Source organism: Streptomyces sp. NPDC088246 (assembly GCF_044741025.1).
Taxonomy (GTDB): Bacteria; Actinomycetota; Actinomycetes; order Streptomycetales; family Streptomycetaceae; genus Streptomyces.
The window spans coordinates 516,858-572,772 of sequence record NZ_JBIURV010000001.1; the positions used below are offsets into that span (position 1 = coordinate 516,858).

General features: G+C 69.0%; 42 protein-coding genes, 2 tRNA genes and 1 pseudogene. 36 read left to right on the forward strand and 9 right to left on the reverse strand.

The annotated features are described in order from the left end of the window. The 5 genes from ACIPEK_RS02330 to ACIPEK_RS02350 all read left to right on the forward strand — a co-directional run. Positions 1-3,571: Rne/Rng family ribonuclease (locus ACIPEK_RS02330; RefSeq protein ID WP_401989710.1), on the forward strand; the 3,571-nt coding region annotated here is incomplete at its 5' end. A gap of 385 nt (positions 3,572-3,956) precedes the next feature. Continuing rightward, positions 3,957-5,081 carry a DegT/DnrJ/EryC1/StrS family aminotransferase gene (locus ACIPEK_RS02335; RefSeq protein ID WP_401989712.1) on the forward strand — a complete coding sequence of 375 codons (1,125 nt, stop codon included), beginning with the start codon at positions 3,957-3,959 and terminating at the stop codon, positions 5,079-5,081. Beyond that, complete coding sequence (locus ACIPEK_RS02340; protein WP_401989714.1) at positions 5,078-6,097, forward strand: Gfo/Idh/MocA family protein; 1,020 nt, start codon at positions 5,078-5,080, stop codon at positions 6,095-6,097. Before ACIPEK_RS02335 ends, ACIPEK_RS02340 begins: the two co-directional genes overlap by 4 nt. Before the next feature lie 66 nt (positions 6,098-6,163). After that, a complete protein-coding gene (locus tag ACIPEK_RS02345) occupies positions 6,164-7,816 on the forward strand; it encodes a glycosyltransferase family 2 protein (RefSeq protein WP_401989716.1) in 1,653 nt (550 codons plus the stop codon). Between the two features lie 2 nt (positions 7,817-7,818). After that, a complete protein-coding gene (locus tag ACIPEK_RS02350; protein ID WP_401989718.1) occupies positions 7,819-9,102 on the forward strand; it encodes a nucleotide sugar dehydrogenase in 1,284 nt (427 codons plus the stop codon). A gap of 156 nt (positions 9,103-9,258) precedes the next feature. On the opposite strand, the gene ACIPEK_RS02355 is transcribed toward ACIPEK_RS02350, so the two are convergent. The 4 genes from ACIPEK_RS02355 to ACIPEK_RS02370 all read right to left on the reverse strand — a co-directional run bounded on the left by ACIPEK_RS02355 (position 9,259) and on the right by ACIPEK_RS02370 (position 14,814). Next, a complete protein-coding gene (locus tag ACIPEK_RS02355) occupies positions 9,259-11,391 on the reverse strand; it encodes a glycosyltransferase family 1 protein (RefSeq protein ID WP_401989720.1) in 2,133 nt (710 codons plus the stop codon). Continuing rightward, positions 11,388-12,764, reverse strand: a complete 1,377-nt coding sequence (locus tag ACIPEK_RS02360) for a glycosyltransferase (protein WP_401989807.1) — start codon at positions 12,762-12,764, stop codon at positions 11,388-11,390. Before ACIPEK_RS02360 ends, ACIPEK_RS02355 begins: the two co-directional genes overlap by 4 nt. 111 nt (positions 12,765-12,875) lie before the next feature. After that, positions 12,876-13,979 (reverse strand): non-hydrolyzing UDP-N-acetylglucosamine 2-epimerase, encoded by a 1,104-nt coding sequence (gene wecB / locus ACIPEK_RS02365; protein WP_401989722.1) that lies wholly within the window; start codon positions 13,977-13,979, stop codon positions 12,876-12,878. A gap of 238 nt (positions 13,980-14,217) precedes the next feature. Continuing rightward, the gene (locus ACIPEK_RS02370) at positions 14,218-14,814 is read right to left on the reverse strand and encodes an acyltransferase (RefSeq protein WP_401989724.1); all 597 of its coding nucleotides are present in this window, start codon (positions 14,812-14,814) and stop codon (positions 14,218-14,220) included. A gap of 981 nt (positions 14,815-15,795) precedes the next feature. Between ACIPEK_RS02370 and rplU the strand changes: the two genes are divergently transcribed. The 10 genes from rplU to ACIPEK_RS02420 all read left to right on the forward strand — a co-directional run bounded on the left by rplU (position 15,796) and on the right by ACIPEK_RS02420 (position 27,355). Beyond that, on the forward strand, positions 15,796-16,116 hold the full coding sequence (gene rplU / locus ACIPEK_RS02375) for a 50S ribosomal protein L21 (RefSeq protein WP_030921216.1): 321 nt from the start codon (positions 15,796-15,798) through the stop codon (positions 16,114-16,116). 14 nt (positions 16,117-16,130) lie between these two features. Beyond that, positions 16,131-16,388 (forward strand): 50S ribosomal protein L27, encoded by a 258-nt coding sequence (gene rpmA, locus ACIPEK_RS02380; protein ID WP_018103204.1) that lies wholly within the window; start codon positions 16,131-16,133, stop codon positions 16,386-16,388. A gap of 162 nt (positions 16,389-16,550) precedes the next feature. Next, positions 16,551-17,987, forward strand: a complete 1,437-nt coding sequence (obgE, locus tag ACIPEK_RS02385; RefSeq protein ID WP_401989726.1) for a GTPase ObgE — start codon at positions 16,551-16,553, stop codon at positions 17,985-17,987. 286 nt (positions 17,988-18,273) lie between these two features. Further along, positions 18,274-19,773, forward strand: coding sequence for a D-ribitol-5-phosphate cytidylyltransferase (locus ACIPEK_RS02390; RefSeq protein WP_401989728.1), 1,500 nt, complete (start codon positions 18,274-18,276; stop codon positions 19,771-19,773). Positions 19,774-19,926: 153 nt separating this feature from the next. Continuing rightward, a complete protein-coding gene (locus ACIPEK_RS02395; protein ID WP_401989730.1) occupies positions 19,927-21,951 on the forward strand; it encodes a hypothetical protein in 2,025 nt (674 codons plus the stop codon). 150 nt (positions 21,952-22,101) lie between these two features. After that, complete coding sequence (locus tag ACIPEK_RS02400) at positions 22,102-23,319, forward strand: glycosyltransferase family 2 protein (RefSeq protein ID WP_401989732.1); 1,218 nt, start codon at positions 22,102-22,104, stop codon at positions 23,317-23,319. A 150-nt stretch (positions 23,320-23,469) separates the two neighbouring features. After that, positions 23,470-24,540, forward strand: coding sequence for a glucose-1-phosphate thymidylyltransferase (locus ACIPEK_RS02405; protein ID WP_327275287.1), 1,071 nt, complete (start codon positions 23,470-23,472; stop codon positions 24,538-24,540). Further along, entirely contained in the window at positions 24,537-25,523 is a 987-nt protein-coding gene (rfbB, locus tag ACIPEK_RS02410) for a dTDP-glucose 4,6-dehydratase (RefSeq protein ID WP_401989734.1), read from the forward strand. Before ACIPEK_RS02405 ends, rfbB begins: the two co-directional genes overlap by 4 nt. After that, positions 25,520-26,404 (forward strand): dTDP-4-dehydrorhamnose reductase, encoded by an 885-nt coding sequence (gene rfbD / locus ACIPEK_RS02415; protein WP_401989736.1) that lies wholly within the window; start codon positions 25,520-25,522, stop codon positions 26,402-26,404. Before rfbB ends, rfbD begins: the two co-directional genes overlap by 4 nt. A 156-nt stretch (positions 26,405-26,560) precedes the next feature. After that, a complete protein-coding gene (locus tag ACIPEK_RS02420) occupies positions 26,561-27,355 on the forward strand; it encodes a class I SAM-dependent methyltransferase (RefSeq protein WP_401989738.1) in 795 nt (264 codons plus the stop codon). A 70-nt stretch (positions 27,356-27,425) separates the two neighbouring features. Here the strand turns inward: ACIPEK_RS02420 and rfbC are convergent, their stop codons facing one another. Then, positions 27,426-28,025, reverse strand: coding sequence for a dTDP-4-dehydrorhamnose 3,5-epimerase (rfbC, locus tag ACIPEK_RS02425; protein WP_401989740.1), 600 nt, complete (start codon positions 28,023-28,025; stop codon positions 27,426-27,428). An 82-nt stretch (positions 28,026-28,107) separates the two neighbouring features. Continuing rightward, positions 28,108-30,147 (reverse strand): glycosyltransferase, encoded by a 2,040-nt coding sequence (locus ACIPEK_RS02430; RefSeq protein ID WP_401989742.1) that lies wholly within the window; start codon positions 30,145-30,147, stop codon positions 28,108-28,110. A gap of 383 nt (positions 30,148-30,530) precedes the next feature. Between ACIPEK_RS02430 and proB the strand changes: the two genes are divergently transcribed. From proB to ACIPEK_RS02455, 5 genes are all read left to right on the forward strand, one after another. After that, on the forward strand, positions 30,531-31,676 hold the full coding sequence (gene proB, locus ACIPEK_RS02435; RefSeq protein WP_383070364.1) for a glutamate 5-kinase: 1,146 nt from the start codon (positions 30,531-30,533) through the stop codon (positions 31,674-31,676). 132 nt (positions 31,677-31,808) lie between these two features. Beyond that, positions 31,809-32,309: a hypothetical protein gene (locus ACIPEK_RS02440; RefSeq protein ID WP_401989744.1), complete on the forward strand. Its 501-nt coding sequence runs from the start codon at positions 31,809-31,811 to the stop codon at positions 32,307-32,309. Between the two features lie 79 nt (positions 32,310-32,388). Continuing rightward, positions 32,389-33,672, forward strand: coding sequence for a glutamate-5-semialdehyde dehydrogenase (locus ACIPEK_RS02445; protein WP_383070360.1), 1,284 nt, complete (start codon positions 32,389-32,391; stop codon positions 33,670-33,672). Between the two features lie 67 nt (positions 33,673-33,739). Further along, positions 33,740-34,345, forward strand: coding sequence for a hypothetical protein (locus tag ACIPEK_RS02450; protein WP_401989746.1), 606 nt, complete (start codon positions 33,740-33,742; stop codon positions 34,343-34,345). A gap of 252 nt (positions 34,346-34,597) precedes the next feature. Further along, entirely contained in the window at positions 34,598-35,728 is a 1,131-nt protein-coding gene (locus tag ACIPEK_RS02455) for a hypothetical protein (RefSeq protein WP_401989748.1), read from the forward strand. On the opposite strand, the gene ACIPEK_RS02460 is transcribed toward ACIPEK_RS02455, so the two are convergent. Next, positions 35,652-36,788: a M48 family metallopeptidase gene (locus ACIPEK_RS02460; RefSeq protein ID WP_401989750.1), complete on the reverse strand. Its 1,137-nt coding sequence runs from the start codon at positions 36,786-36,788 to the stop codon at positions 35,652-35,654. The two genes, ACIPEK_RS02455 and ACIPEK_RS02460, sit on opposite strands and share 77 nt — an antisense overlap. A gap of 109 nt (positions 36,789-36,897) precedes the next feature. Here ACIPEK_RS02460 and ACIPEK_RS02465 point away from each other — a divergent pair, with 109 nt between their 5' ends. The 7 genes from ACIPEK_RS02465 to ACIPEK_RS02495 all read left to right on the forward strand — a co-directional run bounded on the left by ACIPEK_RS02465 (position 36,898) and on the right by ACIPEK_RS02495 (position 41,158). Next, the gene (locus tag ACIPEK_RS02465; protein ID WP_176740246.1) at positions 36,898-37,050 is read left to right on the forward strand and encodes a hypothetical protein; all 153 of its coding nucleotides are present in this window, start codon (positions 36,898-36,900) and stop codon (positions 37,048-37,050) included. A gap of 84 nt (positions 37,051-37,134) precedes the next feature. Beyond that, on the forward strand, positions 37,135-37,299 hold the full coding sequence (locus ACIPEK_RS02470; RefSeq protein WP_093897070.1) for a hypothetical protein: 165 nt from the start codon (positions 37,135-37,137) through the stop codon (positions 37,297-37,299). Positions 37,300-37,337: 38 nt separating this feature from the next. Then, positions 37,338-37,955 (forward strand): nicotinate-nucleotide adenylyltransferase, encoded by a 618-nt coding sequence (nadD, locus tag ACIPEK_RS02475; RefSeq protein WP_093897071.1) that lies wholly within the window; start codon positions 37,338-37,340, stop codon positions 37,953-37,955. A 19-nt stretch (positions 37,956-37,974) separates the two neighbouring features. Next, positions 37,975-39,723, forward strand: coding sequence for an LCP family protein (locus ACIPEK_RS02480; protein ID WP_401989753.1), 1,749 nt, complete (start codon positions 37,975-37,977; stop codon positions 39,721-39,723). A 114-nt stretch (positions 39,724-39,837) separates the two neighbouring features. Next, complete coding sequence (gene rsfS, locus ACIPEK_RS02485) at positions 39,838-40,269, forward strand: ribosome silencing factor (RefSeq protein WP_266361561.1); 432 nt, start codon at positions 39,838-39,840, stop codon at positions 40,267-40,269. Beyond that, positions 40,266-40,919 (forward strand): histidine phosphatase family protein, encoded by a 654-nt coding sequence (locus tag ACIPEK_RS02490; RefSeq protein WP_383070375.1) that lies wholly within the window; start codon positions 40,266-40,268, stop codon positions 40,917-40,919. The genes rsfS and ACIPEK_RS02490 overlap by 4 nt, the downstream gene beginning before the upstream one ends. Before the next feature lie 166 nt (positions 40,920-41,085). Continuing rightward, positions 41,086-41,158: transfer RNA gene (locus ACIPEK_RS02495), tRNA-Ala, on the forward strand. 104 nt (positions 41,159-41,262) lie between these two features. Here the strand turns inward: ACIPEK_RS02495 and ACIPEK_RS02500 are convergent. Next, positions 41,263-42,126, reverse strand: coding sequence for a helix-turn-helix transcriptional regulator (locus ACIPEK_RS02500; protein ID WP_401989755.1), 864 nt, complete (start codon positions 42,124-42,126; stop codon positions 41,263-41,265). A gap of 102 nt (positions 42,127-42,228) precedes the next feature. Here ACIPEK_RS02500 and ACIPEK_RS02505 point away from each other — a divergent pair, with 102 nt between their 5' ends. The 3 genes from ACIPEK_RS02505 to ACIPEK_RS02515 all read left to right on the forward strand — a co-directional run bounded on the left by ACIPEK_RS02505 (position 42,229) and on the right by ACIPEK_RS02515 (position 44,381). Next, positions 42,229-43,680: an MFS transporter gene (locus ACIPEK_RS02505; RefSeq protein ID WP_401989757.1), complete on the forward strand. Its 1,452-nt coding sequence runs from the start codon at positions 42,229-42,231 to the stop codon at positions 43,678-43,680. A 259-nt stretch (positions 43,681-43,939) separates the two neighbouring features. Beyond that, the gene (locus ACIPEK_RS02510) at positions 43,940-44,173 is read left to right on the forward strand and encodes a hypothetical protein (protein ID WP_015608461.1); all 234 of its coding nucleotides are present in this window, start codon (positions 43,940-43,942) and stop codon (positions 44,171-44,173) included. 135 nt (positions 44,174-44,308) lie between these two features. After that, positions 44,309-44,381, forward strand: a tRNA-Ala gene (locus ACIPEK_RS02515). Between the two features lie 60 nt (positions 44,382-44,441). Here the strand turns inward: ACIPEK_RS02515 and ACIPEK_RS02520 are convergent. After that, positions 44,442-45,684 (reverse strand): annotated as a pseudogene (locus ACIPEK_RS02520) (NADH-ubiquinone oxidoreductase-F iron-sulfur binding region domain-containing protein). Between the two features lie 442 nt (positions 45,685-46,126). Here ACIPEK_RS02520 and leuS point away from each other — a divergent pair. The 6 genes from leuS to ACIPEK_RS02550 all read left to right on the forward strand — a co-directional run bounded on the left by leuS (position 46,127) and on the right by ACIPEK_RS02550 (position 55,797). Beyond that, positions 46,127-49,000 (forward strand): leucine--tRNA ligase, encoded by a 2,874-nt coding sequence (gene leuS / locus ACIPEK_RS02525; RefSeq protein ID WP_383070349.1) that lies wholly within the window; start codon positions 46,127-46,129, stop codon positions 48,998-49,000. Positions 49,001-49,198: 198 nt separating this feature from the next. Further along, the gene (locus ACIPEK_RS02530; protein WP_383070347.1) at positions 49,199-49,924 is read left to right on the forward strand and encodes a hypothetical protein; all 726 of its coding nucleotides are present in this window, start codon (positions 49,199-49,201) and stop codon (positions 49,922-49,924) included. A gap of 132 nt (positions 49,925-50,056) precedes the next feature. Then, positions 50,057-50,902, forward strand: a complete 846-nt coding sequence (locus ACIPEK_RS02535; RefSeq protein WP_383070345.1) for a DegV family protein — start codon at positions 50,057-50,059, stop codon at positions 50,900-50,902. Between the two features lie 542 nt (positions 50,903-51,444). Beyond that, complete coding sequence (locus tag ACIPEK_RS02540; protein ID WP_401989760.1) at positions 51,445-52,095, forward strand: helix-hairpin-helix domain-containing protein; 651 nt, start codon at positions 51,445-51,447, stop codon at positions 52,093-52,095. After that, the gene (locus tag ACIPEK_RS02545) at positions 52,092-54,665 is read left to right on the forward strand and encodes a ComEC/Rec2 family competence protein (protein ID WP_401989762.1); all 2,574 of its coding nucleotides are present in this window, start codon (positions 52,092-52,094) and stop codon (positions 54,663-54,665) included. The genes ACIPEK_RS02540 and ACIPEK_RS02545 overlap by 4 nt, the downstream gene beginning before the upstream one ends. A 247-nt stretch (positions 54,666-54,912) precedes the next feature. Beyond that, positions 54,913-55,797, forward strand: coding sequence for a YceI family protein (locus tag ACIPEK_RS02550; RefSeq protein WP_383070339.1), 885 nt, complete (start codon positions 54,913-54,915; stop codon positions 55,795-55,797). The last annotated feature ends 118 nt before the right edge of the window (positions 55,798-55,915 follow it).

Below are 55,915 nucleotides of genomic sequence, written 5' to 3' on the forward strand. Positions count from 1 at the left end.
CCCGGCGGGTGCACCGCAGGCCGCAGAGGCCACCGAGACCGCTGCCGAGCCCGTGGCCGAGCCTGAGGCCGAGGTCGTGGAGGCGCCGCCCGCGCGCACGCGCCGTCGTGCGGTGCGCAAGGCGACCGCCCCGGCGGGTGCGCCGCAGGCCGCCGAGGCCGTCGAGATCGTCGAGGAAGCAACGCCCGTGGCGAGTGCCGAGCCCGAGACCGCCGCAGCCGCCGAGCCCGAGGCCGCCGCGCCGCGCGGCCGCACCCGGCGCAGGGCATCGGCTCCGGCCGGTGCACCGCAGCCCACCGAGGCCCCGGCCGAGGCCGCCGCACCCGCAGAAGCAGTAGCGGAAGAAGCCGTCACCGAGGCCGCCGAGGCCCCGCGCGGACGCCGCCGTGCTGTGCGCAAGGCGACCGCTCCGGCGGGTGCGCCGAAGGTCACCGAGGCTCCGGCCGAGGCCGGCGAGAGCCTGCCCGAGGCCGCTGTCGAGGAGCCGGCCGCCGAGCCCGCCGAGGTCGAGGACGCCGCACCGCGCGGCCGTCAGCGCCGCCGGGCCACCGCCGCCGCGGGCCGGCCCGAGTTCACCGGCAAGGTCGAGGAGCCCGTACGCGAGAGCCGTCGCGCGACGCGCCCCGCCGTGGCCGTGTTCCAGGCTCCGGTCTTCGCCGAGCCGATGTTCCAGACCCCGGAGACCGCGGCCGCCGCCGCTGCCGCTTCGCGTCACGAAGAGGTCGAGGAAGAGACCGAGACGGTCGAGGAGCCGACCGCCACCACCGAGGCCCCGGCCGCCGAGGCCGCGCCGCAGGCGGGTCCGCGTCGCCGTCGCCGCCGTCGCGGTGAGGCCGCCGAGCCCGAGCCGGCCGCCGCTGTCGAGGTGGAGGAGCACGCCGAGGAGGAGCCCGAGCCGGAAGGTGAGGCCGAGGCCGAGCACGAGGGCGAGGAGACGGACGAGTACGGGGACCGGCCTTCGCGCCGTCGCCGTCGCGGAGGGCGTCGCCGCCGTCGTGGCGAGGCCATCGAAGGTGACGAGGCCGCGGAGCAGCTCGGCGAAGAGGCCGCCGCCGAGCACGCCGAGGAGGACCAGGAGCGCGCTCAGGAGTCCGAAGAGGCTGAGGAGGACGAGGACCACGAGGCGTCCTCCGCCGGATCCAGCAGCAGCAGCCGTCGTCGCCGCCGTCGTCGCCGTCGCAGCGGTGACATCCCGTCCGACGCCGACAACGGCACGGACGACCCGGAGCGTACGGTCGTCAAGGTCCGCGAGCCCCGCAAGAAGGAAGAGCGGGAGCCCGGCACCGGCTTCGACGAGGTCCAGTCCATCAAGGGCTCGACCCGTATGGAGGCGAAGAAGCAGCGCCGCCGCGAGGGCCGTGAGCAGGGTCGCCGTCGCGTCCCGATCATCACCGAGGCCGAGTTCCTGGCGCGCCGCGAGGCAGTCGAGCGCGTGATGGTCGTCCGCCAGAACGGCGAGCGCACCCAGATCGGCGTCCTCGAGGACAACGTGCTCGTCGAGCACTACGTCAACAAGGAGCAGGCCACCAGCTACGTCGGCAACGTCTACCTGGGCAAGGTGCAGAACGTACTGCCGTCCATGGAGGCCGCCTTTGTCGACATCGGCAAGGGCCGCAACGCCGTCCTGTACGCCGGTGAGGTGAACTTCGAGGCACTCGGCATGGCCCACGGGCCGCGCCGTATCGAGACCGCGCTCAAGTCCGGTCAGTCCGTCCTGGTTCAGGTGACCAAGGACCCGATCGGCCACAAGGGTGCCCGCCTGACCAGCCAGGTCTCGCTGCCCGGCCGCTACCTGGTCTACGTGCCCGAGGGCTCGATGACCGGTATCAGCCGCAAGCTGCCCGACACCGAGCGGGCCCGGCTGAAGACCATCCTCAAGAAGATCGTTCCCGAGGACGCGGGCGTCATCGTCCGCACCGCGGCGGAGGGCGCGAGCGAGGACGAGCTGCGTCGCGACGTCGAGCGGCTGCAGCAGCAGTGGGAGGACATCCAGAAGAAGTCCAAGAGCACCGGCAGTTCCAACGCGCCGACGCTGCTCTACGGCGAGCCGGACATGACTGTCCGGGTCGTCCGCGACATCTTCAACGAGGACTTCTCCAAGGTCATCGTCAGCGGCGACGACGCGTGGGAGACCATCCACGGCTACGTCTCGCACGTGGCGCCCGACCTGACGGACCGTCTGTCGCGATGGACCTCCGAGGTCGACATCTTCGCGACGTACCGGATCGACGAACAGCTGATGAAGGCGCTGGACCGGAAGGTCTATCTGCCGAGCGGCGGTTCGCTGGTGATCGACAAGACCGAGGCCATGGTCGTCGTCGACGTCAACACCGGCAAGTTCACCGGTCAGGGCGGCAACCTCGAAGAGACCGTCACCAAGAACAACCTGGAGGCGGCCGAGGAGATTGTGCGCCAGCTGCGGCTGCGCGACCTCGGTGGCATCGTCGTCGTCGACTTCATCGACATGGTGCTGGAGTCCAACCGGGATCTGGTGCTGCGGCGCCTGCTGGAGTGCCTGGGACGCGACCGTACGAAGCACCAGGTCGCCGAGGTCACCTCGCTGGGCCTGGTCCAGATGACCCGTAAGCGGGTGGGCCAGGGCCTGCTGGAGTCCTTCTCCGAGACCTGTGTCCACTGCAACGGGCGTGGCGTGATCGTGCACATGGAACAGCCGACCTCGGTCGGTGGCGGCGGCAACGGCAAGCGTCCCAAGAAGCGCGGCCGGGGCGGCGTGGATCACGAGCACGCGGCGGAGATCGAGATCGAGACCGAGGCCGAGGTGGCTGCCGAGGTGGCCGCCCCGGTCGCGCTGCCCGAGCCGGAGTTCGTCCCGGACGAGGAGCTGTACAGCAGCCCGGCCGAGGCCGAGGCAGCCGCCTCACGAGGCCGCGGCCGGCGCCGTGCGACCCGTAAGGCAACGGCCGCGGCCGGCGCCCCGAAGGCCGCAGCAGCGCCCGCTCCGGTGGTCGAGCCGGAGCCGGCCGTGGTCGTGGTCGCGGAGCCCGAGCCGGTCGTGGAGCCCGAGCCGGCCGCCGAGACCCCGGTGGTCGCCGAGGCCCCTCAGGGCCGTACGCGCCGTCGGGCGACCCGGAAGGCGACCGCCCCGGCGGGCTCGCCGGCCCCGGCCGAGCAGGTCGAGGAACTGGTATCGGTGGCGGCCCCGGTCGTCGAGGCCCCGGTTGTCACCGAGGCCCCGCAGCCCGAGGCCGCACCCGAGGAGGTGGCCCCCGAGGCCGCCCCGCCGCGTGCCCGTCGCCGGGTGACCCGCAAGGTCACCGCCCCCGCGGGCTCGCCCGCAGGTGCGGATGCGGCAGAGGTCGTCGTGGTGACCGGTTCCATCGAGCCGAAGCCCGACGGCGAGACCGCCGAAGCCGCGGAAGCGGAGGCCCCGGCGAAGAAGACGGCGCGCAAGACCGCGAAGAAGGCCACGGCCAAGAAGGCAGCCACCAAGAAGACGGCTGCCAAGAAGACCGCCGCGAAGAAGACGACGGCCAAGAAGGCGGCGGCGAAGAAGACGGTCGCCGCGGAGCAGTCGCCGAAGCCTTCCGTCTCGGTCGGCACCGAGAGCTGACCAGCGGTCGGACGGCAATGCGAAGGAGGTGCGGGTTCCCTTCAGGGAGCCCGCACCTCCTTCGCATGCGGTAGGCAGACGCGGAGCATGTGGGCCGCATCTCTTTGGTCGCAACCTCCACGAAACCCCCTGTGAAAACCCTGATAATGTGACGCGGCTGCCGTCGGATGTGCGATTCCCGAGAATGCTGACCGGCGCGTCGGCCCGCTTCAGGTAGGACAAAGCAGCCTTTATGTCCCGGGTGCATCGCCCCCGGGGCAAAAGGGCGATTTGCGCGCAATGTATTGGTACAGAATCGGCCATGCGCCGGGGCGGCGGAGCCTCATCCGACATTCGCATGCCTTGGAGCCATCGCCGCTCACAGCTCTTGCGGTGTTCAAGGAGGATGTCCATGTCGAGCGACTACAGGGAAGCGATCCCTGCTGCCCGGCCGGTGATCGGTGAGGAAGAGATCGAGGCCGTGGTGCGCGTACTGCGCAGCGGTCGTGTCGTTCAGGGCCCGGAGGTCGCGGCCTTCGAGGAGGGCTTCTCGGAGCTGGTCGACGGACGTCACTGCGTCGCGGTCAACTCGGGCACCTCGGCCCTCCATCTCCTGCTGCTCGCCCTGGGGATAGGCCCCGGCGACGAGGTCATAGTCCCCTCGTTCTCCTTCGCGGCCTCCGCCAACGCGGTCCGCCTGGCCGGTGCCGACGTGGTCTTCGCGGACATCGAGCCGGGCAGCTTCGGTCTGGACCCGGCTGCGGTCGAGGCCGCCATCACACCCCGCACTGCCGCGATCATGCCCGTCCATCTGTACGGCCACCCGGCCGCGATGGACGCGCTGATGCCGATCGCGCGGAAGCATGGCCTCGCGGTCGTCGAGGACGCCTGCCAGGCGCACACCGCCGCACTGGACGGCACGCCGGTCGGCGCCTTCGGTTCCGGCGGCACCTTCAGCTTCTACCCCACCAAGAACATGCACTCCCTCGAAGGGGGCATGGTCACCACCGCCGACGCCGAGGTTGCGCGCATCCTCAGGCTGCTGCGCAACCAGGGCATGGAGCAGCGGTACGCCAATGAGATCGTCGGCGCCAACATGCGCATGACGGACGTGTCCGCCGCCGTCGGGCGCGTACAGCTCGGGAAGGTGCTCGGCTGGACCGAGCAGCGGCGCGCCAACGCCGCGTATCTCGACCAGCACATCACCGCGCCCAACGTCACCGTCCCGCCCGTCGCCGACGGTGCACGCCACGTTTACCACCAGTACACCATTCGGGTGCAGGGTGACCGTGACGCCGCCATGGCCAGGCTGAGCGAGGCGGGCATCGGCAACGCCGTGTACTACCCGACTCCGATCCACCGGCTGAAGCCGTACTGGGAGCCCGACCAGAAGGCGGGCCGGATCTGGGATCTGCCGGAGACCGAGCGTGCCGCCGCCGAGGTCGTCTCGCTGCCCGTGCATCCTTCGCTGTCGCCGGAGGACCTGGACCGCATCGTCGGCGCCGTGAACTCGTTGGGAGACATGCAGTGACCGCAGGACTGAGAGCCGGACTGATAGGCCTCGGCTCGATGGGGCGCCACCACGCCCGTGTGCTGGCCGGCCTGGAAGGCGTACAACTGGTCGGCGTCGTCGACCCGATGGGGGACAAGAACGGCTGGGCGCAGGGCGCCCCCGTGCTGTCCACGGTCGACGAATTGATCGACCTCGGTGTCGACTACGCGGTCGTGGCATGCCCCACCGCGCTGCACGAGGAAGTCGGCCTTCAGCTTGCCGACGCCGGTGTCTGCGCGCTGGTCGAGAAGCCGGTCGCCGACACCGTGGAAGGCGCCCGACGGCTGGTCGACGCCTTCGAGTCGCGCGGCCTGGTGGCGGGCGTCGGCCACATCGAGCGCTGCAACCCGGCGCTGCGGTCGATGCGCTCCCGCCTGGAGGCGGGGGAGCTGGGCGAGGTCTTCCAGGTCGTCACCCGCCGACAGGGCCCGTTCCCGCACCGCATCGCCGATGTCGGCGTGGTCAAGGACCTCGCCACCCACGACATCGACCTGACCGGCTGGGTGACCGGTCAGACCTACACCTCGATCTCCGCCCACACCGTGTCGAAGTCCGGTCGCCCGCACGAGGACATGGTCTCCGCTGTCGGCCAGCTCTCCGACGGCACCATGGTCAACCACCTGGTCAACTGGCTGAGCCCGCTGAAGGAGCGTTTCACCTCCGTCACCGGCGAGCGCGGCACCTTCATCGCCGACACCCTCACCGCCGACCTCACCTTCCACTCGAACGCCGCCGTGGCCACCGAGTGGGAGGCGCTCCAGGCCTTCCGCGGTGTCTCCGAGGGCGACATGATCCGGTACGCGATCCCGAAGCGCGAGCCGCTGCTGGTCGAGCACGAGCTCTTCCGGGACGCCGTGTGCGGCACATCGAATGACATCTGCACACTGCGGGAAGGGCTCCGCACCGTGGAGGTGGCCGCAGCGGTACTGGAATCGGCGAAGACAGGGCGCACCGTCACGACCTTCGCGGGGGAGCCGGCCGCACATGGAACCTGAGAGCAGTGCGAGGCTGTTTCCCGGAAGTACGCGCACATCCGTCGAGAGAGCCACTGAGGTGACCGTGTGACCGGCAGACCCGATGCCCTCGCTGTTCCTGACGTCACGGTCGTCGTGGCCGTGTACAACACCATGCCCTACCTGACCGAGTGCCTGAACTCTCTGGTCGGGCAGTCCATCGGTCTCGACCGGCTGGAGATCGTGGCGGTCGACGACGGTTCGACGGATGACAGCGGCGCGGAAATCGACCGCTTCGCCGAGCGCTACCCAGGCACGGTCAAGGTCCTTCACCAACCCAACTCCGGTGGCCCGGCGATGCCGAGCAACCGGGCACTGGAGCTGGCCACCGGCAGGTACGTCTATTTCATAGGCTCCGACGACTACCTCGGTGAGGAGGCGCTGGAGCGGATGGTGAAGTGCGCCGACACCCACGGTTCCGATGTCGTCGTCGGCAAGATGGTCGGTACCAACGGCCGTTACGTGCGGCAGTCGCTCTACAAGGCCAATGACCCCGATGTCAGCCTCTACGGGCCCGAGCTGCCGTTCGCGCTGGCCAACACCAAGCTCTTCCGCCGCGACCTCGTGGAGAAGTACCAACTGCGCTTCCCCGAGGACGTGCCGGTCGGCAGCGACCAGCCCTTCACCATCGAGGCGTGCGTCCACGCCCGCAAGATATCCGTGGTGGCCGACTACACCTGCTACTACGCCGTGAAGCGCGGGGACGCCAGCAACATCACCTACCGTGCCAACCATCTGGCACGGCTGCGCTGTACCGCCGTGATCATGGACCATGCGGCCGGGCTGATCGAGGCCGGGCCGAACCGGGACGCCGTCTTCAAGCGCCATTTCACCTGGGAGCTCTCCAAGCTCATCCAGGACGACTTCGTGGACCTCGACAACGAGACGAAGCGTGAGATCTGCGCCGGTATCACTCGGCTCGCCGACTCCTATCTGACGGACCCGCTCAGCGATTCGCTCCCGGTCAAGCTGCGGGCGAGGCTCCGGCTCGCGCAGCGCGGCGCCGTCGACGAACTCTGCCGCGCGATCAGCGAAGAGGCCGAGCACGGTGCGCCGCCCTTCCACCTGGAGGACGGCCGGGCCTTCGCCCGCTACCCCGGGTTCCGCGACGCGGGGCTGGAACTCCCCGACCGCTGTTTCGAACTGGTCGGGGAGATCGTCCCCGGACGCCTGGCCAACAAGACCCGGTTGATCGAGTCGGAGTGGGTGCAGACCGGCGAGGAGCTGGCGCTCGCCCTGACGGTACGGATCGGTGTCGTCGGCGACACCGGCTCCGCGGTCGTCCGTCTCGTCGAGGGCGCCATGCCCAAGAGCGCCGACAAGGCACGCGCCCGCCGACTGCCGGACGGGCACGATCTGCCCCCGGCTCAGGGGGAGTTCACCCGAGAACTGTCGTCCGACGGGAACGCCACCGTCGTGCGGGCCCGGATCCCGCTCGCGCCCCGCAAGGTCAAGCACGGGGTGCGGGTCTTCGTGGACGTGGCCGGAGCGACGTACGAGATTCCGGTGCGTGGTGACGGACAGCCCATGCCACTGGCCCGCAGATGGCACGGCGAGGCGGACCCGTACCGTGCCGCGGCGCGTCTCAACAGCAAGGGGCGCATGGTGATCGGCACCGGTCCGCTCCATCCGCCCAAGAAACCGCTGGGCTCGCGACTGCGATCCCTGTTGACCGGCGCCACGCGCTCCAAGAGGAAGTAACCATGAACATCTGTGTAGTCGCCCTGGGCAAGATCGGTCTGCCGCTCGCCGTGCAGTTCGCCGCCAAGGGCCACCGGGTGATCGGCGCCGACGTCAACGAGAAGGTCGTCGAACTGGTCAACGCCGGCATCGAGCCGTTCCCCGGTGAGCACGACCTCGACATCAAGCTCAAGGAGACCGTCGAGGCGGGCCTGCTGACCGCGACCACCGACACCACGGCCGCCGTCGCGCAGTCCGAGGCCGTCGTGGTCGTCGTACCCCTCTTCGTGGACGCGGAAGGCACGCCGGACTTCGGCTGGATGGACTCCGCGACCAAGGCGATCGCCGCCGGTCTCAAGCCCGGCACCCTCGTCAGCTACGAGACCACGCTGCCGGTCGGCACCACCCGTACCCGCTGGGCGCCGATGCTCGAAGAGGGCTCCGGCCTCAAGGCCGGGGAAGACTTCCACCTGGCGTTCTCCCCGGAGCGGGTGCTCACCGGCCGGGTCTTCGCGGACCTGCGCCGCTACCCGAAGCTGGTCGGCGGGATCGACGAGGCATCGACCGCGCACGGTGTGTCGTTCTACGAGTCGGTCCTGGACTTCGACGACCGTACGGACCTGCCTCGCCCCAACGGCGTCTGGGACCTGGGCACTTCGGAAGCGTCCGAGCTGGCCAAGCTCGCCGAGACGACCTACCGCGATGTCAACATCGGTCTGGCGAACCAGTTCGCCCGCTTCGCCGACCAGCAGAACATCGACGTCCTCAAGGTCATCGAGGCCTGCAACTCCCAGCCGTACAGCCACATCCACCAGCCGGGCATCGCCGTCGGCGGCCACTGCATCCCGATCTACCCGCGGATGTACCTCTGGAACGACCCCTCGGCGACCGTGGTGCGTTCGGCGCGTGAGGCCAACGCGGCCATGCCCGAGTACGCGGTCGATCTGCTCGCCGCCGCCTACGGCGACCTGGACGGGGTCGGTGTGCTGGTGCTGGGCGCGGCCTACCGCGGCGGAGTGAAGGAGACGGCCTTCTCCGGCGTCTTCCCGACCGTCGAGGCGCTCAAGGCGCGCGGTGCGGTGCCGTTCGTCTCGGACCCGATGTACACGGCCGAGGAGCTGACCGCGCACGGCCTCGTCCCGCACGAGGGCCAGACCGTCACCGCCGCGATCCTCCAGGCCGACCACGCCGAATACCGCGAACTGGCCGCCACCGACCTCCCGGACGTCCGCGTCCTGGTCGACGGCCGCCGTACGACGGACCCGGCCCGCTGGGAGGGCGTGCGGCGGGTGGTCATCGGTGGCTGAACCGATGACCTGGTTGATCACAGGGGGCGCGCGGGCGGCCTGGGCCGGATGGTGTTTGCGCCACCCTGAGGCGCGCGTCTGACAGCTCCTGTTCACCGGACGAAAGGCCGTGCCCCCGCAACGGGGGCACGGCCTTTCGTCCGGTAAACCCTCGGCTCAGTCTCTGCTGAGGAACACGTCGTCGAAGTGGTTCCGTACGACGGGCCAGTCCCAGGTCGATACCGCGTGCTCAGAGGCCAGCTGCCCGGCACGCTGCCAGGCTTCCTCTGTCGCTGTGGTCTCCAGAATCCGCTCTGCGGCTTCCTTGGGGGAGGCGACGACCCACCCTTCGGGGTACAGGGAGCGTGCGCTGTTGGCTCGCCCGGCGTAGAAGGGCCAGTCGCGGGCCACCGGTACCGCGGCGCTGGCCGCGCCTTCCATCAGGCCCACATGGCACCCCTCGCGCACCGAAGAGCTGAGGATGACTCCGATCTCCGTCAGGGCGGCAGGTACGTCGTCGGTCGGACCGAGCTGCACCACCGCACCGGCCTCCACGAGCGGCTTCAACTCCCGCTTCAGTAGCGTCAGGTATTCCTTGGTGGCCTTGCTCGTCTTGGGGTCCATTTCGTGGCCGACCAACAGCAGTCGGTAACGCTCGTCGTGCTCGCGTACGCGCTTCAGCACGTCGACAGCCCACAGCGGATCCTTCGCCACCTGACTGATACCGATCAGGCCGAGGTTGAACCGGGCGTCGGCCGACTTCGGGCGGACGAAACCCGAGAGTTCCATGGCGTTGTCCAGGACGTGCATGCGCGGTGCGCTGTCGCTGCTCAGGTGCGGGACGAGAGAGGTCACCAGGTCCTTGACATGAGGGGCGACGAAGATGAGGTCGTCGACCCTGGAAAAGTCGGTCATATGGGGCCAGCGGGTGAACGCCTCGTAGCTGTGCAGCCGCACCACGATCCTGGTGTCACCGGGATCGATCGTGGTCAGCATCGAGGCCGGCCCGACGGACCAGTCGAGGAACACGGTATCCGCCCACTCCAGATGAGGGCGCATCAGCCGCTCGACGTCCGCCTGATAGGCGGATGTGCCGTCGGCCATCCTGTCCTCCAGAATCCGCCGTCCTGCCCAGGCGATGCTTTTGAGCGACTTCTGCGCGGCGAGGTCCAGGAACCGGAGCTCGACCTCAGGATGGTCCGCGTAGTGGGCAAGGATGTGGTGAAGGAAGTTGGCGTTGGCACTGGTGGTCACCAGCAGACGCAGCGGCCGGTCCTTCGCCACGGTGGCGGGGGGCTGTTTCCTGCCTCGGGGCCGAGAAACTGCGTGGAACGCGGTGGAGCGGTGGAGGCGTGCAATGTACTTCTGAGCGTCCTTGGCGAGCGGCGAGCTCAGCTGGTCGATGTGCAGGACCCGGTGGAAGTGCAGCACCAGAGCCCGGTGCAGTACCTCGGAGGCCACCTCGTGGTTGCCCTTTGCGTACTGTTCGTCGGCGTGCAGGAGGTGTGCGTCGACGGCCTTGCCGAGATCGCGGGGGCTGATGCCCTTGTCGATCTCGGTCATCACGCCTTCGTGGAACAGTTCCGCCTTGAGTGCGGGGTCGGGGATCTTGGAGGCCGCAGCGGTGAGGGCTATGGCCGCACCACTGGTACGTCCCGCCCACTGCATTCCTTCGGCCACATAGCGGGAGGTTGCGGCTCGGACACTGTCCGACATACCCGGTGCGGCCGTCGCTGTGCGCCACAGCCGGGCGCCGACGGAGGAGCGCATCACGGGGCGGGCAGTGGCGGCACGCATCACGGTTGCGGGCGCGGCGTCGAGAGAACGGCGTACGTCGCGGGCCACCGCGCCGAGAGGCGGGAGACGGTTATGGCGGGCGGCGTTGCTCGACTGCTGCAGTCTGTCCAGGGCTTTGAGCGCCGGAGTGATACCGAAGTGCGCCTCTGCCGTGGTGTTGTACTGAGCCAGACGCCAAACGGTGTAGACAGCACCGGCATCCAGTGCCACGAGTACGTGTGCCTTGCGGGCGTGGTGACGCAGCCAGCGGTCCCGGCGCGACTGTATCCACTTCCTCATGCCGACGGGAGACTGCTCAGCCTTGCGGCGCATGACGGAGCTGCGCGCAGAAAGGTTGTGCGGCAGCTGATGCAGGCCATTCAGGTCTACGAGAGAAAGCTGTTCCGAGACCGGCGACATCCGGAAGGTGCCGGCGAGGTACACGTTGGCGCCCCGGTCGCGGAACGTGCGCACGGAATCGGCGAGAACACCGAGCTGCGGTCTGCTGGTGGCAATGAACAGGACGTCAGTCACGACGCGGGCCCTCCGGGAACGAACGACGTTTGGGCATTGGCATTCGTGCCCGCGCGGTTGTTGTGTGTGGCCTGATCCGTGGCCAGCTGATCGACCAGTTCCTTTACGGCGGTGGTCATCAGTGATTCACGGGTGAACCGGTCTGCGTGGGTCATCGCTTCCGCGTGGACCGCCTCGCTTGTGTCGATCGCCATGTGTGCGGCCCGGACGAACGACTGGGTCAGAGCCTCTTCATCGAGGCCGACGGCGCCGGTCCACAAGGGGTGGCCGTCGAGAACGTTCGACGCGTCGTGCTCGACGACGTGCGCCGACACGATGGGCAGACCGGTGGCCATGTACTCGTACACCTTGCCGGACGTAACGTAGCGGCCGCCGATCAGGATAAGGACCATCGCATCCCAGCGGGCGTAGATCGAAGCGACTTCCGCCTTGGCGGCGGGGCCGCCGAAGTGGACACCGTCGACTTCCGCCTGCTTGAGGATCTCTACGTGGCGGTTGCTCTCACGGCCGGAGCCGGCACCGATGTGCCCCCGCACCTCGAAACGGGCGTTGGCCATCAGCGGCTCCTGCTCACGCGCCGCCCGCCAGGCGTTGAGCACGATCTCCAGGTGCTGGGCCGTGAAGTTCACGGTGCCCAGGTAGCCGAAGACGAGACCGGCGTCCGCGTCGGCCTTGTGTGACCGACCGGGGGAGCTGTCGGCGTCATAACCGTTGCGTACGACGCGAACGCGGTCGGCGAAGTCCGGATAACGTGTCCGGTAGTGCTCGGCGATCGGGTCGTTCACCACCCAGAGCGAGACCGCGTTGTCGAGGATCTTCTGTTCCCAGCGGCCCAGTTCCGAGTCGCGGGAGAAGGCTTCGACGCCCTCGATGACATCGATGGACCAGCCGTCACGGAAGTCGACCGCATACGGCACGCGGGCCTCTTCCCACAATTTCCAGGCTGCGGCGAGATTCACGTACGGGACGCAGCTGGCCAGCAGCAGATCGGCGTGGTGGTCCCGGTGGATGTCCAGGACGGCCTGTTCCAGCGCGCCACGCCACGCACCGAAGTTCGGCTCGGGAAAGTCGGCCGTCTGACGCTTGCGCAGATCGTTCATCCACGCCCCGGGCCGGAGGGCTCGGGCCTCGTCGAAGAGACGGATGTCCGTCTCCAGGTCCTCGCGGGCGAGCGGCAGCTCAACGACCTTCACTTGCGGGTCGACCTGTTCCAGAAGGGTGAGATCGATACCCGAATCCCGTTCCCACGACTCCTGGGCGATGGTGACGACTGTGACGTCCCAGCCCGCGTTGACGAACTGATTGGCGGTCTCACGCATGCGGTAGGCGCAACTCTTTGCCGCAGGTGGAAAGCCGATGGCGAGATAGACCACGTGAGGCCGCTTGCCTGCCGACGGCAGCGCGGACCGGGGGGGCACTGACATGTTCGGTGACGCTAGCACGGTGACATATACACATAAACGCCACGTATGGCGCTGTATATGTCAAGCGTGCCGGCTGCCCCCTTTCCATTCTTCAAGGATTCGGACAACGTTCTGTGCGGCATGTCCGTCGCCGTAGGGGGCGCCGGGGTCATCCGTCGGTGCGGTACGTGTGACGGTGGCCGCCCAGCTCGCCGGGTCCATGATGTGCGGATCCGGAACCAGGACGTTCCAGCCGGTGTGCACGGTCTCCACCCATTCGGTCTCGGGGCGGATCGTGGTGGTGATCCGCTTGAGGAGAAACGCTTCTTTCTGCAGGCCTCCGGAGTCTGTGACCACACCGGAAGAGGCCAGCACGGCGGCAATCAGGCCCGCGTACGGAAGTGGCCTGCCGACATGGACGGCACCCCGGCGCAATTCGACGCCATGGGCCTCGGCGCGGGCGATCAGACGGGGATGAGCAAGCAGTGCGACCGGGAGGGGCAGGGCGGCCAGCGAGTCGATGATTGCGGAAAGCCGGACAGGGTCGTCCGTATTGTCCGGCCGGTGCAGCGTCGCGAGCAGGAAGGGCTTCGCGGGGTCGATGCCTTCGGGCAGCACGGGGGCCGGGTGGTCACCCGCGCCGACCGCGTCCCGGATACGGAGACAGATGTCGACCATGACATCGCCCGCCAGTTCGGCGCGGGCGGAAAGCCCTTCTGCCGCCAGGTGACGCATGGCCTCCTCGGTCGGCGCCAGGAGCAGATCGGCGCAGTGGTCGGTCAGTACCCGGTTGTGTTCTTCCGGCATCCGACGGTTGAAGGAGCGCAGGCCCGCTTCCAGGTGAGCAACCGGAAGGTGCATTTTCACGGCCGACAGGGCGCCGGCGATGGTGGAGTTGGTGTCTCCGTAGACCAGGACCCAGTCGGGCTTCTCGCGCTCGAGTACCGGGTCCAGCGCGGAGAGCACCGAGCCGGTCTGTGTGCCGTGGCTGCCGGAGCCGACCCCCAGGTGAACATCGGGATCGGGGATGCCGAGGCCGTCGAAGAAGACATCGGACAAATCCGCGTCGTAGTGCTGTCCGGTGTGCACGATGACGTGCTCGTGTTCTGTACCTGCGAAGGCGGCCGAGATCGGTGCGAGTTTCACCAATTGGGGACGGGCGCCGACGATGCTGATGACTTTCACGGAGCACTCTTCTTCTGGGTCAGGCCCCAGGCAGGGCGTGTATTCGGTAATGGTAAACAAGTGCCTGGGTGGCACAGTTGAGTCAGGCGGCGGTGCGGCAGCCTGAGAGCGAAGTCGTCCGAAGCGGGGGATCCATGAGGCGCTGACAGCCAAGTGGCCGACGCCCGAGAGGTCACTGCGCCGACGATTTTCCCGGGAGTGATCGGCTGGTTCGCCGATGCCGTGGCGCGCGTACAGCTCAGCGCTCGGACAGGACGCCGGCCCGTTCGACGTACACCTTGCCGGTCTGCGGGCACTCCCACATGCCCGCCTCGTCGGCATGCTCGACAAGCTTCACGCCGGAGTGGCCCACCCATCCGACCTGACGGGCGGGAACACCCATCACCAGAGCGAAATCGGGGACGTCCCTCGTGACGACGGCACCGGCGGCGACCATCGCCCACTGGCCGATGCGAACGGGTGCCACACAAACGGAACGTGCACCTACCGAGGCGCCCGCAGCGATCGACACGCCCACGGCCTCCCAGTCGCCACCACGCTTCTGCCTGCCGGCCGGGTCTACGGAACGCGGGTTGTGGTCGTTGGTCAGCACCACGGCCGGACCGATGAAGACGCCATCGCCGAGTTCGGCGGGCTCGTACACCAGGGCGTAGTTCTGGATCTTGACGTTGTTACCGATCTGTACGCCAGTACCCACATACGCCCCCCGGCCGACTACACAGGCTTCGCCGAGTCGGGCGCCTTCGCGGATCTGAGCGAGCTCCCAGACGCTGGTGCCGTCGCCGATCTCGGCGCTCTCGTCGACCTGGGCGGTGGGCTGGACCCTGTAGTTCACGCGTTGCGCCTTCCGGAAGCGGATTTATCCGCAGAGCATACGATCTCTCGGTGCGGCTGCGACCTGGGCAGGTGACGGAACCGGTTCAGGCCACTTCTTCCGGCCGGGTCCGCAGTCCGGCCGATCCTCGGCGACGCGGCGACCCGTTCGGCTTGCCCGCGTGACTGGCGCAGAGAGGCTGACATGTGCACGCAAGGAGCTTGAGTTTATCAATACGGGTAATAACGGTGCCCGGCGCTGGTGAGAGGGCCCGCCTTCTTCACAAGGGGCACGCTCTGGTAATTGGACGCCCCGTTGCGGCCGTCGGTCGCGAGAGCAGTCGCCTCCTCGCCTCTCTCGGCCTCGTCGCAGCCCTCCCTGCTGCAAGAAGCTCGCCGGACTCACCACGCGAGACAGCCTCTTCAATGCTGGTACAGGCCACTGCCGGCGGGGATTCTCAACGTCAGCGGACAGTTCCTTCGAACCCGCAGGGCCCGGCCGAGGGTCCTGGCGCGCCGTACGCAACGAGCACTACGGGGTTCCGGGCCCGAGAGCGCATCGGTCGACGTCGACACGGAAGACTTCGCCCTCTTTGGTGCTGCCGCAGGGCGCGTAGGGATGTCGACGGCAGCGACCGTCCCCGGGTGCGCCGCCCGCGTTCCGCGGCACCGTCGTTGCGCAGCCTGCCGGGCGGGCCGCGGGGGAGCTTGCCGGGTCTTGGACGGCATCGCGCGAACGTACGAGGACACGAAGCGGACTTCGCGCCCTTGAGTGCCCTCTTCCAGCCCGCCGTCAACTGGACAGCGCCCGGTTTGACCGCCCGGGGGCCGCCCCGTACTCTTGACCCTCGGCGTGTTTCCATGCGCGCCCACCCCTGAGCACATTCCTCCTGGTGGACTCGTCCGTCGGGAGAGGCCGCTCATCCTTCCGGATCGTCGCGGGCTTCGGCCTGTGCGGGCGGCTGGCATCAGGGGACCCGTTCCGAGCGAAAGAGAGATCCGCGTGTACGCCATCGTGCGCAGCGGTGGCCGCCAGCACAAGGTTGCTGTCGGTGACATCGTTGAGGTTGACAAGATTTCCACTGCCCAGGTTGGCGACACGGTCGAGCTCTCGACCCTGCTCGTGGTCGACGGCGACGCCGTGACCAGCGACCCGTGGGTGCTGGCCGGGATCAAGGTCCAGGCCGAGGTCGTGGACCACCACAAGGGCGCGAAGATCGACATCCTTCGCTACAAGAACAAGACCGGCTACCGCCGTCGCCAGGGTCACCGTCAGCAGTACACGGCGATCAAGGTCACCGGTATCCCCGCGGCTGCGAAGTAAGGGACTGAGGAGACATGGCACACAAGAAGGGCGCATCGTCCACCCGGAACGGGCGCGATTCCAATGCTCAGCGGCTCGGCGTGAAGCGCTTCGGCGGTCAGGCCGTCAACGCCGGTGAGATCCTGGTCCGCCAGCGCGGCACCCACTTCCACCCGGGCACGGGCGTCGGCCGTGGTGGCGACGACACGCTGTTCGCACTCGCCGCCGGTGCGGTCGAGTTCGGCACGCACCGTGGCCGCAAGGTCGTGAACATCGTTCCGATCGCCGGCTGATTTTCGGCGCTCGTCGAGCGGTTTCTGCGGAGGCGGACCTCACTTCCCGTACGGGAAGCGGGTCCGCCTTTCGCGTGTTTCTCCCATGAGAGACGGCTTTCTCCCATGCGGGGACAGCACGAGTGAGACATTTCTGCATGCATGTAACTGGAGGTTCCAACCATGACCACCTTCGTGGACCGCGTCGAGCTGCATGTCGCCGCGGGTAACGGAGGCCACGGCTGTGCCTCCGTTCACCGTGAGAAGTTCAAGCCGCTCGGCGGCCCGGATGGCGGCAACGGCGGCCGTGGCGGCGATGTGACCCTGGTCGTCGACCAGGACATCACCACGCTCCTCGACTACCACCACAGTCCCCACCGCAAGGCCACCAACGGCCAGCCCGGTGCGGGCGACCACCGCTCCGGCAAGGACGGCCAGGACCTCGTCCTGCCGGTTCCCGACGGCACGGTCGTGCTCGACAGGAGCGGCAACGTGCTGGCCGACATGGTCGGCCAGGGCACCACGTTCGTCGCCGGCCAGGGCGGCCGCGGCGGCCTCGGCAACGCCGCGCTGGCCTCCGCCCGGCGCAAGGCCCCCGGCTTCGCGCTGCTCGGCGAGCCCGGTGAGGCCCGGGACATCGTCCTGGAGCTCAAGACCGTCGCCGATGTCGCGCTGGTGGGCTACCCGAGCGCCGGCAAGTCCTCGCTGATCTCCGTCCTGTCGGCGGCCAAGCCGAAGATCGCCGACTACCCCTTCACGACCCTCGTCCCCAACCTCGGCGTGGTCACCGCGGGCAGCACCGTCTACACCATCGCCGACGTCCCGGGCCTGATCCCGGGCGCCAGCCAGGGCCGGGGCCTCGGCCTGGAGTTCCTGCGGCACGTGGAGCGCTGCTCGGTGCTCGTGCACGTACTGGACACCGCGACGCTGGAGTCCGACCGCGACCCGGTCTCCGACCTCGACATGATCGAGGAGGAGCTGAAGCAGTACGGCGGCCTGGAGGACCGGCCCCGCATCGTCGTCCTCAACAAGATCGACATCCCGGACGGCCAGGACCTCGCCGACATGATCCGCCCGGACCTGGAGGCGCGCGGCTACCGCGTCTTCGAGGCGTCCGCCGTCGCCCGTACCGGCCTGAAGGAGCTCTCCTTCGCGCTCGCGGGCGTCATCGCCGAGGCGCGTGCGGCCAAGCCTGTGGAGGTGGCGACCCGTATCGTCATCCGCCCGAAGGCCGTCGACGACGCGGGATTCACCGTCACGCTGGAGGAGGACGGCATCTACCGGGTGCGCGGCGAGAAGCCGGAGCGCTGGGTACGGCAGACCGACTTCAACAACGACGAGGCCGTCGGCTACCTGGCGGACCGCCTCAACCGTCTCGGTGTCGAGGACGAGCTGCTGAAGGCCGGCGCCCGTGCGGGCGACGGCGTGGCCATCGGCGCCGAGGACAACGCGGTCGTCTTCGACTGGGAGCCGACCATGGCGGCGGGTGCGGAGATGCTCGGCCGGCGTGGCGAGGACCACCGTCTCGAAGCGCCGCGCCCGGCGGCGCAGCGCCGTCGCGACCGTGAGTCCGAACGCGACGAGGTGCAGCGCGAGTTCGACGACTTCAACCCGTTCTAGACCGTGGACCGGCGCCGGGCGGACTTGTTCTGCGAGCCCGTCCGGCGCCCGGGCGCGTTCTCCGCGCCGCGTGACCGGCGTAACCGAACCCGCTCAAGGGTGATTCATGCCGCTCAGTCGTGTGGCGTCGGTCACCCGGCAGGGAAGTGTCAATTCCGGTATTCGCCCTGATCGCAAGGCACCAGAAGGTGTCGATACGGCGTGCGGCAGCCGACGTCCGCCTTGCGAGACGGTAACGGAGAGTGCAACCATCGCTGTATCTCCCAGCCCTCAAGGTAGGTCGTCTGTGTCTGCTCAGCACATAGCCAAAGCCCGAACCACAGCAGTCGTGCTGGCCGGCGGTACCGGCCAGCGCGTGGGTCTGTCCATTCCCAAGCAACTGCTGAAGATCGCAGGCAAGGCTGTCATCGAGCACACGCTGTCGATCTTCCAGCAGGCCGACTCCATCGACGACGTCATCGTGCTGATGGCTCCGGGCTATGTGCCCGACGTGGAGAAGATCGTCGCCAAGGCCGGACTCACCAAGGTCACCAGGGTGATCGAGGGCGGCTCCACCCGTAACGAGACGACCGAGCGTGCCATCGCGGCCCTCGGCGAGGGCCTGGGCGAGGGAGAGGACCGCAACGTCCTCTTCCACGATGCCGTGCGCCCCCTGCTCTCGCAGCGTGTCATCAAGGACTGCGTCGACGCCCTGGGCCGCTACCAGGCGGTCGATGTCGCCATCCCGTCCGCGGACACGATCATCGTGACCCGCACCCACGGCGGTGACGGCGAGTTCATCACCGACGTGCCCGACCGCTCCCGGCTGCGCCGCGGCCAGACGCCGCAGGCCTTCAAGCTCTCCACGATCCGCCGGGCGTACGAGGTCGCTGCGGGCGACCCGAACTTCCAGGCCACCGATGACTGCTCGGTCGTCCTGAAGTACCTCCCCGACGTGCCGATCTACGTCGTCGCGGGCGACGAGTACAACATGAAGGTCACCCAGCCGGTCGACGTCTTCATCGCGGACAAGCTCTTCCAGCTGGCCTCCACGGCCGTGCCGCAGCCGACCGACGATGCCGCCTACCGTGAGCTGCTCACCGGCAAGACCCTCGTCGTCTTCGGCGGCTCGTACGGCATCGGCGCGGACATCGCGGCGCTCGCCGAGTCCTACGGCGCCTCCGTCTACGCCTTGGGCCGCTCCACCACCGGTACGCATGTGGAGAACCCGGAGCACATCGACGACGCGCTCTCCAAGGCGTACGCGGACACCGGCCGCGTCGACTACGTGATCAACACCGCGGGCGTGCTCCGCATCGGCAAGCTGGCCGAGACGGACAACACGACCATCCAGGAAGCGCTGAACGTCAACTACCTGGCGCCCGTGCAGATCGCCCGCGCTTCGTACAAGTACCTCGCCGAGACCAAGGGGCAGCTGCTGCTCTACACCTCCAGCAGCTACACCCGGGGCCGTGCCGAGTACAGCCTCTACTCGTCGACCAAGGCCGCCATGGTGAACCTCACCCAGGCGCTCTCGGACGAATGGGCGGGCGACGGCGTGCGGGTGAACTGCGTGAACCCCGAGCGCACCGCCACGCCGATGCGCACCAAGGCGTTCGGCGACGAGCCCGCGGGTACGCTGCTCTCCTCCGAGGCGGTCGCCAGGACCTCCCTCGACGTCCTGCTCTCCGAGATGACCGGCCATGTCATCGACGTACGGCAGCAGGACCCGACCCGAGGTGCCTCCGAGGCATCCGGCTTCGAACAGGCGCTGGCCGCTGTCCTCGACCGACAGGCCGATGTGTAATACTGCTTGACAATCGACTATTCGGACCTCTGTGGACGCCGCGTGCGAACTGCAGGGGTCCGAATTCGTGAAGCACGGGCTTCACATTTTCCCCGCAAGGTAATCAGTCGGCATCCTCGGGAGCGGTACTTCGTGATTTCGAAAGCCATTCGCATGGCTCGAGTGGGCAGTGGTTCGGAGCTGGCCGCCGCCCTTCTCATGGCCCTGGGATTCCCGTGCATAATGCTCGCGGCAATAATCCCCAATCTGTGGTTCTTCGCAGGCGCTGCCGCGGTGACCTATCTCGCCGACCAGTATCTGCACCACTGTGGCAGTTACCTGGTCAACCGGCTCGCCGCGGTCCGCGCGGGGCTCTCGATCCGCTTCCTGGTCCGCCAGCTGCTGCTGATCCTGCTGCTCTCCCGTATGGGGTACGGAGAGCAGACGCTGTTCTACGTGACGGTCGCCTGCCTGCTGGCCTTCTACGGGCTCCAGGCACCGCAGAGCGCCGTGGTCACCCTCATCAAGCTCCGCCGCAAGCTCCCGGTGGTCACGCGCAACGTCGACCTGGACGGGGTGCGCATCCCGGACGCCCCGCGGGCGCTGCTGATGAACCGCTCCGCGGAGAAGATGCTCCATCTGGACATCTTCGCGATGGCGGGCGTGCTGGTCGCGGTCGAGACCGATCGGCACGGCATCGCCTACGTCGGTCTCACCACCACGCTCGTTCTCGCGGCCTGCTACCTGGCGGCGCTCCTCCCGTACATCCGCCCCAAGCGCCTCGTGGCGCCCGACGCCAAGGTGCTGGGTGCGGTCGACGCCTGGCTGAGCGAGTACAAGCCGACCGTGGCGCTCTACTTCTCCGGCTCCAAGGACTCGGCCTACCAGGTCAACATGTGGCTGGAGACCATGGCGCAGCTCGACGGGCGTCCGCTGATCCTGTTGCGCGAGCGCACGATACTTTCTCAGCTGAACACGACGTCGGTGCCGGTGCTCTGCGTGCCCGGCGGTGTGCACCTGATGAACCTGAACCTCTCGTCGGTACGGGTCGCGCTCTACGCGGCCAACGTCGGCAAGAACATCCACCTGCTCCGGGTGCCGACGATGAAGCACGTCTTCATCGGCCACGGCGACAGCGACAAGCTCGCCAGCGTCAACCCGTACAGCAAGGCCTACGACGAGGTGTGGACCGCGGGCCGGGCCGGCCGGGACCGTTACGCGCTGGCCGATGTCGGTGTGCGCGACGAGGACATCGTCGAGGTGGGCCGCCCGCAGCTGGCCACCATCCAGTCGTGGACCGGTGCGCAGAAGAACCCGATCCCGACCGTGCTGTACGCCCCCACCTGGGAAGGCTGGGACGACAACCCGGGCAACACCTCGCTGCTGCTGGCCGGCGAGAACATCGTCAAGCGGCTGCTGAACTCCGAGAAGCCGGTCCGGCTGCTCTACAAGCCGCACCCCTTCACGGGCACCCGCAGCGCCAAGGCCAAGGCCGTGCACCAGCGGATCACCGCGATGATCGAGAAGGCGGGCGTCGAGCGCGCCACCGACCCCCGCTGGGCGAAGGAATCGGCCGCGCTCCAGCCGGCGCAGGCCGAGGCACGGGCCGAGCTGGCCCGTATCGAAGCGCGGCTCGAGGTGCTGTCGAGCGGCGGCCATGTCGCCGGGGACGAGGCCGAGATGTCCCGCGACTCGCTGGCCGACCCGGCGCGCGAGGCCGAGATCGCGCGGCTCAAGGACGAGTGGAACGCCGCCTCCTGGCGTGCGCTGGGCTGGTGGGAGCACAAGGTCGTCACGGGCGCCCGGATGCGGCTGTACGACTGCTTCAACGAGTCGGACGCCATGGTCTCGGACATCTCCAGCGTGGTGTCGGACTTCATCGCGAGCGGCAAGCCGTACGCGGTCACCGATTCGGCGGGGCTCGGCGAGGACGAGTTCCGTCGGCAGAACACCGCGGTCCGTGCCGCGGTCATCCTGTCCAATGCCGCGACCGAGCTGGACGCCCTGCTCACGGCGGTGGTGGATCCTGCGGCGGACACCCTGGCGGCCGGCCGGCGCGAGCTGAAGGCATACCTCCTCGGCCCGGACGAGCCCACCTCGATCCTGCAGTTCGACATGGCCGTGAAGGCGCTCGCAGCCAAGTCGGAGGCCCGGAACACAGGTCTGGCGAGAAACCTCGGCGAACCTGTGAGTGGCTGAGAACCAGCTGGCTCACTTACACGATTCACGCGGCCCGGCACAGCCCTGAAAGGGTTGTGCCGGGCTTTTTGTGATAAGGGTCACTCTTCGGCTGTGCAGTGTTGGGCAACCAACGCTCGGGGGTGACTGTCTTCTGTTGATGTGAACGAGATGCCAATTCCTGACGTAACCGTGATCATCGGCGCATATGAGGCAATGCCCTATCTCATACGCTGCCTCGAATCGGTCGAGACACAGACCATCGGTGCCCACCGGATCGAGATCGTGGCGGTCGACGACGGTTCGACCGATGGCACCGGTGAGTACCTGGAGGAGTTCGCGGCCCGGTCCGCGGTTCCTACCAGGGTGGTCAGGCAGGAGAATTCCGGCGGCCCCAGCGGGCCGCGCAATGTGGGTCTCGGCATGGCGAGGGGGCGCTATGTGTTCTTCCTCGACGCGGACGACTACTTCGGCGACGAGGCCCTGGAGCGGATGGTCGCCATGGCCGACCGGGCGAACACCGACGTGGTGCTCGGCAAGGTGGTCGGGGTCAATCGCGGAGCACCCCGGTCGATGTGGACAGCCACCAAGGAGCGGGTCAATGTATACAATTCCAAGGTCATTTACACGCTGAGCGCACAGAAACTCTTCCGGCGTGAACTGCTGGAGCGAATCGGTCTGAAATTCGATGAGGAACTGAAGACCGGTGAGGACGCGCTTTTCACCATGGAGGCGTATCTGCGGGGTGCCGGAGTCTCCGTCATCTCCAATTACACCTGCTATCACCTGGTCGGCCGTGACGACGGAAAGCATGTGACCAAGAGCGGCACCTATGTATGGCGCTTCGATTCCATGAGGGCCATGATGGCGCTCATTCACCGGCTCGAACCGGCCGGTCCGAAGCGGGATTTCCTGATGGTCCGGCCCTTCACGGTCGGGACGCTGCAGCAGTTCGGTCCCAACTTCCTCCGGGACTCGGAGGAGGTCCGGCGGCACAAGATGGAGCTCGTGGCGCCGCTCATGGACACGTACTGGAACGACGGGGTGGCGCGCCTCATCAAGGTCGCCGAGAGGCTGCGGCTCGCCGCTGTGGCGCGGGGCCGGGCCGATGTGCTGGCGGACATGCTGACGTATGCGCGGGAGAAGTCCGTTCCGGATGTGGTCAGTTCACGGAAGGGCGACAAGCTCTTTCTTGCGTATCCGCACTTCCGGGACCGTTCGAGCGGTCTCTCGGACTCCGATTTCGAGGTCACCGTGCCCGACTGGCACGACGGCAAGCGCATCGAGAAGCCCGAGGCCGTAGCCCGCAGGGCGTCGCTGTCGCGGCGTGTGGTCCGGCGTATGCGGCGGGACGTGCGGCGCTGGAAGTTGCGGATCAGCGCAGGCTGAGCGGTCCCGCCACTGCCCTTGCTCCGGATGTGTGTCCGCATCTCGTTCACAGAGTTGACGCACTACGAATTGCGCAGCAATTCTCAGTAGAGTCGCCCAGCAGGTCGCAGCCGCGACACGACCGATATCTCAACCATGAGGACTGGTCACGTGAAGGCTCTCGTACTGTCCGGAGGGGCCGGCACCCGCCTGCGTCCCATCACCCACACCTCGGCCAAGCAACTGGTACCGGTGGCGAACAAGCCCGTGCTGTTCTATGGCCTGGAGGCCATCGCGGAAGCGGGCATCACCGAAGTCGGCATCATCGTGGGCGACACCGCCCAGGAGATCCGTGAGGCGGTCGGCGATGGCTCCCGGCTCGGCATCGAGGTCACGTACATCCCGCAGGACGAGCCGCTCGGCCTCGCCCACGCGGTGCTGATCGCCCGTGACTTCCTGGCGGACGACGACTTCGTCATGTACCTCGGTGACAATTTCATCGTCGGCGGGATCACCGGTCTGGTGGAGGAGTTCCGCACCGACAGGCCCGATGCGCAGATCCTGCTGACCCAGGTGCCCAACCCGACCTCCTTCGGTGTCGCGGAGCTCGACGCCGACGGCCGGGTGGCGGCCCTGGAGGAGAAGCCGAAGGAGCCCAAGAGCGATCTGGCGCTCGTCGGTGTCTACCTCTTCACCCCCGCCATCCACGAGGCCGTCCGCTCGATCGAGCCGTCCTGGCGGGGCGAGCTGGAAATCACGCACGCCATCCAGTGGCTGATCGACCAGAAGCGTGACGTGCGCTCCACCACGATCCGCGGGTACTGGAAGGACACCGGCAATGTCACCGACATGCTGGAGGTCAACCGGACCGTGCTGGAGTCCATCGAGCCGTCCCACGAGGAGGCCGAGGTCGACGAGGACAGCGAGATCATCGGCCGGGTGCGGATCGAGGCGGGCGCCAAGGTCAGCGGCAGCCGCATCGTCGGGCCCGCGGTCATCGGCGCCCGGTCGGTGATCAGCGGCGCGTACGTGGGCCCGTTCACCTCGGTCTCGGAGGACTGCCGGATCGAGGACAGCGAGATCGAGTACTCCATCGTTCTGCGGGGCGCCTCCATCGCCGGTGTCCGCCGAGTGGAGGCGTCGCTCATCGGCCGTGACGTCGAGGTGACCCCTGCGCCCCGTTCCCCGTCCGCCCACCGACTCGTACTCGGCGATCACAGCAAGGTGCAGATCTCTTCATGACCACCAACATCCTGGTGACCGGCGGCGCCGGTTTCATCGGCTCGCACTACGTCCGTACGGTGCTCGGCCCCGAGGGTCCCGGCAGCATCGCCGTGACCGTGCTCGACAAGCTCACCTACGCGGGCAACCCGGCCAACCTCGACGAGGTGCGTGACCACCCCGGTTTCAGGTTCGTGCAGGGCGACATCTGTGATCCCGAACTGGTCTCCGAGCTGATGGCCGAGCACGACCAGGTGGTGCACTTCGCCGCCGAATCCCATGTGGACCGCTCCATCGACGGCGGCGCCGAATTCGTCCGTACGAACGTCGTGGGCACCCACACCCTGATCCACGCCGCGCACCTGGCCGGCATCAAGACCTTCGTGCACATCTCCACCGACGAGGTCTACGGCTCGATCGACGAGGGCTCCTGGCCCGAGACCGATCCGCTCGCGCCCAACTCGCCGTACTCCGCGGCCAAGGCGTCCAGCGACCTGATCGCACTCTCGTACCACCGCACCCACGGCCTCGACGTGCGGGTGACCCGCTGCTCCAACAACTACGGGCACCACCACTTCCCCGAGAAGGTCATCCCGCTGTTCGTCACCAACCTGCTGGACGGCAGGACGGTCCCGCTGTACGGCGACGGCGCCAACGTCCGCGACTGGCTGCACATCGACGACCACGTCCAGGGCATCGAACTGGTCCGCACCAAGGGCAGGGCCGGTGAGGTCTACAACATCGGCGGCGGCACCGAGCTCTCCAACAAGGAGCTCACCGGCCTGCTGCTGGACGCCTGCGGCGCCGACTGGGACACCAGCGTCACCTATGTCGAGGACCGCAAGGGTCACGACCGACGCTACTCGGTCGACTGCACAAAGATCCGCGAGGAGCTCGGTTACGAGCCCCGCAAGGACTTCCGCACCGGCCTCGCCGAGACGGTGCAGTGGTACCGCGACAACCGCGCCTGGTGGGAGCCGCTGAAGGACCGGGCCGCGCTGTGAGCGCCGTCTGGCTGGTCACCGGAGCCGCTGGGATGCTGGGCCAGGACGTCCTGGCCCGGCTCGCCCGTGAGGACGTCGCCGCGGTCGCCGCGGACCGTGCGGCGATGGACATTGCGGACCCCGGATCGGTGCGCGCAGGCTTCGACGAGCACCGCCCCGCGGTCGTGGTGAACTGCGCCGCCTGGACCGCTGTCGACGACGCCGAGTCCCAGGAGGACGCCGCGCTGCGGGTCAACGGCACGGGCCCCGCGGTCCTCGCCGAGGCCTGCCGCGAACACGGTGCCGTCTTCCTCCAGGTCTCGACCGACTACGTCTTCGCCGGGGACGGCGAGAAGCCCTACGCCGAGGACGGCTCCACCGGACCGCGCAGCGCCTACGGCCGCACCAAACTGGCCGGCGAGCAGGCCGTGCTCGGCACCCTGCCGGACACCGGTTACGTGGTCCGTACCGCCTGGCTTTACGGCGCGGGCGGCGGCAACTTCGTCCGTACGATGATCAAGCTGGAGGGCGTCAAGGAGGCCCTCGACGTGGTGGACGACCAGCGCGGACAGCCCACCTGGACCGTCGATCTGGCCGACCGGCTGGTCCGGCTCGGACAGGCCGCCCTCGCGGGCACCGCCCCCGCGGGTGTCTACCACGGGACCAGCGGCGGCGATACGACCTGGTTCGGCTTCACCCGGGAGATCTTCCGGCTGCTCGGCACCGACCCTGCACGCGTCCGCCCCACCACCAGCGAGGCCTTCGTACGGCCGGCTCCCCGTCCCGCTTTCAGTGTGCTGGGACACGACCGCTGGGCGGCGGCCGGGATCGAACCGATCCGGGACTGGCGGGCGGCGCTGGAAGAGGCATTCCCGGCACTTCTCGCAGCGGAGCGGTCATGATCGTCAAATGATCGTATCGTCAGTCAAATCCCGTCGAATTTCAAAGATGTGAACAACGAAGGTTTACATAGGGGAGAACGCTTACATCGCAGTGCGGTCATGCGGTAACTTCGCCGGGGACCAGACCAGTTGGTTTCCTCCGAAGGGCTGCTCCACGTGAACCGCCATGACTTTCTGCGTCAATTGCACCGCGTCTACCGGCCTCGGAACTATTTGGAGATCGGGGTCAACGACGGCAGGAGCCTGGCCCTCTCGCGAGTGCCTTCCGTCGCCGTCGACCCCGCCTTCCGCGTGGTGACGGACATCAGCTGCGACGTCCACCTGGTCAAGGCGACGAGCGACGCCTTCTTCGCCCGCAAGGACCCGCTGCTGCACCTGCGCAACGGCCGCAACCCGTTCCGCGCCCTCGCCCGCCGCGATCCCCTCAATGTGCTCGGCGGGGATCCGAAGCTGGAGCTCGCCTTCATCGACGGCATGCACCTCTTCGAGTACGCCCTGCGCGACTTCATGAACGTCGAGAAGCACGCCCGCTGGTCGAGCGTGATCGTGCTGGACGACATGCTGCCGCGCGATGTCGACGAGGCGGCCCGCGACCGGCACACCAAGTTCTGGACCGGTGATGTGTACAAGGTCGTGCAGGTGCTGCGCCGCTACCGTCCCGACCTGGTGGTCGTAGAGGTGGACACGGCGCCGACGGGTGTGGTCGCCGTTTTCGGCGCCAACCCGGAGAGCGACATCTTGAAGAACGCGTACGACAAGATCATCGAGGAGTACGTCGTGCCCGATCCGCAGGATGTGCCGGAGGAGGTGCTGGTGCGGAAGAACGCCGTCCAGCCCGAGGCGCTGCTCGGCGCCGACTTCTGGCCGGCCCTGGCCCGCGCCCGCAACCTGCGCCGCCCCCGCTCGGCGTTCGCACCCCTGCGGGGGCGCATCGAGGCCGTGACGGGCTGACCGGACCGAGACAGTACGAAGCCCCCGTGATCCGTACGGACCACGGGGGCTTCGGCGTCCCTGTCCGGGCTCAGCCGCGGGCGCGCAGCCGCGCGTAGTGCGCCTGGCACGCCTCGTACGACGGCAGCAGGCCCTGTTCCTCGGCCTCGGCCAGCGAGGGGGCCGCGGCGTCCTTGTCGGACAGCAGCGGGGCGATCCCTTCCGGCCACTCGATGCCCAGCTCGGGGTCGAGCGGATTGATGCCGTGCTCACGGCCGGGCGCGTAGCCCTCGGAGCACAGGTAGAGGACCGACGCGTCGTCCGTCAGGGCCATGAAGGCATGGCCGAGACCCTCGGCGAGATAGACGGCGTGATGGTCCGAATCGTCGAGCCGGACGGCTTCCCACTGCCTGTACGTGGGGGAGCCGACCCGGATGTCCACGACGACGTCGAGCACCGCGCCACGTACGCACTTGACGTATTTCGCCTGGCTCGGCGGCACGTCGGCGAAGTGGACGCCGCGCAGTGTTCCCCGGCTGGAGACGGAGAAGTTGGCCTGCGCGAGCTGCAGAGTGTGTCCGACAGCCTCGCTGAGCTCCGACGCCTTGAACCACTCGTGGAAGCTGCCGCGGCTGTCCGGGAAGACCTTGGGCTCGTGCACCCAGGCCCCTGCGATGGAGAGCTGCCGCATGCGATCACGTCCTTGTTCCGATGTGTTTGGTGCTGGTGCTGGTGCTGGTGCTGGTGCTGGTGGGCCCGTCGTCGGCAGCGGATCAGCCGGTGAGCCGGGCGGCGAGACGGCGCGCGCGCTTCCGGCCCTGCGGGGGGAGCCTGCGCACGATCGGGCCGCCGACGGTGCGCAGCGCGCGACGCAGAGTCGCCTTCCGGCGTTGCGAGGCCGCCCCGACCATGATCGCGTCCGCGGCCTGGGGCAGTTCGGGATCCAGCTGGATCCTGCCGCCCTTGTCGACGGTGACGTCGCAGAGGCCCAGTGCGGGGCCCTTCTCGCCGTCCAGCCGTACGGAGAGCTTCCAGGCGCCCGCTGCGACGCCGGGGGCGCGGCCGGGCACGGTGAGGTGGGCCCTGCCCTCCGTCGGTTGCAGCACGGTACGCAGCGTGTGCACGGCCGAGCCGGTTCCGTCGGCCGGGCTCAGGACCAGCTGGGCGTCGGAGGCGACGGTCGTGGTGGCGGTGAAGAGCTCCAGCCGGAGCTCGGGCCGCCGACCCGGGGTCCGCAGAACGGGACGGCCGCCCAGATAGTCGGCGAGCTTCTTGCTGCGACGGGCGACATCGAGCGTGAGGTTGCCGTGCGGGTCGGTGAAGTACGGGATGACGGCACGGGCCGGCGAGCCGAGCGAGGCAGGCAGGCAGGCGGCGTCCACCTCCGGTGCGCGGTCGGCACCCAGCCTTGCCTTGCGGACCAGGCCCAGGCCGCGCAGCGGCACCCAGATGTCCCAGAAGCCGCGGGAGACCCGGCCACGGCCCTTGACCGCCTCCGAAGACACATGGCCGCTGCCGCTCAGGACGATCTCGCAGGCTCCGTCGCCGAGTTCAACGGTCCGAGTGGTGAACGTCGCGGGGCAGGGCCATTCGACGGCCGTCTCGCGATTGCGCAGGGACAGTTCGGCGGAGAAGCCGTCGATGTCGTCGGTGACGTCGAGGAGTTCGTCCTCGGCCAGCAGTCCGCCGCCGTTGTCCGGGTGCAGGAAGTAGCGGCCGTCCCGGCGCAGCAGTTTCACGGGGGCCTCGTCGTCGCCCTGGACCAGCCGAGCGGTGACGGTGACAGCGGCGCGGCCGTCCGGCTGCCAGGCGAACTCCTCCAGGCGTGCCGACGCCTTGACGGACCCGGCGAACCGGGCGATCCGGAGCAGCCCCTCCCGGTCGTCCCTGCGCAGGAGTGTGGACCGGATCCGCAACAGCGGGCCGAGGCCGTCGTGCACACCGTCGCCCATGAAGTCGATGGCCAGCGGCCTGATCGCGTCGCACATCTCGCCGAAGAAATCGGGCTGGTACTTGGCCACCGCGGGTTCGCTGAGCCGGCTCAGCATCTCGACCCGGTAGAAGCGGCGGAGCAGCAGATCCCGGAACTTGCCCGGCTCGGTGTTGGCCACGACGACGTCCAGGACTTCGCGGAGGTTTCCGTAGTAGTGGGCCGGAACGATCCTGGTGGAACCGGCGTTCTTGCCGTCGTCGCGCCGGGAATAGAAGTAACAGGTGTAGTTGCCCAGGATGGAGACGACTTCGGCCGGGAAGTACGCCTGCATCATGTAGAGCTGGTCCTCGAGGCGGCGCTTGCCCTCGGGGTAGGCGATGCCGTTCTTGCGGAGGAACTCCGTCCGGAACATCTTGTGCGGCGTGAGGCTGTCGTACAGCGGTGCGTCGCGCAGGGTGCACTTATCGCGGTTCTTCTTGAACACGCCGTGCGGGACACCGCGGAAGTTGCTGGCCACCTTGCCGATGACGATGTCCGAGCCGTTGCGGTGCCCCATCTCGTACAGCCGACGCAGGGCGTCGGAGGCGAGATGGTCGTCCTGGTCCACGAACTGGACGTACTCGCCCTTCGCTTCGTCCACACCGACGTTGCGGGGCTTTCCGGGCCATCCGGAGTTGGGGATGGTGATCACCCGGAAATGGGGGTGTTCCGCCGCCAGCTTTTCGAGCCGTTCAGGAGTGTCATCCGTGGAGCCATCGTTGACGAAGAGAACTTCGAACTCCCCTGCAGGGAGGGTCTGCCGCAGAAGTGAGTCGATGCAGGGGTCGATGTACTTGCCCGGGTTGTATACCGGAATGACGACACTTACTTTGACTGGCATCGCTGCTGTCCCATGTCTGGTAGAGGGCCCTGGAGATGGTGGCGGATGCGGGGCCGACACTGCACACTGCCGAAAAACGGGGGAGGGCCGCCGCCACGCACCCTATCGGCAGTTAGATGAGCGAGACGTTTCGATGGTTGCGCTGGTTGACGCGATTCGATATTCCCGCGCCCATTCGCCCGGTGCCGGTGCACCACGTCGAGAAGCCGATCATTCGATGTGAGTAATGAGCTTGGCTGTTGATGCGGCTGTCGATCTCTTCGGCGGCGGGGCCGGACGCACGGGTCATGGAGCCGCTCACACGTCCACGGGCCGGAACGCACAGGCGCCGATTCCGCCGCTCGCGTAGATTGCCAGGGCTGGGCGAGGCCGAATCATTGGGGATGTACGTGTCAGGGGCAAGGCAGGGCGTCACAGAGGCCCGCAGGATCGTGGTCAAGGTCGGTTCCTCATCCCTCACCACCGCGGCGGGTGGCCTCGACGCGGACCGTGTCGACGCGCTCGTCGACGTGCTCGCCAAGGTGAGGAGCGGCGGGGAGCGCGAGATCGTGCTCGTCTCCAGCGGCGCCATCGCGGCCGGGCTCGCCCCGCTCGGGCTGCACCGCCGGCCCAAGGACCTGGCCAGACAGCAGGCCGCCGCCAGCGTCGGACAGGGACTGCTCGTCGCCCGCTACACCGCCTCCTTCGCGCGTTACGGCGTACGCGTCGGCCAGGTGCTGCTCACCAGCAACGACACCAGTCGGCGCGCCCACTACCGCAACGCCTATCGCACCCTCGACCAGCTCCTGGACATGGGTGCGCTCCCGATCGTCAACGAGAACGACACCGTCGCCACCGACGAGATCCGGTTCGGCGACAACGACCGGCTCGCCGCGCTCGTCGCCCATCTCGTCCGCGCCGATCTGCTGGTCCTCCTCTCGGACGTGGACGGCCTCTACGACGGCGACCCCAGCACCCCGGGCACCTCGCGGGTCGCCGAAGTGGCCGGCCCCGAGGATCTCGCGGGTGTCGCCATCGGCAGCGCGGGGAAGGCAGGCGTCGGCACAGGCGGCATGGTCACCAAGGTCGAGGCCGCCCGGATCGCCACGGCCGCCGGAGTCCCGGTCGTCCTCACCTCCGCGAGCCGGGCCGCCGACGCGCTGGCCGGACGCGACACCGGTACGTACTTCCACCGCACCGGGCGCCGCTCGGCGGACCGGCTCCTCTGGCTCGCCCACGCCTCCACCCCGCAGGGCTCGCTGACCCTCGACGACGGGGCCGTAGAGGCGGTCGTCGAGCGGCACAGCTCGCTGTTGCCCGCAGGAATCGCCGCGATCGAGGGCGAGTTCACCGCGGGGGACCCGGTGGAACTGCGCGACCTCGAAGGCCGCCCCGTGGCTCGCGGACTCGTCAACTTCGACGCCAAGGAGATTCCGCAGCTGCTCGGCCGATCCACCCGCGACCTGGCACGTGAACTCGGTCCAGCATATGAGCGCGAGGTCGTACACAGGGACGATCTCGTCGTCCTGCACCCCCGACAGACCCCCTGAAACGGCTGAAAGTCCAGCCTCGGGGCAGGGACCTTCACGAAAAGCGCCCCATCGTCGGCCGCGGACTGGTCAACTTTGTAACGGGGGCACAGCGGGGTACAGCACAGCAAACGCATTCACAGGAGGCCGCCGGTGAGACGAGCGCGCCCGGGGGCGCCGCCCCGAGGAACGGGTGGCCGGGCCCTGACCAGTGTCGGAGCAGGTGTCGGCTTCGACGAGAGCCGGTCCGTGGACCGCAGGGACGACCGGACCACCGGGCCCGAGCCGACGGTGGCGAAGGAGGAACGCACCCCGTCGAGACTCTGGCACATCACGCTCAGCGTCTCCGGCGCCGCGATTCCGCTGAAGGAGGTCAGACGCGGTCTCGAACAGCTCGCGCACGACCATCCCTTCCTGCTGACCAGCCGGTACGCCAACGACCACGCGGAGATCCGCTACTGGGAAGAGGCGCGTGACCTGCACGATGCGGCGGCCGTCGCGCTGCGGCTGTGGGGGGAACACCGCTCCAGCGCCAAACTGCCGCCCTGGGAGATCGTCGGCCTGGAGGTCATCGACCGGGAGACGTACCACCAGCGGATCGCCGAGGGATACGGGCCGCCGCCGGCTGCACCGGTCGGCGTCCACCCGTACTGAACCGGCCCGTCCTGGGACGGTTGTCTCGCATCACGGGATACGTGACGGATGCCCGCAGTGTGCGCACTACCCTGCGGGCATGACCACGCTCTCGCCGTACGACAACATGTCCCCGGTTGCCCAGGCCGCCTACCGGGCACGCTCCGCCGCCGCCGACATCGCGCCACTGCCGCGCGCGGCGAAGGACGACGCGCTGCTGGCGATCGCGGACGCGCTGGAAGTTCGGACGGGCGAGATCGTCGCGGCCAACGCCGAGGACGTCGCCCGCGCCCGTGAGGCCGGGACCAGCGAGTCGATCGTCGACCGGCTCACCCTCACACCGGAACGGATCCGCGCCATCGCCGCCGATGTGCGGGACGTCGCGGCGCTGCCCGACCCGGTCGGCGAGGTCGTCCGCGGCTCGACCCTGCCCAACGGCATCGACCTGCGACAGGTCCGGGTACCGCTCGGCGTGGTCGGGATCATCTACGAGGCCCGGCCCAATGTGACGGTCGACGCCGCTGCCCTCTGCCTGAAATCGGGCAACGCCGTCCTGCTGCGCGGCTCGTCCTCCGCCTACGCCTCCAATGTCGCGCTCGTACGGGTGCTGCGCGATGCGGTCGGCGGCTCCGGCCTCCCGGCCGACGCGGTGCAGCTGGTGCCGGGCGAGAACCGCGACTCGGTACGGGAACTCATGCGGGCGCGCGGCCTCGTCGACGTCCTCATCCCGCGAGGCGGCGCCTCGCTGATCCGCACAGTGGTTGAGGAATCCACCGTTCCGGTCATCGAGACCGGCACTGGCAACTGCCATGTGTACGTGGACGCGCAGACCGACCTCGACATGGCCGTCGACATCCTGATCAACTCCAAGGCGCAGCGCCCGAGCGTCTGCAACGCCGCCGAGACGCTCCTGGTCCACAAGGACATCGCCGCGGACTTCCTGCCCCGGGCACTGGACGCGCTGGCCGGCGCCGGGGTGACCGTGCACGGCGACGAGCGGGTCCTCGAATACGCCGAGGGGTCCAAGGCCACCGTGGTGGCGGCGACGCCGGAGGACTGGGAGACCGAGTACCTCTCGTACGACATCGCCGCGGCCGTCGTGGAGTCGCTGGACGCGGCTGTCGCGCACATCCGGCTCTGGTCCTCCGGCCACACCGAGGCGATCGTGACCACCTCCCAGGCCGCGGCCCGCCGCTTCACCCAGTTGGTGGACTCCACGACGGTGGCCGTGAACGCGTCGACGCGCTTCACCGACGGCGGTCAGTTCGGCTTCGGCGCCGAGATCGGCATCTCCACGCAGAAGCTGCATGCCAGGGGTCCGATGGGCCTGCCGGAGCTGACCTCGACGAAGTACATCGTCACGGGCGACGGCCACGTGCGGTGACTGTCCGGCTGCGGTGAATGTTGCGGGCTCCCTGCCCAGAACGACCCGGCGGGGCTAGTCTGGAGCCGTGCCGGACGACGTGGGGGGCAGGCCGTTCCCGGACGGCTGGGAGCCCGACGACGACCGCGGGGGCGCGGACGAGGACTTCGCCTCCGTGGTATTCGACGAGGACTTCGTACGGGCCGCCGAGATCCATGAACCCACCGCCGTGGAGCGACTGCTGGCGGCTGCGCAGGCGCGCGCCGAGGCCGAGGCGTCCAGGGCGCGGGCGGGCGGCGGTCCGCCGGACGACGAGCTCTATGACGAGGGATACGGGCCGGGCGGCGCATATGGCCGCGGGAGCGCCTGCGGCGACCCGCTGGGCCCCGATGGCGACGACGCGTACGGCAGCGGCCCCTACGGGCGCCACGGCGGCGTCCTGCGCCCCTACCGGGGTGCGGCGCGCTGGCACCGGCCGGTGGCCTGGCTGCTCGCCGTGCTGATGGGCATCGGAATGGTCGCGCTGGCCTTCAGTGCCGTCTACCGCAACACCTCGGGCAACCGCCAGGACCCCGCCCCGCCACCCGCCACCACCGGCGTGGACAGTGCACCCGGCCCCGTCCCCAGCGCCATCCCGTCGGGCTCGGCCGGCTACCCCCGCCCCACGGTCTCAGCGGTCCCGCGCCCGTCCTGAGGGCGGTCGGCCGGGGTCTCGGGGCAACTCTCGCGCGGCTGGGCGTTTACCCCGGTCGTAATCGACCTACCCTGAAGGTGTGACCCCTCTCTCCCCGAGGGGGCTTCTCACTCGTCCGTACATGCGTAGTCATGCGACGCGATGCGACGTCATGCGAACTCATGACGGGCAGGCCCTGTCCGAAGCCATTCGGCCGAAGCAGAGCGAAGCGTTCCGGCCCCGGTCGGTGACGTGGAGTCGGGAGAAGAAGTCATGGCAGACCGCGGAGAACCACCAGAAGGTCCGCCCGAGAGCGCGCCGGGCGGCGGTGAGGACGAGTACCGGTCACTCGTCTTCGACGAGTCGTTCGTGCGTGCTGCCCGGCTGAAGGAATTCTCCGCCCAGGAACGCATGCGGGACCACGCCCGTGCCGTACGCAGCCTCCCGGCCCGGGGCTTCCGCGCCGGCTCCAAGGCAGCCATCGCCCTGGTCCTCCTGATCGCCCTGGCCTTCGGAACGGCCGTGTACATGGGCTTCCGTCACCCCTACCAGGCGCCCGTCGGCAGAAGGGCCGAACCTCTGAGGTCGACCGTCGTACCCCTGGCTCCCCAGGGTGCCGTACCCGGCGGAACCGCCGCCGACCTCCTCGCGAAGAGCCCCGCCGCACAGTTCGAAACAGGTGCCGCAGGCATCAATCTGCCGGCGATCCGAGGGACGGACAACTTCTCGGACGGCCAGGTCGAGACGGCCCTGACCACGGTCAAGGACTACCTGGCGGCGTCCTCGCTCGACCCCGACGTCCTCACCGGAAACGCGGTGCGGCCGGTGGAACTGCTGCTCGACCCGGACCAGATGGCCCAGTTCGACCGCAGTATGAGCCGGCCGGACGACGACGGACAGCATGCCGCCACCGGCTGGCTGGTGCGCTTCGACCCGGCGAAGGTGGCACTGGCCGCTCCGGACATACGGGTCCGGGGCACCCTGAGCTACACGGAGGCGGGGTCCGACACCCTGGAGGTGGTATCGGACCACACCTTCACATACACGCTCCGCCCGGCGGTCTCAGGGCCCCAACGGGCAGGCGGCGCCTCGCTCTTCACCGTACGGCGCGAGCTGCGCTTCCGCTTCGACCGGGAAGACCTGCGGCTGCACCGGCTGGAACTGCGCACCAGCTACGTACAGGCCGGACCGCAGGCGTGCCCGGCGGACACCACAGGTGCGCTGCGGCCGCTGCTCGCCGGGCAGCACGCCGTCCCCCGCGGCCCCGCGGGCACCGACCCGTATGCGACGGACCGGCCCACTGCGGCACTCTGCGGGACGCTCACGGTCAGCTCCCAGCAGCCCCGGGCTCATCAGGGTTCCGAGGCTCCTGGGGCCCCGCAGAGCCCGCGGAACCGTCCGTAGCACCGCCCTTGCCGGCTGCGCCCCCGCTTCCTTGACCGGTGAACTTGTCGCGGAGCTTGCCGCCCAGGTCCCCCGCGCCCCCCGCTATGTCGCCGACGAGCTTCATCAGCGGATCCTTGCTGCTGCGCACCGTGTCCGCGTAGTGCGCCGCGGACTCCCGGAAGGAGTCCGTCACCGAGGTGTCCTTGTCCTCGTCGCGCCGTGGGTAGTGGCCGTCCATGATCCGCTGGTAGTCGCGCGTCTCGGACCACTTCTTCAGCTCGGCCGCGCGCACCGTGGTGAAGGGGTGCGAGCGGGGCAGCAGGTTGAGGATCTTGAGCACTGAGTCGCGCAGATCGCCGCCCTTCTCGTACTCGTCGGCCTGGGCGAGGAAGGCGTCCACATTCATCTCGTGCAGATGATTGCCGCCCGCGATCTTCATCAGGCCGCGCATCGATGCCTGCAGATCCTGTCCGACCAGCAGCCCCGCCCGGTCTGCCGACAGCTCCGACTTGCGGAACCACTCGCGCAGTGCCGTCACGATCGCCATGATCGCGACATTGCCGAGCGGGATCCAGGCGACCTTCAACGCGATATTGGTGAGGAACAGCAGAATCGTGCGGTACACGGCGTGGCCGGAGAGGGCGTGTCCCACCTCGTGGCCGATGACGGCCCGCATCTCCTCCTCGTCGAGCAGCTCCACCAGCCCCGTCGTCACCACGATGATCGGCTCGTCGAGACCGATACACATGGCATTGGGCTGCGGGTCCTGATTGACGTACATCGGCGGGACCTTTTCCAGGTCCAGGATGTAACAGGCGTCCCGCAGCATGTCGTTGAGGTGGACGAACTGCGCGTCGCTCACCCGGACGGAGTCGGAGAGGAAGAGCAGTCGCAGGCTGCGCTCGGGCAGCAGACCGCTCAGTGTCTTGAACACGGTGTCGAAACCGCTCAGCTTGCGCAGGGCCACCAGGGCCGAGCGGTCCGCCGGGTGTTCGTAGGCCCGGGACGAGATCCCTGCGAAACGCCTGCGCTGCCTGCTCGGCACGTTCTCGTGGCTCTCGTGGCTGCGTTCGGTCATGAATGGGCCCCCTGTTCGTACGAGACGTCGCTCGCCCCCTGACAATCCCAGCGTAGGTGCTGGGGCTACGGTGTGCGGGGGGCTGTGGATAACTGAGGAGACGCCCGACATGCCGCATACCGTTGCTCTGCTCGCCGCCGCATCCGAGGACCAGGGGCCCGGCAACACGCTCCGCATCGTGCTGCTCGCCTCGCTCGTCGGAGCTGTCCTGCTCGGCTGGTTCCTGCTCCGCGGATACCGCAACGACGACAACAACGACTGAGTCGGCGTGAGCGTGCCCGGAGCGCCCGCATACGATGTGCGCGACGTCTTCCTTCCGACTCCCGATCGATAGGTCCTGCCGAAGATGAGCCTCACGAGCACCGCGCACCAGCTGGTCACTCTCGCCGCCGAGGGCGGCGAGCACGGTGGCAACCACGAAAGTCTCAGCCCGTATCTCACCGGGGGCGGTGCATTCGTCGTGCTGCTGCTCCTGCTGTGGATCACCACTCGCTTCAACCGCGACCGCTGAGGCGAAGGCGTACAGCTGTGCCAGTAGGCTCTGCACGCATGGGAGAGCAGGAAGTGCCTACCGGCCGCGGGAAGCGCCGAATCGGCGTGATGGGCGGGACGTTTGACCCGATTCATCATGGACACCTGGTGGCGGCCAGCGAAGTGGCCGCCCAGTTCCACCTCGACGAGGTGATCTTCGTGCCGACCGGGCAGCCGTGGCAGAAGAGCCACAAGCACGTCTCCCCGGCCGAGGACCGCTATCTGATGACGGTCATCGCGACGGCGTCCAACCCGCAGTTCTCGGTCAGCCGGAGCGACATCGACCGCAGCGGGCCGACGTACACCATCGATACGCTGCGGGACCTGCGCGCGATCCACGGCGACGCGGACCTCTTCTTCATCACCGGCGCCGACGCGCTCTCCCAGATCCTCACCTGGCGGGACGCCGACGAACTGTTCTCCCTCTCCCACTTCATCGGTGTGACGCGGCCGGGGCATGTGCTCGCGGACCCCGGGCTGCCGGAGGGCGGGGTCTCCCTCGTGGAGGTGCCCGCGCTCGCGATCTCGTCCACGGACTGCCGTGAGAGGGTCGCGCAGGGGGAGCCGGTCTGGTACTTGGTGCCGGACGGCGTGGTCCGCTACATCGACAAGCGCCAGCTGTACCGCGGCGAATGAGCCACGCAGAGGGGCCCCGGTGAACGACCGACAGAACCCGTACGACCCGTACTACCAGCAGCCGCAGATCATCGGCTACGACGAGTACGGGCAGCCGGTGTATCAGCAGCCCGGACAGCAGCCGTACGACCCGTATGCGCCTCAGCAGTCCCAGCAGTCCCAGCAGTCCCAGCAGGAGCCGCATCAGGCCGATCAGGGGTACGGATACGACCCGTACGTCCAGCCTCAACAGCCGCAGCCCGCGCATCAGCAGCCCGCGCAGCAGCCGTACGACCCGTACGCCGCCCCCCAGCAGCCCCAACAGCAGGCATACGGCGGCTACGACGGCTATGGCTACGACACCGGCCGGCAGCCCGCCGCGGTCGACACCACCCAGCAGTGGAACATCCCGCAGCAGGCCGCCGCACAGCCATCCCCGCCCGCACCCGCGCCGGCCGGGCAGGAACCCGAGCCCGGGCCCGACTTCGAGGCCGGCCCGGAACCGGCCGTCCCCGGGCAGCGCCGAGCCGACCGCGACTACCGCACGGAGCAGTTCTCCTTCATCGAGGAGCCCGACGAGGACTCCGAAGACGTCATCGACTGGCTGAAATTCACCGAGAGCCGCAGCGAGCGGCGCGAAGAGGCACGGCGTCGCGGCCGCAACCGCATGGTCGCGCTGATAGTCGTGGTGGTCCTGGTGGTGGTCGGCGGTGTCGGCTACCTCTGGTCCGCCGGCAAGATCCCCGGCCTCTCCGGCTCGGAGAAGGACAACACCGCATCGACGGGCCCGCAGCAGCGGGACGTCATCGTGGTCCATCTGCGCAACACCAAGAAGGGCGGCACCTCCACGGCGCTGCTCGTCGACAATGTGACGACCAAACAGGGGACCACGGTCCTGCTCCCCAACTCGCTCGCGGTCGCCAGCGACGAGGGCGTCACGACCACCCTCGGCAAGTCCGTGGAGGACGACGGCACCACGGGCACCCGCGATTCCATCGACACACTGCTCGGCACCAAGATCAGCGGCACGTGGCGGCTCGACACCCCCTATCTGGAGACTCTCGTCGATCTGGTCGGCAGCATCGAGGTCGACACCGACACCGAGGTGCCCGACACGAAGAAGGGCGCCTCCCCCCTGGTGAAGAAGGGTGAGGCGCAGACCCTGAGCGGCCAGATGGCCGTTGCATACGCCACCTACCGGGCACCCGGTGAGGCCGAGGCGAAGCAGCTCATGCGGTTCGGGGAGGTCATGCGGGCCGTTCTGCGGAAGATCTCGGACGACCCGAAGGCCGCCACGGTCACCGTGCAGACGCTGGCGCAGATCCTCGACCCGTCGCTCCCCGAGAAGGATCTCGGTGCCTCGCTGGCCAAGCTCGCCCAGCACGCCAAGGTCGGCGACTACAAGACGGCACTGCTGCCGGTGCAGGCCGACGGCACCCTCACCGACGCGGCCACCGAGAGCGTCGTCAAGGACATCCTGGGCGGCACGGTGAAGGCTCCGGACGCCGGTGCGGCGGTGCGGGTCGGGATCAAGAACGCCACCGGTGACAAGGACGCCACGGAGTCCGCCCAGATCAAACTGGTCAACGGCGGCTATGCCTTCGTCGGCGGCGGAACGGCCGAGACCGCGGCGCTGTCCGAGGTCGTCTACAAGACCGCGGCGGACAAGGACAAGGCGACGCAGGTGGCCAAGACCCTGGGTCTGCCGACGAGCGCGCTCAAGCAGGGCAAGCCCGCCGCGAACGCGGATGTGTCCGTCGTGCTCGGCCAGAACTACGAGATCAAATGACCGGGACCGCACCGCCCGGATGACGGCGATTCGATCTTCGTACATTCGCTGCGTGGGCTGTCGGCGGTCCGTGAGACCCTAGAGGTTGATCTGACCGCCGACGAAAGCCTGCTTGTGACCGCCACGGACCGCTCCATCGAGCTCATCAACGCCGCCGCTCAGGCGGCCGCCGACCGGCTCGCGCACGACATCATCGCGTACGACGTCAGCGACGTGCTGTCGATCACAGACGCCTTCCTGCTGGCTTCGGCCCCCAACGACCGCCAGGTCAAGTCGATCGTCGACGAGATCGAGGAACGGCTCCAGAAGGAACTCGGCGCCAAGCCGGTACGCCGTGAGGGCGACCGCGACGCGCGCTGGATCCTCCTCGACTACGTCGACATCGTCATCCATGTCCAGCACAGCGAGGAGCGGGTCTTCTACGCGCTGGAGCGCCTCTGGAAGGACTGCCCCGAGATCGCGCTCCCCGAGGACGCCGTCAAGACCCGGGGCAAGGCCGCGGAGCACGCCCAGCTCACCGGCAGCACGGAAGGTGAGCAGAGCTGAAAGGCAGCGGAAGCGGCAGGGGCCGCAGGATCGTCCTCTGGCGACACGGCCAGACGGCATGGAATCTGGAGCGCCGGTTCCAGGGCTCCACGGACATCGCACTCACGGAGGCCGGCGTCGGGCAGGCCCAGCGGGCCGCCCGGCTGCTCGCCTCGCTGAAGCCGGCTGCGATCGTCGCCTCCGATCTGCAGCGAGCGGCGGCCACGGCCGCCGAACTCGCCGCGATCACCGGCCTCGAAGTAGCGCATGACGCGGGACTGCGCGAGACCTACGCGGGCGCCTGGCAGGGCCTCACCCACGAGGAGATCGTAGGGCTGTACGGCGAGCAGTACGCCGCATGGAAGCGCGGCGAGCCCGTGCGCCGCGGCGGCGGTGAGCTGGAGACCGAGGTCGCCGACCGGGCCGCCCCGGTCGTACTCGGGCACGCCGAGAAGCTGCCTGACAGCGGCACGCTCGTCGTGGTCAGCCACGGCGGCACCATCCGCACCACCATCGGTCGGCTGCTGGGTCTGGAGGCGCACCACTGGGAAGGGCTCGGCGGGCTCTCCAACTGCTGCTGGTCGGTGCTGGGCGAGGGCGCGCGGGGCTGGCGCCTGCTGGAGCACAATGCCGGCACGCTGCCGGAGCCGGTGCTCGGCGACGACACGTAGGAGCGCCGGGGCCTGGGAGTGCCATGGGCCTGCCTGCGGGGCGGGCCCGGACGGCGCTCGGAGGTCACCTCCGGGCGGCGTCGGCCGGATTTCACTTTCTGGCTGGTCACAGGCTAAAGTTCTTCTTGTTCGCAGCGCGGAAACGCAGGGAAACACGGCGAACAGCGGGGCTATAGCTCAGTTGGTAGAGCGCCTGCATGGCATGCAGGAGGTCAGGAGTTCAATTCTCCTTAGCTCCACAATCGAGATCCCGTCCCCATCAGGGGGCGGGATCTTTGCGTTCCTCCCGACTGCCCGGCCTGGGGTCCCTTCTGACGTCCGACCGCCTTGACCGTGCGCCCGGTCACGCCTCACGCCGCCGCCGCAGCGCCGCCACCTGTTCGCCGCTCTCCTCGTCGGCCGGGGTGTAGGCCACGATCCGGCACTCCGGCAGCCCGTTGACGGACAGCGACACCGAGGTCATCCGTATATCGGTGGCTGCCGCCCAGTGCCGGAAGGTCTTCACCCGCGGTCCCGGCGGGGCGACGTCCCCGCTGCGCCACAGCTCGGCGAAGTACGGGCTGGCGGCCGAGAGCTGTTCGACGAACGACTCCCAGGCGGGCTCGCCCGTATGGCGTCCGTAGGCTCCCCGCAGCGTCGCCACCATGATCGGCAGTTCCTGGGTCCGGTGGACGACGGGACAGGCTTCTTCGGCAACCGTGAACAGCGTCCACAGCACATTGCGTATCCCCGTTTCCGCTATTCCGGGGACGCCGAACAGGTCGCGGTAGGCGGGATTGGTGGCCAGGACGTCGTACCGGGTGTTGTAGACCACGGCGGGGTGCGGATCGAGCGCGTCGATGATGCCCTGGATCTCGGGCCCCACCTCTATCGCGTCGTTCTGTCTGCCCGGGGCGTAGGCCACCTCCGCCAGGTGGTAGAGGTGTTCGCGCTCCGGCGCGTCCAGCCGCAGTGTGCGCGCCACGGCGTCCAGTACCTGCGGTGAGGCGTTGATCGGACGGCCCTGTTCCAGCCAGGTGTACCAGGTGACACCGACGCCGGAGAGCTGCGCGACCTCCTCGCGGCGCAGGCCCGGCGTGCGGCGGCGCAGTCCGGGCGCCATGCCCACATCGGCGGGTGTCACCCGCGCCCGGCGGTTGCGCAGAAAGGCCGCGAGCTCCGGACGCCGCCGGTGTTGCCCCTGCTGATGTGCCGTCACCGTTGTCACGCCCCCATCGTCGGTGTCCCGCACGGGAGTTGCCAGGTGCTGTCAGTACCAGCATCAGTGGGCTCTCGTTACCCGTATCCGACCGGGGTCAGGCTCGATGCCATGACGACGGCCTCAGAGGCGACTCCACGTTCCGTAACCAGTAAAGACACCGCCACTGACAAACGCCCCGGCAGAGTGCTTGCCCTGGTGCTCGCGGCTCAGTTCATGGCGCTGCTCGACATTTTCATCGTCAACGTCGCCGCCCCGACGATCCGGAGCGAACTCGGCGCCTCCGGAGCGGGGTTGCAGCTCATCGTGGCCGGCTACACCATCACGTACGCCGTGCTGCTCATCACCGGTGCCAGGCTCGGCGGTCTGCTCGGACACGGCCGGGCCCATCTGGCCGGACTCGCCGTCTTCACGGCCGCCTCGCTGGCCTGCGGACTCGCCGCCGGAACCGGGCAGTTGATCGCCTTCCGGCTGGCCCAGGGAGCGGGTGCGGCGGTGATGATTCCGCAGGTGCTCAGCCTCATTCAGCGCCACTTCACCGGCGAGGCACGGATTCGGGCGCTCGGTGCCTACAGCGCGGTGCTCGCCACCGGCGCGGCCGCAGGGCAGGTGCTCGGCGGGGTGCTGGTCAGCGCCGATCTGTTCGGCGCGGGCTGGCGGCCGGTTTTCCTGGTGAATGTACCGATCGGGCTGGTTCTGCTGGTGCTCGGCATCCGCGTGCTGCCCGGCGAGCCGCGCACGGAGGGCGCCAGGGCCCAGGCACGCGCCCGCGGACTCGATCTGCCGGGGCTGGTGCTGCTCGCCGCAGCCGTCACGCTGCTCACCGTCCCCCTGGTGCTCGGACAGGAGTTGGACTGGCCGGTCTGGTCCTGGGTCTGCCTGATCGCCTCCGTGGGGTTCTTCGCCGGGTTCGCCGGTTATGAGTCACGGCTGGCCGCGCGCGGTGGTGCGCCCCTGATCGCGCTCAGGGTGCTGCGTATCCCCGGCATGGCGCGGGCGGCGCTGCGCATTCTTGTGGTGATGGCGATCAACGCGGGCTTCCTCTTCACGATGACACTGCACGTCCAGGGTGGTCTGGGCTACTCGGCGCTGCGCGCGGGGCTGATGTTCGCACCGACCGCGCTGGTATTCGGTGCGATCGGGCTGACCTGGCGCCGGTGGCCCGCGAGGCTCCAAGGGGCCCTGGTTCCGGGCGGGTTCGCACTGGTGGCCGTGGGCTCCTCGGCCATCGGGCTGCTGATGCGGGACGGCGGCGACGGCGGGCCCTGGCTGTATGCGGCCTTCGCGATTGTGGGCAGCGGTATGGCGCTGGGCTTCAGTCCCACCCTTACGGGGGCGTTGGCGAAGGTACGTCCGGAAGAAGCGGCTGATGCGAGCGGTGCACTGGTGACCGTCACTCAGCTCGGCCAGCTGATCGGCGTGGCGGCATTCGGCACGCTCTACCTCAACCGCCTTGATACGCCAGGGGCGCAGGGGTCGGGGCATGCCCTGTGGGCATGCGCTCTCGCACTGTCGGTGGCCGCGATCGCAGGCGCGTCGGTGGGTCTCGTGCGGCGTCGGTGACCGGCCGGATGTCCGGCGGGCTGACCCCCTTGCGGCGTCATGGCAGAATCGGACCGCCGGAGGGGGCGACGGACCGAACGGGAGGGAGCGCGCGATGCCTGCGAGCCGCGACGAGGTCCCGGACCTGCTCCTTGTCCCCGAACGCCGCGTCCGCGCCGGTCGTCCTGCTGGTGATCCGTCCCATGCGGTCCACGTGCTCGGCGGGAACGGCGGAGTCTCCTGCGTGTGTACCGCCCGCGGCCAAAGCCGGAGCTGACCCATGGGTGCACACAGGCGGAAGTGCGACTGGTGCGGCAGCGGTACGCCCATCGTCAGGGACATGGATCCGATCAATCCGGAGTACCAGTACTGGTGCGAGGAGTGTGCGCGGGCGCTGATCATAAAGGGCGACCCGATCGAGACCTACCGGGAGCTGGAAGGGGAGCCGATCTACGGGCGGCTGCTGGAGGAGCACTGCACGCTCAAGCGCTTCTACTCCTTCGCCACCGCGTGAACCGCCTCGCCATCACTTGACGAAGATGCCGCAAATTCGGTCAAAGCCGTGCAGGCGGGAAACGATTTGGTGGAGTGGCGGGGTCACCGGTAATGTTCTCGATGTCGCCACGGGGAACCGGGCGGCACACAGCACGGGGCTATAGCTCAGTTGGTAGAGCGCCTGCATGGCATGCAGGAGGTCAGGAGTTCAATTCTCCTTAGCTCCACAGTGGAGAAATGAGAAGCGGGTCATCCTCACAGGGTGACCCGCTTCTCGTGTTCGTACGTCAATTGCGGCCGCTGCCAAGGGCCTTCCGGCCGATGGCCGGCAGCAGCGCGGGGCGTTCCGCCGCCTCCTCTCGAAGCGGAGCGCCAGCGCGGGACACCGGCGCACTGCGCGCTGTGCGCGCCCCTCAGATGCATCGGAACCGCTGCGTCCGCGAGCGCCGGGTAACCGTCGGGGCCCAGCCCGATCAACTCAGGGACGATGTCCGCCAGAGCCCGTGGCCCTGGCGGAGCGTCCAGTCCACCGCCAGCCGCCCACCACTCGGAATGGACTCCTCCAGGCCTTGCCGGCCAGGCGCGGGCAGGGGCAGGGGTAGGACCCCGAGCGTCTCGCGGCCGCAGCCGCTGTCCAGGACATGTGCCGCCAGGTCGTCCGTGAAGGCGGACAGCGTCGAGGTCAGAATGCGCGCCGAGCCGTCCGGATGCTTGCATGCGCCCCGGCCCCTCACTGTCCGGGTCACTTCACGCAGCGCCTCCCGGGCCGCGGGCCCGACGCCGTTCGGCACGTCGGACAGCCCGCCGCGGCCGGCAGCCCCAGTTTGCACGGACCGCACTGGCCCGCAGTCTCGGCGGCGAGCCAGTTCGTCACCCGCAGGGACTCGCCGAGCGGGCAGCTCTCGGGCCTGATCGGCAGGATCGCTCCCGCTCCCAGCGCGCCGCCGGCGCGTCCAGGGACTCCCGGGACACCACGGCGTCGTGCGAGGCCATCCACGACCCAGGCCGCGGCGGTCGGCCCGCGTACAGGCCGTGTACCAATGCCGCGCACCACGCCGGGTAGCACAGCGCATGCAGAGCACGCCAGCGGCCCGCGATCCTGCTGGGGGCCGCAAAGGCGCTGCGCAGTGCGCCGGTCGCGGCGGCGACCACCGTCAACAGTCCGGCCAGCGAGCCGAAGCCGATCAGTCCCGCTGTCCCGTGCACACCGAGGCCGAACGGTATGAGCGCGCCGGTCAGCGCCACATGCCCGAGCGCGACCTTCACGGCGACATGGAGCGGCAGGAAGCAGAGCGAGGCAGCGGCAGCGGCCCGGTGCACGCCCTGAGCGAGCAGCCGCTGCCGCGAGGAGAGGAACAGCCGGTCGGTGGCCAGCAGACCCCAGCCCACCGCGGCGGTGAGCGAGACCAGTGTGGGGACGCCGCTCGTGAAGTCGAGTGCGGCGCGCAAGTCGTCGCTCCCCGTGACGGCGAGCAGGGGGATGAGCACCAGCACGGCGACGGTCGGTCCGGCCTGCATGGGGCGGCTCATGCCCGGGCTCATGGTGGGGGATGAGCGGATCTTGCGATGAGGGTTCAGGGGGGCGACTCCGGATAGTTCGGCAAAGCGGTCCCCTTGCGGCATGCTAAGTCGCTCCATACCGGCCAGTACGGGCTTTGATCGGTTGCCCCGGTACAGGGCGGTACGCGGAGTGACCCCCGGCTTCCCGGACGTTCCGTCGTGCGGCCGCTCCCCCGTCCCGTCCACGGACCGGCCGCGCCCGGACCGGTTCCGGGCCCGTGCGGTACCCTGACGCCATGCGTGCCGTACGCCTTCTGCTTAGCGAGCCGCGCTGATCAGTCCCGACCGGTGAGAATGCCTGGTCGGAATCGGCGCGGCGTCCCCTCCTGTGCGAGGGGATTTTTCGTTTCCGTAGACGCGTTTCCGTAGACGTGGGCGCCGGCAGATGACGATCGATGGAGCTTTGAGGATCATGAGCGAGACGAATTCCGCAGCCGAGACGGCTGCGCCGCACCGCTACACGGCGGCGATGGCCGCCGACATCGAGGCACGCTGGCAGGACTTCTGGGACGCCGAGGGCACGTACGAGGCGCCGAATCCGACCGGTGACCTGGCGGGCAATCCGGAACTGGCCGCCAAGCCGAAGAAGTTCATCATGGACATGTTCCCGTACCCCTCGGGTGCGGGCCTGCACGTCGGTCACCCGCTGGGCTACATCGCCACCGATGTCTTCGCCCGCCACCAGCGGATGACCGGGCACAACGTGCTGCACACCCTGGGCTTCGATGCCTTCGGCCTGCCCGCGGAGCAGTACGCCGTACAGACCGGCACGCACCCGCGGGTCTCCACCGAGGCCAACATCGAGAACATGACTGCCCAGCTGCGCCGGCTGGGCCTGGGCCACGACAAGCGCCGCTCGTTCGCCACGATCGAGTCGGAGTACTACAAGTGGACGCAGTGGATCTTCCTGCAGATCTTCAACTCCTGGTACGACACCGAGGCCGACCGGGCCCGCCCGGTCGCCGAGCTGGTCGCGCAGTTCGAGAGCGGTTCGCGTCCCACCCCGGACGGCCGTGACTGGAGCGTACTGAGCGCCACCGAGCGCGCGGACGTCCTGGGCGAGTACCGCCTGGCGTACGCATCCGACGCGCCGGTCAACTGGTCGCCGGGCCTGGGCACCGTACTGGCCAATGAAGAGGTGACGGCCGACGGCCGCTCCGAGCGGGGCAACTTCCCCGTCTTCAAGGCCAAGCTGCGCCAGTGGAACATGCGCATCACCGCCTACGCCGACCGGCTGCTGAACGACCTGGACGGGCTGGACTGGCCCGAGGCCATCAAGCTGCAGCAGCGCAACTGGATCGGGCGTTCCGAAGGCGCACGCGTCGACTTCCCGGTCGACGGTGCGGGCGGCATCACCGTCTTCACCACTCGCCAGGACACCCTGTTCGGTGCCACCTACATGGTGCTGGCGCCCGAGCACGAGCTGGTCGAGCGGATCATTCCGGCTGCCTGGCCCGAGGGCACCCACCCGGTGTGGACCGGCGGGCACGCGTCCCCGGCCGAGGCCGTCACCGCGTACCGCAAGCTGGCCGCCGCCAAGTCCGACGTGGAGCGCCAGGCCGAGGCCAAGGACAAGACCGGTGTCTTCACCGGTGCGTACGCGACCAACCCGGTCAGCGGCGAGAAGGTGCCCGTCTTCATCGCCGACTACGTCCTGATGGGTTACGGCACCGGCGCGATCATGGCCGTACCAGCGCACGATGCGCGCGACTTCGCCTTCGCGCGCGCCTTCGAGCTGCCGATGCGCTGTGTCGTCGAGCCGTCGGACGACCGAGGCACGGACCCCTCGACTTGGGACGACGCCTTCGCCTCGTACGAAGCGAAGCTGGTCAACTCCGCCAATGACGAGATCTCGCTGGACGGTCTGGGCGTCGTCGACGCCAAGGCGAAGATCACCGAGTGGCTGAAGGCGCACGGCGTCGGTGAGGGCACCGTCAACTTCCGGCTGCGCGACTGGCTGTTCAGCCGCCAGCGCTACTGGGGCGAGCCCTTCCCGATCGTCTACGACGAGGACGGCATCGCCCACCCGCTGCCCGAGTCGATGCTGCCCCTGGAACTGCCGGAGGTCGACGACTACTCGCCGCGCACCTTCGACCCCGAGGACGCCGACACCCAGCCCGAGACCCCGCTGTCCCGGAACGCCGACTGGGTCAACGTCACCCTGGACCTGGGCGACGGCAACGGCCCGAAGAAGTACCGCCGCGAGACCAACACCATGCCCAACTGGGCGGGCTCCTGCTGGTACGAACTGCGCTACCTGGACCCGAACAACGACCGGCAGCTGGTCGACCCGGCGATCGAGCAGTACTGGATGGGCCCGCGCGAGGGGCAGCCGACCGGTGGTGTCGACCTGTACGTCGGCGGCGCCGAGCACGCCGTACTGCACCTGCTGTACGCCCGTTTCTGGTCCAAGGTGCTGCACGACCTGGGGTACATCTCGTCCGCCGAGCCGTTCCACAAGCTGTACAACCAGGGCATGATCCAGGCGTTCGTCTACCGGGACAGCCGCGGCATCGCGGTCCCGGCGGCCGAGGTCGAGGAGCGGGACGGAAAGTTCTACTACCAGGGCGAAAAGGTCAGCCGCGTCCTGGGCAAGATGGGTAAGTCCCTGAAGAACGCCGTCACGCCGGACGAGATCTGCGCCGAGTACGGTGCCGACACGCTGCGCCTGTACGAGATGGCGATGGGCCCCCTGGACGTGTCGCGGCCGTGGGACACGCGTGCTGTCGTCGGTCAGTACCGGCTGCTGCAGCGGCTGTGGCGCAACGTCGTGGACGAGGAGACCGGTGAGGTCACCGTCGTCGACACGGAGCCGGGCGAGGAGACGCTGCGGGCGCTGCACAAGGCGATCGACGGGGTCGGCCAGGACATGGCCGGCATGCGCTTCAACACGGCCATCGCCAAGGTCACCGAGCTGAACAACCACCTGACCAAGGCGGGCGGCCCGCTGTCCCGGAGCGTCGCCGAGTCGCTGGTGCTGCTGGTGGCGCCGCTGGCGCCGCACATCGCGGAGGAGCTGTGGCGCCGACTGGGCCACACCGAGTCGGTCGTGCACCAGGACTTCCCGGTCGCCGACCCGGCGTACGTCGTGGACGAGACCGTGACCTGCGTCGTGCAGGTCAAGGGCAAGGTCAAGGCTCGCCTGGAGATCTCCCCGTCGATCGCGGACGAGGAGCTGGAAGCACTGGCCCTGGCCGACCCGGCCGTGGTCGCGGCGCTGGACGGTGCGGGCATCCGCAAGGTGATCGTGCGCGCGCCGAAGCTGGTCAATATCGTCCCGGCGTGACGCCGCTGATCGTTCCGCGCGAGGGTGCTCATCGTCCCCGCGTGACGGTCGTCGCGTAACCGTTGAATGCTGTACGGCGGTGTGGGGGCCTTCCCCTACGGGCAGGTTGGGGGTTCCGAAGGAACCCGCGGCCTGCCCTTTCCGTTTACGGTGGAGGGGCCGGCACCCGGCAGCCGAAACGATATCCGAGGGGCGCTCATGGAAGCCGTGATCCTGATTCTGGGGTTGCTCTTTTTCGCCTTCATGGCCCTGGGCGTGTACGTGGGCGTCAAGGCCATCGGTGCGGCGAAGCGAGGTGTCGACCGTACGATCACCCAGGCGCGCAGAACCGTCGAGGACACCACGCTGCGGGCGAAGAGCTATGGCCAGGCGGGTGTGGGAGGAGAACTGGCACAGCTGCGGCTCGCGCTGCGCACATCCATGCGGGCCACGCAGGAGGCGTTGCAGTCGGGAGTTGCCGAGGACGCCTCGCTCTCGGAGTCACTGGGCCTCTTCCAGCGGCTGAGTGTGCACGGGCACGAGCTGGACGACGAGCTGAAGAAACTGGAGCGCGAGCCCGACCGGGCGACGGCCGCCTCGCTGCTGCCGGGACTGAAGCAGCGTACGGAGCGGATCACGCACTCTGCGGATTCGCTGCGGTGGGCCGTGCGGGACCGGGCGCGGCAGTTCGCCGACGACGATCTGGACGCGCTGAATGCGCAGATCGATGTGGAGGCCGGGGCGCTGCGCCACTGGACGGTGGAGCCGGACGAGCCGGTTCGCAGGCAGGGGAAGCCGCAGGGCGACGGGCGCGACCAGAGGCAGCGGCAAGGTCAGGGGGGTGGGCCGGCCGATGATGTGGCACAGGCGATCACGGCTCCGGATCCGCGACGGCAGACCGAATACCCGTGGCAGAAGGCAGCTCGGCCCGAAACGACGAACTGATAGGCGTTCGATGACCGGCGGCGCGGCGTTCGATGACCGGCGGTGACAGGAAGCGGTCCGAAGCGATCGGGAGCGATCATTCGGTCGGGGTCGGACTGCCGAGCCGCAGACTCGCCAGGTAACCTCCCGCTCATGTCCCGCCATGTCGCGATCGTCACCGATTCCACGGCCTACCTGCCGCCCGAGGCGATGGAGCGGCACGGCATCACCGCGGTGCCGCTGACCGTCGTCCTCGGTGATCAGGCTCTGGAGGACGGCACCGAGATCTCGGCCCGTTCCCTTGCGGTGGCACTCCAGAAGCGTCGCCCCGTGACGACTTCCCGGCCCAGCCCGGAGGTCTTCGCCGCCGCATACCGGGCGGTGGCCGGGACCGGAGCCACCGGCATCGTCTCGCTGCACCTCTCGGCCGAGATCTCGGGTACGTACGACGCGGCTCTGCTCGCGGCGAAGGACGCACCGGTTCCGGTGCGGGTGGTGGACACCGGGATGGTCGCCATGGCCCTCGGATTCTGCGCCCTGGCGGCGGCGGAGACGGCAGAGGCGGGCGGCAGCCTGGACGAGGCGGTCGCAGCCGCGGAGAAGCGGGCAGCGGGCACCTCCGCGTACTTCTACGTCGACACGCTGGACTATCTGCGCCGCGGCGGTCGTATCGGTGCCGCGCAGGCTCTGCTGGGATCGGCGCTCGCCGTGAAGCCGCTGCTCCAGCTGGACGGCGGCCGTATCGAACTGCTGGAGAAGGTACGGACGGCCTCGAAGGCGATCGCGCGTCTGGAGGAGATCGTCGCGGAACGGGCGGGCAGCAGCCGGGTGGACATCGCCGTGCATCACCTGGCGGCACCCGAGCGGGCCGAGCGGCTCGCCGAGCGGCTGCGTGAGCGGGTGCCGGGTCTGGTCGATCTGCACGTCAGCGAGGTAGGCGCGGTGATCGGCGCGCACACCGGGCCCGGTCTGCTCGGGGCAGTGGTTTCGCCACGCTGAAGCCGGTTTGCCGACGTCACCCCTCGGGGGGGTCGAGTTATCCACAACTGGTAGGTTGTCCACCGAAATTGGACCTGCTCAGCGGGTTCGGACGGATGTGCCTACCGTCGTGAGGCATGGCTCCCCGATCACATCGTGCAACCAGCGGAAGCGGAAGCGGCCCCGGCCGCGCCCCGGCCTCGGACGGGCGCGCCCGTGGCGGTCCCGGCCTCGGACCCGGACGGCGACAGTCGTCGCGCGGGCGTGCTGACGTCGTAGCGGCGGCTTCGCGCCGTCGGGCGGACGCCCTCATGGGAGGTGCGTACGGCGGACGGGTCGCGCGGCCTGTGCTGGGGGTGGCTTCGGCTCCCGCTCAGGTCTCGGCCCCGAGCCCGCCCTCGACGCCAAGTGCCGCTCCGGCTAACGCTCCTGCGCCGGCCCCGGCCCCGCTTTCGCCCTCGACCCCGACCCCGGCGCAGGTCTCCAGGGTGACGGGGCGATGGGAGAGGCTGGTTCCGGCACTACGGGAGCGGATTCCGGTGTGGCTGCAGCTCAGATGTGGTTTGGAGCCAAGAACCCTTGCCGCACTGGCCGTTGTGCTGATCGCGGCCGCAGTCTTCGCCGCGGCGCATTTCTGGTCTGCGCGCCCCCACTCCGTACGTGCTCCTGATCCGATCAACGAGGCCGCGCACGCCAGGACTTCGGGCCCGGTGACGGATGGTGCCGGAGTGTCCGAGCCGTCACCGGGGCCGCCACCGACGACGGGGCCGGGCGGGCACATCGTGGTCGATGTGAGCGGGAAGGTGCGAATGCCGGGAATCCATCAACTGCCTTCCGGTGCAAGGGTCGCCGATGCGCTGCGTGCGGCGGGCGGAGCCCGGCCGGGTGTCGACCTCACCGGGATCAACCGGGCGCGGGTGCTCATGGACGGGGAACAGATCGTGGTGGGCGCCCCGCCCGGTCCTCCTGTCGCCGGCAGTGCGGGAGGAGCCGCTCCGGGCGGCAGCGGCAGCCCCACGACCGGACCGGTCAGCCTCAATCGCGCGACCGTCGAACAACTGGACACCCTGCCTGGTGTCGGCCCGGTTCTCGCCCAGCACATCGTCGACTACCGCACACAGCACGGCGGTTTCCGTTCCGTCGATGAGCTCCGCGAGGTCAACGGGATCGGTGACCGCCGGTTCGCCGACCTCCAACCGCTGGTGGGGCCATGAGCCCCCCGGACGTCCATGCGGCGTCGGGCCGGAGGCTGGGTGTCTCCGACCCGCGGCAGGAGGGCCCGGTCGACCTCCGGCTGGTCCCGCCGGCCATGGCGGCCTGGGCCGGAGCGGCGCTCGCGCTGAGTGCGCCGGGGCGGTGGACGACGGCGGGCGTAATGCTCTGCATCGGCGCAGCCATGGTGCTCCTGGCGATGTCGGGAGTATCGGCGGCCCGTGCGAGGTGCAGGCTGTCGGCCGACGCCATGGGAGGGGCGACGGACGACGGGAGCGCGGTGCGCCACCGGCGGCCGCCGCACACCACCGCGACCGCCACTGCTGCGGCGCTGCTCTGTGCGGCGGCCGGGGCTGCGTCGGCCGGGTTGCACGGCGCGGACGTACGGCAGGGGCCGGTTCATGGGCTGGCCCAGCGGTTCGCGAGGGTCGAGGCGGAGGTGACGGTGACGTCCGACGCCCGGCAGACCCGGCCCCGGGTGAGAGGCGACCACAGCACGCCCGCCTCGCTCCTCATGGACGCCGAGATCACGCGGCTGACCGGACCCGACGGTGCGGTCACCCGGTTGCGTACGCCGGTACTGCTGATCGTCTCGCCCGGCGGAGCGATGGCCCGGTGGCAGCAGTTGCTTCCTTCCGCGCAACTGCACATCGGCGGCCGACTGGCGCCGCCGATGCACGAAGGGGAGCGCAACGCCGCCGTACTGCGGCCCGAGGGCAAAGGCCCGCCCCGCATCACCGGGCCACCTTCCTTTCTCCAGCGCACGGCGGGCGCTCTGCGTGGTGGTCTGCGGCAGGCGACCGAGCGGCTGGATCCCGATGCGCGGGCGCTTGTGCCGGGCCTCGTGGTCGGCGACACCTCACGGGTCACCCCCGAACTGCACGATGCCTTCCAGGCGGCCGACCTCACCCACCTGATGGCGGTCTCCGGTGCCAACCTGGCGATCCTGCTCGTCATCCTGATCGGACCGCCGGGCACAGCGTCGCGCGTCGAACGGCGCGGTCTGGCGCCCCGGTTGGGGATCTCGCTGAGAATGACGGCCTTGCTCGGCGGCGGGCTCACACTCGCCTTCGTCATCGTCTGCCGACCCGAGCCGAGCGTACTGCGGTCCGCGGCCTGCGGACTGATCACCCTGCTCGCCATCGGCACGGGGCGCCGCAGATCACTGATCCCCGCGCTGGCCGCCGCGGTTCTGCTGCTGGTGCTGTACGACCCGTGGATGGCGCGCAGTTACGGCTTCGTCCTCTCCGTCCTGGCCACCGGCGCCCTGCTCACCATCGCCCCGAAGTGGAGCGACGCGCTGCGACGGCGCCGGGTTCCGCCCAGGCTCGCCGAGGCACTGGCCGCGGCCGCCGCGGCGCAGGCGGTGTGCGCACCGGTCGTCGTGCTGCTCGCCTCCCGGGTCAGCCTGGTGGCGATCCCGTGCAATCTGCTGGCCGAGTTCGCGGTGGCGCCGGCCACGGTCCTCGGGTTCGCCGCGCTCGCCCTGGCGCCGGTGGCCATGCCGGTGGCAGAGCTGCTCGCCCGGATCGCGGGTTGGCCGACCGGGTGGATCGCCTCGGTGGCCCGCACCGGGGCGGCCCTGCCCGGGGCGGAGATCGACTGGCCCGACGGCGGGAAGGGCGCGCTGCTGCTCACCGCGCTGACAGCTCTGGTGGTGCTGTTCGCCCGTCGTATCGTGCGCCACCCCTGGGTCTGTTCGGCCGCCGCGCTGCTGCTGATCCTTGCGGTGCTGCGCCCGGTGCCGCTCACCCGGGTACTGACTGGATGGCCGCCGCCGGACTGGGTGTTCGCGATGTGCGACGTGGGGCAGGGCGACGCCCTGGTGCTGGCCGCGGGGGACGGCACGGGTGTGGTCGTCGACACCGGTCCCGATCCCCGGCTCGCCGACCGGTGCCTGCGCGACCTGGGCATCACCGAGGTACCGCTCCTGGTCCTCACGCACTTCCACGCGGACCATGTACGGGGGCTGCCCGGTGTGCTGCGGGGCAGAGCGGTGGGGGCGATTCAGACGACGAGCCTGGACGAACCGTCGGACCAGGTCGCGTTCGTACGGAGAACGGCTGCCGCGTCGGGCATCCCCCTGGTGCGGGCCGTCCCCGGTGAACGCCGCCGGATCGGGGCGCTCGACTGGCGGGTCCTCTGGCCGGCAGGCGGCACGGGGGCGGGCGGTGCATCGGCGGTCCCGGGGGCCGGGCCCGTACCGCAGGAGCCGAATGACGCCAGTGTCACCCTGTACGTCCGGTCCGGCGGGCTGACCCTGTTGCTCCTGGGCGACCTCGAACCTCCGGCCCAGCAGGGGCTGTTGCGCAGATATCCCGCGCTGCCACGGGTGGACGTTCTCAAGGTCGCCCATCACGGCTCCGCCCACCAGGACCCCGCTCTGCTGCGCAGCGCGTACCCGAGACTCGCCCTGGTGAGCGTGGGCAGGGACAACCCGTACGGTCACCCGGCCGCGCGCACCGTCGATGCGCTCAGAGCCGGCGGCGCGGTGGTGCTGCGTACGGACACCGACGGCGCGATCGCCGTGACGGGTGCAGGGCGGGGGCTGCGGGCGGTGGGTCAGCCATGAGCACTGTCCGAATGAGTGACGTGCACAGAATGCGACTGAGTGATGCGCACAGAATGAGTGGCGCGCACAGGTGGAGCAGTCAATTCGGACCTTCGGTAACACCTCTACCCAAGCCCTTGCGAGCTGCTCTGTTTGCCTCGAACGCCACAATGGTGATCGAATGCATGCTCGTCGGTGGGCCGCTGCTCCGACGAGGACGTCCAGCCGTCAGGCCCCAAGGTGAATCGCCCCCGGGGGTAGGTAGAAGATGTTCGGCCGTTGGCTGGGAAGCAGGGGAGCGACGGGTGTCGCGCGGGGCAACGCCCTCACGGGACTTGAGGTGCCGCGCACTGCGGGAGTGCTCAGTTGCCGAGTGCTCGACCCCGTCAACGAGATCGTGCAGCAAGCCGAGTTCGTGGTCACGGACAGAGTGGGCCGCAAGGTCTTCGGGGGTGAGACGGACCCGTACGGCAATGTCCTTGCCACCGTCCCGGCCGGCGAATACCGGCTGGCCGTCACGGCTGAGGGCTTCACCCCGTTCCACGGCGCGGCCACGGTCGTCGAGGGAGGCCATGCGAGCCTCGGCGATGTGACCCTGCAACTGTCCGCGCCCCCGCAGCTGCCCGACCCCGGCGAGTGGGAGGTCGAACCGATGCACTCGCAGATCGGCTTCACGGCCCGGCACATCGGCATGGCGCGCATCCACGGCCGGTTCAACACCTTCGCCGGTGCTGTCCGGATCGCCGACCGCATGGAGAAATCGGCCATGCACGTGATCATCGATGCCGCGTCGATCGACACGAATGTCCAGATGCGCGACGACCATCTGCGCTCCAGCGACTTCCTCGACGTCGGGCGCTATCCGACGCTGGAGTTCTACAGCGATCGCTTCGTCCACCGCGGCGGCACCCGCTGGGGTGTGACCGGAGCGCTCACACTGCATGGCGTCAGCCGTACGGTCACGCTGGACACCCAGTACCTCGGCGTGGGCAACGGCTTGGAGGGCGAGACCCGCGCCGCCTGCCGGGCCACCACGGAGCTGCACCGCGAGGACTTCACCCTCACCTGGCAGACCATGCTGGCCCGCGGCATCGCGGCCGTCGGCTCCAGCATCTCCATCGACATGGACATCCAGATCGTCCCCAAGGGCTGAGCCCCTGGGTGCCTCGGCGCCCTTCTAGGCCCGGACTTCGCGGGTCGTTGATTCGTATGGCGTGACCGTTCCGGGGGTGTCCCGGGCCGGTGTTGTGGCGTTGGGTGGGGTGTGTCGA

Coding starts and splice junctions, on each gene's coding strand:
- ACIPEK_RS02335 (WP_401989712.1), top strand. CDS start 3,957: ATGTCCATGTCGAGCGACTACAGGGAAGCGATCCCTGCTGCCCGGCCG.
- ACIPEK_RS02350 (WP_401989718.1), top strand. CDS start 7,819: ATGAACATCTGTGTAGTCGCCCTGGGCAAGATCGGTCTGCCGCTCGCC.
- rpmA (WP_018103204.1), top strand. CDS start 16,131: ATGGCACACAAGAAGGGCGCATCGTCCACCCGGAACGGGCGCGATTCC.
- obgE (WP_401989726.1), top strand. CDS start 16,551: ATGACCACCTTCGTGGACCGCGTCGAGCTGCATGTCGCCGCGGGTAAC.
- ACIPEK_RS02395 (WP_401989730.1), top strand. CDS start 19,927: ATGGCTCGAGTGGGCAGTGGTTCGGAGCTGGCCGCCGCCCTTCTCATG.
- ACIPEK_RS02400 (WP_401989732.1), top strand. CDS start 22,102: ATGCCAATTCCTGACGTAACCGTGATCATCGGCGCATATGAGGCAATG.
- rfbB (WP_401989734.1), top strand. CDS start 24,537: ATGACCACCAACATCCTGGTGACCGGCGGCGCCGGTTTCATCGGCTCG.
- rfbC (WP_401989740.1), bottom strand. CDS start 28,025: ATGCGGCAGCTCTCCATCGCAGGGGCCTGGGTGCACGAGCCCAAGGTC.
- ACIPEK_RS02430 (WP_401989742.1), bottom strand. CDS start 30,147: ATGCCAGTCAAAGTAAGTGTCGTCATTCCGGTATACAACCCGGGCAAG.
- proB (WP_383070364.1), top strand. CDS start 30,531: ATGTACGTGTCAGGGGCAAGGCAGGGCGTCACAGAGGCCCGCAGGATC.
- ACIPEK_RS02445 (WP_383070360.1), top strand. CDS start 32,389: ATGACCACGCTCTCGCCGTACGACAACATGTCCCCGGTTGCCCAGGCC.
- ACIPEK_RS02455 (WP_401989748.1), top strand. CDS start 34,598: ATGGCAGACCGCGGAGAACCACCAGAAGGTCCGCCCGAGAGCGCGCCG.
- ACIPEK_RS02460 (WP_401989750.1), bottom strand. CDS start 36,788: ATGACCGAACGCAGCCACGAGAGCCACGAGAACGTGCCGAGCAGGCAG.
- ACIPEK_RS02465 (WP_176740246.1), top strand. CDS start 36,898: ATGCCGCATACCGTTGCTCTGCTCGCCGCCGCATCCGAGGACCAGGGG.
- ACIPEK_RS02470 (WP_093897070.1), top strand. CDS start 37,135: ATGAGCCTCACGAGCACCGCGCACCAGCTGGTCACTCTCGCCGCCGAG.
- nadD (WP_093897071.1), top strand. CDS start 37,338: ATGGGAGAGCAGGAAGTGCCTACCGGCCGCGGGAAGCGCCGAATCGGC.
- ACIPEK_RS02505 (WP_401989757.1), top strand. CDS start 42,229: ATGACGACGGCCTCAGAGGCGACTCCACGTTCCGTAACCAGTAAAGAC.
- ACIPEK_RS02510 (WP_015608461.1), top strand. CDS start 43,940: ATGGGTGCACACAGGCGGAAGTGCGACTGGTGCGGCAGCGGTACGCCC.
- leuS (WP_383070349.1), top strand. CDS start 46,127: ATGAGCGAGACGAATTCCGCAGCCGAGACGGCTGCGCCGCACCGCTAC.
- ACIPEK_RS02530 (WP_383070347.1), top strand. CDS start 49,199: ATGGAAGCCGTGATCCTGATTCTGGGGTTGCTCTTTTTCGCCTTCATG.
- ACIPEK_RS02535 (WP_383070345.1), top strand. CDS start 50,057: ATGTCCCGCCATGTCGCGATCGTCACCGATTCCACGGCCTACCTGCCG.
- ACIPEK_RS02545 (WP_401989762.1), top strand. CDS start 52,092: ATGAGCCCCCCGGACGTCCATGCGGCGTCGGGCCGGAGGCTGGGTGTC.
- ACIPEK_RS02550 (WP_383070339.1), top strand. CDS start 54,913: ATGTTCGGCCGTTGGCTGGGAAGCAGGGGAGCGACGGGTGTCGCGCGG.